38 protein-coding genes, 7 tRNA genes and 1 pseudogene are annotated in these 41,798 nt (G+C 71.4%); 34 read left to right on the top strand and 12 right to left on the bottom strand.

Going from position 1 to position 41,798, the window contains the following annotated elements:
• Positions 1-305 precede the first annotated feature (305 nt).
• The 3 genes from ACFVYL_RS33530 (at position 306) to ACFVYL_RS33520 (ending at position 2,255) form a co-directional block, all read left to right on the top strand.
• A complete protein-coding gene (locus ACFVYL_RS33530; protein WP_055569527.1) occupies positions 306-509 on the top strand; it encodes a hypothetical protein in 204 nt (67 codons plus the stop codon).
• Between the two features lie 408 nt (positions 510-917).
• Positions 918-1,874, top strand: coding sequence for a phosphotransferase family protein (locus tag ACFVYL_RS33525; protein ID WP_389722702.1), 957 nt, complete (start codon positions 918-920; stop codon positions 1,872-1,874).
• Between the two features lie 69 nt (positions 1,875-1,943).
• Positions 1,944-2,255, top strand: a complete 312-nt coding sequence (locus tag ACFVYL_RS33520; RefSeq protein ID WP_389722700.1) for a zf-TFIIB domain-containing protein — start codon at positions 1,944-1,946, stop codon at positions 2,253-2,255.
• A 91-nt stretch (positions 2,256-2,346) separates the two neighbouring features.
• On the opposite strand, the gene ACFVYL_RS33515 is transcribed toward ACFVYL_RS33520, so the two are convergent.
• The 5 genes from ACFVYL_RS33515 to ACFVYL_RS33495 all read right to left on the bottom strand — a co-directional run bounded on the left by ACFVYL_RS33515 (position 2,347) and on the right by ACFVYL_RS33495 (position 2,820).
• A tRNA-Val gene (locus tag ACFVYL_RS33515) sits at positions 2,347-2,421 on the bottom strand.
• A gap of 29 nt (positions 2,422-2,450) precedes the next feature.
• Positions 2,451-2,522, bottom strand: a tRNA-Val gene (locus ACFVYL_RS33510).
• Positions 2,523-2,561: 39 nt separating this feature from the next.
• Positions 2,562-2,633: transfer RNA gene (locus tag ACFVYL_RS33505), tRNA-Val, on the bottom strand.
• A 1-nt stretch (position 2,634) separates the two neighbouring features.
• A tRNA-Cys gene (locus ACFVYL_RS33500) sits at positions 2,635-2,708 on the bottom strand.
• Between the two features lie 39 nt (positions 2,709-2,747).
• Positions 2,748-2,820 (bottom strand) — tRNA-Gly (locus ACFVYL_RS33495).
• A 186-nt stretch (positions 2,821-3,006) separates the two neighbouring features.
• Here ACFVYL_RS33495 and ACFVYL_RS33490 point away from each other — a divergent pair.
• From ACFVYL_RS33490 to ACFVYL_RS33475, 4 genes are all read left to right on the top strand, one after another.
• Complete coding sequence (locus ACFVYL_RS33490) at positions 3,007-4,032, top strand: chorismate-binding protein (protein ID WP_389722699.1); 1,026 nt, start codon at positions 3,007-3,009, stop codon at positions 4,030-4,032.
• The gene (locus ACFVYL_RS33485) at positions 4,029-4,850 is read left to right on the top strand and encodes an aminotransferase class IV (protein WP_389722697.1); all 822 of its coding nucleotides are present in this window, start codon (positions 4,029-4,031) and stop codon (positions 4,848-4,850) included. The genes ACFVYL_RS33490 and ACFVYL_RS33485 overlap by 4 nt, the downstream gene beginning before the upstream one ends.
• A gap of 53 nt (positions 4,851-4,903) precedes the next feature.
• Positions 4,904-5,725, top strand: a complete 822-nt coding sequence (locus ACFVYL_RS33480; RefSeq protein ID WP_389722695.1) for a GNAT family N-acetyltransferase — start codon at positions 4,904-4,906, stop codon at positions 5,723-5,725.
• A gap of 380 nt (positions 5,726-6,105) precedes the next feature.
• Positions 6,106-6,342 carry a hypothetical protein gene (locus tag ACFVYL_RS33475; protein ID WP_389722694.1) on the top strand — a complete coding sequence of 79 codons (237 nt, stop codon included), beginning with the start codon at positions 6,106-6,108 and terminating at the stop codon, positions 6,340-6,342.
• A 97-nt stretch (positions 6,343-6,439) separates the two neighbouring features.
• On the opposite strand, the gene ACFVYL_RS33470 is transcribed toward ACFVYL_RS33475, so the two are convergent.
• The gene (locus tag ACFVYL_RS33470; protein WP_389722692.1) at positions 6,440-6,961 is read right to left on the bottom strand and encodes a DsbA family protein; all 522 of its coding nucleotides are present in this window, start codon (positions 6,959-6,961) and stop codon (positions 6,440-6,442) included.
• A 207-nt stretch (positions 6,962-7,168) separates the two neighbouring features.
• Between ACFVYL_RS33470 and ACFVYL_RS33465 the strand changes: the two genes are divergently transcribed.
• Positions 7,169-7,615: a hypothetical protein gene (locus ACFVYL_RS33465; protein ID WP_389722690.1), complete on the top strand. Its 447-nt coding sequence runs from the start codon at positions 7,169-7,171 to the stop codon at positions 7,613-7,615.
• A 232-nt stretch (positions 7,616-7,847) separates the two neighbouring features.
• On the top strand, positions 7,848-8,120 hold the full coding sequence (locus ACFVYL_RS33460) for a hypothetical protein (protein WP_389722708.1): 273 nt from the start codon (positions 7,848-7,850) through the stop codon (positions 8,118-8,120).
• A gap of 193 nt (positions 8,121-8,313) precedes the next feature.
• Here the strand turns inward: ACFVYL_RS33460 and ACFVYL_RS33455 are convergent, their stop codons facing one another.
• Positions 8,314-8,871, bottom strand: a complete 558-nt coding sequence (locus ACFVYL_RS33455; RefSeq protein WP_389722688.1) for a CGNR zinc finger domain-containing protein — start codon at positions 8,869-8,871, stop codon at positions 8,314-8,316.
• Positions 8,872-9,006: 135 nt separating this feature from the next.
• Complete coding sequence (locus ACFVYL_RS33450) at positions 9,007-9,420, bottom strand: SsgA family sporulation/cell division regulator (RefSeq protein WP_003959770.1); 414 nt, start codon at positions 9,418-9,420, stop codon at positions 9,007-9,009.
• Between the two features lie 191 nt (positions 9,421-9,611).
• On the opposite strand from ACFVYL_RS33450, the gene ACFVYL_RS33445 reads away from it, so the two are divergent.
• On the top strand, positions 9,612-10,055 hold the full coding sequence (locus tag ACFVYL_RS33445) for a TIGR02611 family protein (protein WP_389722686.1): 444 nt from the start codon (positions 9,612-9,614) through the stop codon (positions 10,053-10,055).
• 66 nt (positions 10,056-10,121) lie between these two features.
• Positions 10,122-10,193, top strand: a tRNA-Val gene (locus ACFVYL_RS33440).
• Between the two features lie 102 nt (positions 10,194-10,295).
• Here the strand turns inward: ACFVYL_RS33440 and ACFVYL_RS33435 are convergent.
• Positions 10,296-12,686: an SCO7613 C-terminal domain-containing membrane protein gene (locus tag ACFVYL_RS33435; protein ID WP_389722684.1), complete on the bottom strand. Its 2,391-nt coding sequence runs from the start codon at positions 12,684-12,686 to the stop codon at positions 10,296-10,298.
• Positions 12,687-12,811: 125 nt separating this feature from the next.
• Here ACFVYL_RS33435 and ACFVYL_RS33430 point away from each other — a divergent pair, with 125 nt between their 5' ends.
• Positions 12,812-13,258, top strand: a complete 447-nt coding sequence (locus ACFVYL_RS33430; RefSeq protein WP_389722682.1) for an SRPBCC family protein — start codon at positions 12,812-12,814, stop codon at positions 13,256-13,258.
• Positions 13,259-13,297: 39 nt separating this feature from the next.
• Positions 13,298-13,369: transfer RNA gene (locus tag ACFVYL_RS33425), tRNA-Val, on the top strand.
• 59 nt (positions 13,370-13,428) lie between these two features.
• On the opposite strand, the gene ACFVYL_RS33420 is transcribed toward ACFVYL_RS33425, so the two are convergent.
• Entirely contained in the window at positions 13,429-14,154 is a 726-nt protein-coding gene (locus tag ACFVYL_RS33420; protein ID WP_389722680.1) for a 3'-5' exonuclease, read from the bottom strand.
• A 168-nt stretch (positions 14,155-14,322) separates the two neighbouring features.
• Here ACFVYL_RS33420 and ACFVYL_RS33415 point away from each other — a divergent pair, with 168 nt between their 5' ends.
• The 6 genes from ACFVYL_RS33415 to ACFVYL_RS33390 all read left to right on the top strand — a co-directional run bounded on the left by ACFVYL_RS33415 (position 14,323) and on the right by ACFVYL_RS33390 (position 23,824).
• On the top strand, positions 14,323-14,889 hold the full coding sequence (locus tag ACFVYL_RS33415) for a DUF4365 domain-containing protein (RefSeq protein ID WP_389722678.1): 567 nt from the start codon (positions 14,323-14,325) through the stop codon (positions 14,887-14,889).
• A complete protein-coding gene (locus tag ACFVYL_RS33410; protein ID WP_389722706.1) occupies positions 14,886-16,103 on the top strand; it encodes a hypothetical protein in 1,218 nt (405 codons plus the stop codon). The genes ACFVYL_RS33415 and ACFVYL_RS33410 overlap by 4 nt, the downstream gene beginning before the upstream one ends.
• A 160-nt stretch (positions 16,104-16,263) precedes the next feature.
• Positions 16,264-18,243, top strand: a complete 1,980-nt coding sequence (gene thrS, locus ACFVYL_RS33405; RefSeq protein ID WP_389722676.1) for a threonine--tRNA ligase — start codon at positions 16,264-16,266, stop codon at positions 18,241-18,243.
• Between the two features lie 60 nt (positions 18,244-18,303).
• Complete coding sequence (locus ACFVYL_RS33400) at positions 18,304-18,876, top strand: HIT family protein (protein ID WP_389722674.1); 573 nt, start codon at positions 18,304-18,306, stop codon at positions 18,874-18,876.
• Positions 18,877-18,977: 101 nt separating this feature from the next.
• Positions 18,978-20,390, top strand: a complete 1,413-nt coding sequence (locus tag ACFVYL_RS33395; protein WP_389722672.1) for a helix-turn-helix domain-containing protein — start codon at positions 18,978-18,980, stop codon at positions 20,388-20,390.
• Positions 20,391-20,635: 245 nt separating this feature from the next.
• Entirely contained in the window at positions 20,636-23,824 is a 3,189-nt protein-coding gene (locus tag ACFVYL_RS33390; protein ID WP_389722670.1) for a M20/M25/M40 family metallo-hydrolase, read from the top strand.
• 86 nt (positions 23,825-23,910) lie between these two features.
• Here ACFVYL_RS33390 and ACFVYL_RS33385 read toward each other — a convergent pair whose 3' ends face one another.
• Together ACFVYL_RS33385 and ACFVYL_RS33380 are read right to left on the bottom strand one after the other, a co-directional pair.
• A complete protein-coding gene (locus tag ACFVYL_RS33385) occupies positions 23,911-25,578 on the bottom strand; it encodes a hypothetical protein (RefSeq protein ID WP_389722704.1) in 1,668 nt (555 codons plus the stop codon).
• Between the two features lie 183 nt (positions 25,579-25,761).
• Positions 25,762-27,960 carry an elongation factor G-like protein EF-G2 gene (locus ACFVYL_RS33380; RefSeq protein ID WP_389722668.1) on the bottom strand — a complete coding sequence of 733 codons (2,199 nt, stop codon included), beginning with the start codon at positions 27,958-27,960 and terminating at the stop codon, positions 25,762-25,764.
• A 258-nt stretch (positions 27,961-28,218) separates the two neighbouring features.
• Here ACFVYL_RS33380 and pgsA point away from each other — a divergent pair, with 258 nt between their 5' ends.
• The 15 genes and pseudogenes from pgsA to ACFVYL_RS33305 all read left to right on the top strand — a co-directional run.
• On the top strand, positions 28,219-28,890 hold the full coding sequence (pgsA, locus tag ACFVYL_RS33375; RefSeq protein ID WP_389722666.1) for a phosphatidylinositol phosphate synthase: 672 nt from the start codon (positions 28,219-28,221) through the stop codon (positions 28,888-28,890).
• Positions 28,887-29,807 carry a phosphatidylinositol mannoside acyltransferase gene (locus ACFVYL_RS33370; RefSeq protein ID WP_389722664.1) on the top strand — a complete coding sequence of 307 codons (921 nt, stop codon included), beginning with the start codon at positions 28,887-28,889 and terminating at the stop codon, positions 29,805-29,807. The genes pgsA and ACFVYL_RS33370 overlap by 4 nt, the downstream gene beginning before the upstream one ends.
• A complete protein-coding gene (locus ACFVYL_RS33365) occupies positions 29,804-30,967 on the top strand; it encodes a glycosyltransferase family 4 protein (protein WP_389722662.1) in 1,164 nt (387 codons plus the stop codon). The genes ACFVYL_RS33370 and ACFVYL_RS33365 overlap by 4 nt, the downstream gene beginning before the upstream one ends.
• A 375-nt stretch (positions 30,968-31,342) precedes the next feature.
• Positions 31,343-31,888, top strand: a complete 546-nt coding sequence (locus ACFVYL_RS33360) for a hypothetical protein (RefSeq protein WP_389722660.1) — start codon at positions 31,343-31,345, stop codon at positions 31,886-31,888.
• Positions 31,889-32,042: 154 nt separating this feature from the next.
• The gene (gene pdxS, locus ACFVYL_RS33355; RefSeq protein WP_389722658.1) at positions 32,043-32,957 is read left to right on the top strand and encodes a pyridoxal 5'-phosphate synthase lyase subunit PdxS; all 915 of its coding nucleotides are present in this window, start codon (positions 32,043-32,045) and stop codon (positions 32,955-32,957) included.
• On the top strand, positions 32,957-33,559 hold the full coding sequence (pdxT, locus tag ACFVYL_RS33350) for a pyridoxal 5'-phosphate synthase glutaminase subunit PdxT (RefSeq protein WP_389722656.1): 603 nt from the start codon (positions 32,957-32,959) through the stop codon (positions 33,557-33,559). Before pdxS ends, pdxT begins: the two co-directional genes overlap by 1 nt.
• Positions 33,560-33,720: 161 nt before the next feature.
• Positions 33,721-34,473, top strand: a complete 753-nt coding sequence (locus ACFVYL_RS33345) for a YebC/PmpR family DNA-binding transcriptional regulator (protein WP_389722654.1) — start codon at positions 33,721-33,723, stop codon at positions 34,471-34,473.
• 103 nt (positions 34,474-34,576) lie between these two features.
• Complete coding sequence (ruvC, locus tag ACFVYL_RS33340; RefSeq protein ID WP_389722652.1) at positions 34,577-35,143, top strand: crossover junction endodeoxyribonuclease RuvC; 567 nt, start codon at positions 34,577-34,579, stop codon at positions 35,141-35,143.
• The gene (gene ruvA / locus ACFVYL_RS33335; protein WP_389722650.1) at positions 35,140-35,751 is read left to right on the top strand and encodes a Holliday junction branch migration protein RuvA; all 612 of its coding nucleotides are present in this window, start codon (positions 35,140-35,142) and stop codon (positions 35,749-35,751) included. Before ruvC ends, ruvA begins: the two co-directional genes overlap by 4 nt.
• 59 nt (positions 35,752-35,810) lie before the next feature.
• Positions 35,811-36,875: a Holliday junction branch migration DNA helicase RuvB gene (ruvB, locus tag ACFVYL_RS33330; RefSeq protein ID WP_389722648.1), complete on the top strand. Its 1,065-nt coding sequence runs from the start codon at positions 35,811-35,813 to the stop codon at positions 36,873-36,875.
• 197 nt (positions 36,876-37,072) lie between these two features.
• Positions 37,073-37,534 carry a preprotein translocase subunit YajC gene (gene yajC, locus ACFVYL_RS33325; protein ID WP_389722646.1) on the top strand — a complete coding sequence of 154 codons (462 nt, stop codon included), beginning with the start codon at positions 37,073-37,075 and terminating at the stop codon, positions 37,532-37,534.
• A 164-nt stretch (positions 37,535-37,698) separates the two neighbouring features.
• Positions 37,699-39,465: a protein translocase subunit SecD gene (gene secD, locus ACFVYL_RS33320; protein ID WP_389722644.1), complete on the top strand. Its 1,767-nt coding sequence runs from the start codon at positions 37,699-37,701 to the stop codon at positions 39,463-39,465.
• Between the two features lies 1 nt (position 39,466).
• Complete coding sequence (secF, locus tag ACFVYL_RS33315; protein ID WP_389722642.1) at positions 39,467-40,594, top strand: protein translocase subunit SecF; 1,128 nt, start codon at positions 39,467-39,469, stop codon at positions 40,592-40,594.
• Positions 40,591-41,139, top strand: a complete 549-nt coding sequence (locus ACFVYL_RS33310; protein ID WP_389722640.1) for an adenine phosphoribosyltransferase — start codon at positions 40,591-40,593, stop codon at positions 41,137-41,139. The genes secF and ACFVYL_RS33310 overlap by 4 nt, the downstream gene beginning before the upstream one ends.
• 296 nt (positions 41,140-41,435) lie before the next feature.
• A pseudogene (locus ACFVYL_RS33305) lies at positions 41,436-41,798 on the top strand (GTP pyrophosphokinase); the annotation flags it as partial.

Below are 41,798 nucleotides of genomic sequence, written 5' to 3'. Positions count from 1 at the left end.
TGCCGTCAAGAGGGTGTCTAAATTGGTCGTCACAACCCGATGTTGGACACCCTCCCTCCGTCTGAGAACCCCGCTATCGGAACTACTCGTCTAGGACCCCGTCCTAGGACCCCGTCTCCACCCACGGGAGTACGCGGGTGTCGGGCGCTCATCCTCCGGGAGGCCCGGCAATCGGTACGAGGGCATGACGCCCGGAACTCCCTCCGCACCTAAATTTGAGGTCAAGCGGCGGGTGTAGCACTCGTCCCCCGAGGTCAGACACTCGCCGCTGCCAAAACCACAACGAAGCGGTCAGGAGAGGAATCATGGCGGACACGGCACCGCGGACCATGATCCGCACGCAAGGGCGCAGGTTCTCCGCGTTCGGCGTCCGCCCGTCCGGCACGCGCCATCCCTTGGTGGCGACGGCCATGGTCCTCCCGCTGGCAGCCCTGCTCGTGGTCGTCTTCGGCGGCTGGGAAGCAGTGGTCACACAAGCGTCGTCCGTGGGCGTGATGCTGGGGCGCTGAGCGGCGCCCCAGGCCCGGAAGAGCGGTCCGGGCGGGGACATCCGGCCATGAAACCCCGTGGGGACGGGGGTGCGGCGGACGGCAGAATGCCCGCGCAGCTGGGGAGCTGCGCGGGCATTGCCATGCGGTGTTCCGGACGCGGTGCGTTGCGGCGGCTCGCGCGGGGTGGATGATGCCTGCGATGCGGTCGGGCTCCCCCCCGGCGGGGGCGGACACGTACAGCCGGGTGTTCCGCGCCACGGGTCCGAGACGGGGACGGCCAGGGCGGGACGGGGTCTGCCGGGGCCGGACGGGGTCGGCCAGGGCGGGCCCGGGCTCACCGGCGCGGGCCGGGCCGCCCTGCCGAGCCCCGGCCGGTAGCCGTACGCTTCGGCGACGGAACCGAGCCCCCGACGTACGGAAAGCCCCGTGACCTCCGCGATTCTTCCCGCCCTGACCGCCGCGGTCCGCGCCGCGGCCCATCCGCCGCCAGGAGGGCCCGGCGCCTGCGGGGGAGGCGACGCGATCCTCGCGGAGCGGGCCGACGCCACCGTCGTCCGTCACGGCGGCGTCGTCGCGAAGGCCCACGCCCCCGACACGGACCCCGCAGAGCTGGCGGCCCGCCTCGACGTGGCGGCCCGCCTCCCGGGGATCCTCCTCGCACCGCTGCGCCCCGCCGCCACGGACCTCCACGGCCGCCTCGTCACCCTCTGGCCGCACGGCGTCCCGGTCGACCGCGACGACCCCGACGCCGCCCCCTGGGAGGCCGTCGCCACCCTCCTCGCCCGCCTGCACGCCACACCCCCGGCCGCGCTCCCGCGCACTCTCCCGGCCATGCGCGGCCCGGCGAAGGCCGCCCGCGCCGTCGACCGCCTCCGCGCGAGCGGCCCGCACTCCGCCGCGCCCCCCGTCCTGCGCGCCTGGGCGGACCTGCCGCCCTGGGCCCGCGCCGAGGCTCCCGCGCCGGGACCGCGGCGCCTCTGTCACGGAGACCTCCACCTGGGCCAGCTCGTCCGCGCCCCCGAGGGGAACTGGCTGCTCATCGACGTGGACGACCTGGGCGATGGCGACCCCGCGTGGGACCTCGCGCGCCCCGCCGCCTGGTTCGCGTGCGGCCTGCTCGCCCCCGGGGAGTGGACCCGCTTCCTGGACGCCTACCGGGGAGCCGGTGGCCCGGCGGTGCCGACGGGCGGCGCCGATCCCTGGCCGGCTCTGGACGTCCCCGCCCGCGCCCTCACCGTGCAGACCGCGGCGCTGGCGATCACCAAGTCGGTCGCCGCGGGCCGCCCCCTGGACGAGGTCGAGCAGGCCCTGGTCGACGCCTGCGACCGGATGGGCAAAGTGGCGGCCCGACCGGCTCAGTTCGCCCCGGACACCACGAAGTAGGGTGCAACGCACCGAAGCCGGGCAGTGTTCCGGCGAAGCAGTCACCACCGGCGAGGAGTTGAGCCGTCCATGCAGTGCCCCAAGTGTCACGCACCGATGCACACGTACAACCGCAATGGCGTCCAGATCGAGCAGTGCAACAACTGCCGCGGGATATTCCTGGACTACGGCGAGCTGGAGTCCCTGACCCGCCTGGAGGCGCAGTGGGGCGGCCAGCAGGTCCCACCGCCGCCCGCGCCGCCGGCCCCGCAGGCCTACCCCGCGGCGCCCGCTCCGGCCTGGGGCGCCCCGCATGGCGGTCACGGCGGTCACGGGGGCCATGGCGGTCACTACGGCCACAACCGTCACAAGAGCTTCGGGCACATGCTCTTCTCGTCCTGAGTGACTCCGGGGCGTTCCCGGGGTGACTTAAGGAGTCACCCCGGGAACGACGAAGCCCCCGGCCGTGGAGACGGCCGGGGGCTTCATGTGGTGGTGCGCGATACTGGGATTGAACCAGTGACCTCTTCCGTGTCAGGGAAGCGCTCTCCCGCTGAGCTAATCGCGCAGGTGAACCTGCGTGTGCTGCGTACTGCGTGCGCGATACTGGGATTGAACCAGTGACCTCTTCCGTGTCAGGGAAGCGCTCTCCCGCTGAGCTAATCGCGCGGGACGACCCTCATGAAGGCGGCCTTCGTGAAGATCCAGTGGACGATACTGGGATTGAACCAGTGACCTCTTCCGTGTCAGGGAAGCGCTCTCCCGCTGAGCTAATCGTCCTTGGAGGTGGAGACGGGATTTGAACCCGTGTAGACGGCTTTGCAGGCCGTTGCCTCGCCTCTCGGCCACTCCACCAGGAGTGCGGGGGTTCGGGAAGATCCCCCACTTCCTGCGAGCGGACGACCAGGTTCGAACTGGCGACCTCAACCTTGGCAAGGTTGCGCTCTACCAACTGAGCTACGTCCGCTTGTCTTTCCCGGTCCGCTTGCGCGTCCCGGCGACGTGTTGAACTCTAGCGGATTCCTGGGCCAGTACAAAAACGCGTTTGCGCAGCGTGCTGCGCTGTCGCTGGCCAGGGCACGGCCGACCCGCCGGTCATAGACTCACAGCCGTGCACAACCCCGCTCTGACATCCCCTTCTGCGCTCCCACCCATGGCGCGCTTCGGCGGTCGCGTGGCCACCGGCCTGCGCGACGTGACCAGCGATCCCGCGGCCCTGGACTCCACCGGCTTCTGGGCGGTGTCCGCGGACTTCGAGGGGGGTCTGGTCTGCGCCCGCTTCGACGACGTGCGGGAGGAGGCCGTGCCCGCCCCCGTCCCGGGCCGGTGGCGCGGTCCGGCGGCCGACGCGTGGACGTCCTCCCTCGACCGCGCCGCGTACCTGGAGGGCGTGCGGCGGGTACGGGCGTACATAGCCGCCGGCGAGGTCTATCAAGCCAACCTCTGCCGCGTACTGTCCGCGCCCGTTCCCGCCGACGCCGACGTGGAAGCCCTGACCGCTCTGCTCGCGCGCGGGAACCCGGCCCCCTACGCCGGGACCATCCGGCTCCCCGGACACGGCGTGGAGATCGCCACCGCGTCCCCCGAACTGTTCCTGCGCCGCGTCGGCCGCACGGTGGAGTCGGGCCCCATCAAGGGCACGGGACGGACCGAGGCGGACCTCCTGGAGAAGGACTACGCCGAGAACGTCATGATCGTGGACCTCGTCCGCAACGACCTCGGCCGCGTCTGCGCGACCGGCACGGTGACCGTCCCCGACCTCTGCGTGGTCGAGAAGCACCCCGGCCTCGTCCACCTCGTCTCCACCGTCGCCGGGGAGCTGAGTCCCGGAGCGGGCTGGCCCGAGCTGTTCGGCGCCGCCTTCCCGCCCGGCTCCGTCACCGGCGCACCGAAGTCCAGCGCGCTGCGGATCATCGACGAACTGGAGACCGCGCCCCGCGGCCCGTACTGCGGCGGCATCGGCTGGGTGGACGCCGACCGGGGTACCGGAGAGCTCGCCGTCGGCATCCGCACCTTCTGGATCGACCGGGCCGAGGGCATGCTGCGCTTCGGCACCGGGGCGGGCATCACCTGGGGCTCGGACCCGGCGGGGGAGTGGCGGGAGACCGAGCTGAAGGCCGCGCGGCTGCTGGGGGTAGCGTCGGGGACGTACGCAGCGAGTGGAGGAACCCCAGCGTGAAGATATGGCTCAACGGCGGTCTGCAGGATCTTGATTCCGCCCGCGTCTCCGTGCTCGACCACGGCCTTACGGTGGGCGACGGCGTCTTCGAGACGGTGAAATCGGTCGAGGGCAGGACGTTCGCCCTGACCCGCCACCTGGCCCGGCTCGCGCGCTCGGCGCGCGGCCTCGGCCTGCCCGAGCCGGACCTGGACGAAGTGCGCCGCGCCTGCGCCGCCGTCCTGGAGGCAAACCCCCTCCCGCTCGGCCGGCTGCGGATCACCTACACCGGAGGACTCTCGCCGCTCGGCTCGGACCGCGGGAACCAGGGCACCACGCTCGTCGTCGCGCTCGGCGAGGCCCCGCGGCGCCCCGCCGCCACCGCGGTGATCACGGTGCCGTGGACGCGCAACGAACGCTCCGCGCTGACCGGCCTGAAGACGACCTCGTACGCGGAGAACGTCGTCGCCCTGGCCCGCGCCCACGAACAGGGCGCTTCGGAGGCGCTGTTCGCGAACACCGTCGGGCAGCTCTGCGAGGGGACGGGCTCGAACGTCTTCGTCGTGCTCGACGGCGAGATCCACACCCCGCCGGTGGCCTCCGGCTGTCTCGCGGGCATCACGCGCGAGCTGGCCGTCGAGTGGACGGGCGCCCGCGAGAGCGACCTGCCCCTGGACGTCCTCGACCGGGCCGACGAGATCTTCCTGACGTCGACGCTGCGCGACGTCCAGGCCGTGCACCGCGTCGACGGACGCCAACTCCCCGGCGCCCCGGGCCCGGTGACCACCAAGGCGATGCGGGTGTTCGACGAGCGGGCCGCGGACGACCTGGACCCGTAAGTCCGCCGAATCCCCGGTGACGCGGCGGGCCCGGGATGGGTAGAACGTCAGTGATGACCACGACCCTGCGGCCCAGCGGGCCGCTTCAGCAGGGCGCCGACGGCGCCAAGGCGCGCACGTACGACGTCTGCGTGAACAGCCGCCCTGTGGGGTCGATAGGCCTCGCCACGCACGACGAGTTCGGGCCCGGGGTGTGCCGCGTGAGCGACCTGCGGATCGCCGGACCCGACCGCAGGCGCGGGCGTGGCACCGTCGCCGCGCTGGCCGCCGAGGAGGTGGCGCGCGGCTGGGGCTGCCGGCGCATCGAGGCGGTCGTCCCGGCCGCGGCGGAGGCGGCCCTGCGCCTGGCCACGGCTCTTGGGTACGTCGAGCGGAGCCGCCGGATGGCGAAGCCGCTCACCGACGTGCCGCCGCTGCCCGAAGGCACAGAGTGGCGGGCCATGGCCGAGGACGACCGCGGGCCGTGGGTGGCGCACGCCCGGGAGGAGTACGTGCGCGACTGGACCGGGCGCGGTGTGCCCGAGGCGGAGGCCCGCGCGAAGGCCCGCGCCGACCACGAGCGTCTTCTCCCGCGGGGCCTCGCGACGCCGGACGTCCGGCTGAGCGTCCTTGCGCGCCGGGGCGCGAAGGTCGGCGTCCTGTGGACTGCCGTCGAGGACGACGCGGTGTTCGTCGTCAGGGTCGACGTGGACGCCGCACACCGCGGGCACGGACACGGCCGCTCCCTGATGCTCGTCGCGGAGACGCAGGGAGTCGCGGCGGGACGGAACCGCATCGCCCTCAACGTCTTCGCGGGCAACGCCCCGGCCCTGCGCCTGTACGAGTCGCTCGGCTACGAAGCAACCTCGTACTGCCTCTACAAGCCGCTGCTCTAGGCCCTGTCGTCAAACTCGCGTCGTTCGCCCGGAGGGCGGCCTCGCGGCGTCTGGTGCGTGCGATCGCAAGGCGGAGGGTCATCCCGGTACTGGGCGTACCGGGATGAGCCCGACAACGCGGCGAGCGTGCGTGCCAGGCGTCGCGAGGCAGACGCGAGTTTGACGACAGGGCCTAGCGCACGCGCGCGTCTCCTCGCCGACGTCCCGCCGGAGGCGGTGGCGTCCTCGCAGGGGTTGCACAAGGAGCCGTCCCCGTGGGCCATGCGGTAGCACCTTGGGGGCCGTTCGGGTGGAGAGCGGGTGCTGCCCCGTTACCCGGCCCTGCTGCCGCGGCAGGTGACAGAGCGACAGTATCTGCGTATTCCAGGAGGAATATTCTCATGCGCGTTCGCTCGACCATCCTCGCCGCCGCTCTCACCGTGTCCGTCCTGGCCGTCGGGGCAGGCGCGGCCGTCGCCAACGACGACTACAACGGCCCGCACCACGAGATGGGCTACCACCACAAGGGGTTCGCCGGTACGTACGACAGCGTGGGCGGCCCGCTCGGCATCGTCTGGTCCCAGGCCGCGGGCTACGGCCACGAGGGCAGGGGTTACGAGTCCGGCGACCGTCACTGACGCACGCGCCCGGTACCCAAGGACGGCGCGGTGGTGAGGAGGGCTTCAGCCTTTCTCCCCACCGCGCCGTCCTGCGCCGGATAGATCTAACAAAGCACTACTGGCCGGCGTCCGCGGCCAGCAGGCGGTCGGCGATCTCCTCGATGCGCTCGCGCAGCCCTTCCTGGCTCTTGCCGCCGTCCAGCCGTTGGCCGTCGATGACGTACGTCGGCGTGCCGGTGACACCGATCGCCTTGCCCTCGGCCTGGTCGGCGTCGACGATCAAAATGTGCCGTCCGTCGATCAGGGCGGTGTCGAACTCCTCGGCGTCGAGGCCGAGTTCGCGGGCGGTGTCGACCAGATGGGGCTCCCCCTTGCGGTCGAGCTCCTCGACCCCGGCGAGCACAGCCTCGACGTACTCCCATCCCTTGCCCTGTTCAAGGGCCTCCTCGGCGGCCTGGGCGGCGGCGAAGGAGTGCTTGTGCTTTTCCAGGGGGAAGTGCCGCAGGCGCAGCTCGACGCGGTCGCCGTAGCGGGCGCGCAGGGCGCGCACGTCGTCGAGGGCGGTACGGCAGTCGGGGCACTGCAGCTCGCACCAGACGTCGAGGACGACGGGGCGGGCGGGGGAGGAGTCGCTCATGGGCACAGTCTTCCAGCCCGCGCGGCCGCTTCCCAACCGGGCCGGGGCGCCGCGGACCGGCACCTGGGGAGGAGACCGGACCCCGAGATGACCCGGAAATGTCCCTGAGGTCCGACCGGGACATGGCTCCCCGGTGCCCACCCGGTGCAGGATGGAAGGGACGACAGCGTCATATTCCGACGCAAGCCTGCATGCCTGGAGGACCGGATGATTGCCGAGACCGTCTGTTCCGCCGTATCCGCGGCCGGGCTGGGCATCGCCGCGGTCACGGCCTACCGCAAGCGTTTCCTCTCCGCGGCCCGCCTGGCCGCGTACTCCCTCGTGCCGGTGGGCCTCGTGATGACCGGTGTCGTCGGCTGGGCCGCCGACACGGCGTTCAGCCTCAAGGCGTGGGTCGGCTTCGGCGTGCTCGGCGTGGCCTGGCTCATGTTCCTGGGCACGCGCGCGATCGAGCGCCGCACGGGTGGTACCCGCAAGGAGCGCAGGGCCGCGAAGGCCGCCCAGCGCGAGGCGGTGGCCCCCGCGGCGTCGGCGCCCTCGCTCGGTGCGAGCGCACGGCCGGCCGCGGGGCGTCCCGCGGCCAAGCCGCGGCAGGCCGCGCCCGCGGAGGACTTCAGCGACATCGAGGCGATTCTGAAGAAGCACGGCATCTGACGGCGAGGGTGGTCGTCAACCACCGACTGCGTTCCCTTGTCTCTCATGACCATGGGCGGCTCCCTCGTTCGAGTGCGTTGCGGGGTCGGCGGGGCTCACGAGGGGACATGCCGGTGGGGCAGGGACGGAACGCCCCGGACGCTGCGCTTTCGCCTGTTCACGGGAGTTCGCCTGTTCACGGGATCCGGCGAACGCCCGCTCCGGCCGGGCGTGTTGGTACGCGGACCTGTCGATGCTGCGTCATCATCACCGCGAGATGCTGGACACCACCACAGAGGGCGATGCCGCCCCGTCGGACGACGGCAGGCAAGCGGCACCGGCCCATCAGCGACGACCTGCCGACACCGAGCGGCACGGCCCCGACGGCGAAGCGGAGCGGCCCGCCGGCCACGAGGAGCGGCAGGGCTGTCTCTTCGCCCTCTCCCAGCCACCCTTGATGATCTTTCTGGCGGTGATCGGCACCCTGATCCTGCTGGCTTCCCTGCACGACCTGCTGCTGCTCTAGGCCCTGTCGTCAAACTCGCGTCGTTCGCCCGGAGGGCGGCCTCGCGGCGTCTGGTGCGTGCGATCGCAAGGCGGAGGGTCATTCCGGTACTGGGCGTACCGGGATGACCCGACAACGCGGCGAGCGTGCGTGCCAGGCGTCGCGAGGCAGACGCGAGTTTGACGACAGGGCCTAGGAGCCTGGTTCAGCTGTTCTAGCCCGCTGCCTCACGGCGACGGGCGCGGTACGCGGCGACGTGCAGGCGGTTGCCGCAGGTGCGGCTGTCGCAGTAGCGGCGCGAGCGGTTGCGCGAGAGGTCGACGAAGGCGTGCCGGCAGTCCGGGGCCTCGCAGCGCCGCAGCCGTTCCTGCTCACCGGCGACCACGAAGAAGGCCAGTGCCATCCCGCAGTCGGCGGCGAGGTGGTCCGCGACGGACGCCCCGGGCGCGAAGTAGTGGATGTGCCAGTTGTAGCCGTCGTGGTCGGTGAGCCGGGGCGTGGTGCCCGCCGACGCGATCAGCTCGTTGAGGATCGCGGAGGCGGTCCGCGGCTCGGGGTGCGCGAAGACCTCCCCGAAGCGGTCGCGGATGCGGTGGACGTCGGCGAGGTCCTCCGCCGAGAGCACCCCGACGTCGCTCACGTCGTGGGTCCGTACGAACTCACCGAGTGCCGCCACGTCGGCGAGCCCGTCCGTGCCGTTCGTTTCCGGTGCGGTGTTCACCAGATCGACCACGGAGTCGAGAGAACACCGGGTGTCGTGGGTGATCAGCACGATTCGCTCCCTGGCCTGGGGGTCGGGCCGGTGCCCGCCGATGCTGGCCGATGCTAGCGGCTTACCCACGGGACGCACCGGCGCCGTCGCCCCGAGTCGGACGGCGTCGGTGGTTCTCGACGCGCCGTGCGGCGGTTAGCTCTCGGCCAAGATGTGTGAGAGCTCCGTGTCGAGATCGAAATGGCGGTGTTCCGTGCCGGGTGGCACGGCTGCATCCGTTCGCTTCAGGAAGGACTCCAGGGCCCGCGCCGGGGCCTCGAGCAGAGCCTCGCCCTCCGGCGAGCTCAGGGCGATGCAGACAACGCCCTGACCGTGGCTCCGGGACGGCCAGACTCGGACGTCGCCGGTTCCGGTGGGCCGGTGCAGGCCCTCGGCGAGGAGGTCGCGGGCGAACACCCACTCGACGGTTTCCTCGGCTCCGGTGTGGAAGGTGGCGTGCACGGCATAGGGATCGGCCGTGTCATACCGCAGTCCTGCGGGTACAGGCAGTGAGGACTCGCTCGACACAACGAGGCGCAGGTGCAGCTCGCAGCTGACCGTGGTGTTCATAAGCGCCAGGGCCTTTCGCTCAGTGTGCGCTCGGGGATTCGCACGTCGGCGAAATCGACATGCCACCTACGGTGCCGTTGTAAACCCCTCTGAGGGATTTGCGTGTCTTTATCTGCCTCCTTTGGCGGATTGTGCTGTCCGGTCATGCACCCATTCCGGTGACGGGTTTCCGTCCGGTAGGGTTTGGCCGCATGAATACGGGGAGTAACGAACCGGCGGAGGCCGTGGATCCGGTCGCCGGAGTCAAGGGAGTCAAGCCCGAGCAGCCGCTCGGCTCGCGGGCGCCGGAGTTCATCCAGGCCCGCAGGGCGCTGCACCTGAGCTGGCAGGTCGGCGTCTTCGTCGTGGGCCTCGCGGTCGTCGTCGCGGGCATCATCATGCTGCCCCTGCCCGGACCGGGCTGGCTGGTGATCTTCGGTGGCATGGCGATCTGGGCCACGGAGTTCGTCTGGGCCCAGCTGGTGCTCCGCTGGACGAAACGCAAGGTCACCGAGGCGGCACAGCGTGCACTCGACCCCAAGGTGCGGCGCAGGAACATCATCCTGACGACCGTCGGCCTCGTGATCATCGCGGTGCTCGTCGGTGTCTACGTGTGGAAGTTCGGCATCACGATGCCGTGGAAGATCAAGGAGTGACCGACGGGTGACTCCGAGGCGGTCCGGAGCACCCGCTGACATGCGGTAATGTTCTCCGTGCGCCCGGGGCGATTAGCTCAGTGGGAGAGCGCTTCGTTCACACCGAAGAGGTCACTGGTTCGAACCCAGTATCGCCCACCCCGGATTACGGCCCGGAGGCTTTAGAGCCTCCGGGCCGTTGTCGTATTCCCGTGTCATTCAAGGGAATTGACGGGTCCACAGGTTGCGACGGGCCTGGAATCAGTGCATTCGGTCGAGCGCATTCCGGAACCGGCGTGCGTCGCGCAGCCGTTGTTCGTACGTGGCGCCCACGGCGAGGAGCAGCAGCCCCGCGAGCGCGGGCGGCAGCCAGCGGGGCAGTACGCCCATCACCTGCACGACGTACGGGGCCAGTTCGTGCAGCGCGTCCAGAGCGAGGACCGTGCCGCCGAGCACGAGCGGGGCGCGCAGCCGGTGGTGGGCGCCCAGCAAGGTCAGGGCGAGGGCCGCGGTGCCCAGCAGCAGCGGACGCGGCCAGTGCGGGTCGCTCCAGGCGGCCGCGAGGCTCGGCAGCAGCGTCACCGCGAGGCCCGGGCCGTACGCCGTCCAGGAGGAGGCCGCCGGGTCACGGCGCCGCCGCAGCACTCCGATGAACAGCGCGGGCACCGTCACCGGCAGCGTGTACGCCTCCGGGACCGACACCTCCCACGACGCCAGGCGCACCCAGCTCGCCAGGACGAACAGCGCCCCGGCCGCGTACCCGACGGCGTGGCGGTCCGGACGCAGCGCGGTGCCCGAGGCGATGAGCCCGCCGAGCGTGAGGGCGAGCGCCAGCGTGGGCCCGTCGCCCGAGGCGAGGGCGAGAGCGACGGCTCCGGCAGCAGCCGCCGTGACCTCGACGGGCACCACCAGGGGATGCCGGGCGGCACGCGGCACGACCAGTGCGGCCAGGGCGGGCACCACGAGCACCAGCAGCCCGATGTGTTCCGGGCGCAGCTCCCACGCGGCGCCCGCGGCACAGGCCAGCGCCGTGGCGTACGTGACGGACGCGCAGGCCGGGAGCGCCGCCGCGCCCGGAGAGGGCGCCGCGCCGCGCGCCATGCGTACGCAGGCCGCGAGGCAGGCCGCCGTGAGCAGGCCGAGCGTGGTGAGGGTGGCCGCCGTGGTGGCCAGCGAGAGGAACGCGGTGCTCACCGAGGAGACCAGCGCGAGTGCCGTGGCGGCCAGGGCCGGGACCACCGAAGTGGCGCGTGCGGCGACGACGAGCAGGACCGCGGTCACCAGGATCTGCGCCGACAGCCCGGCGGCGTACGGAAGCCGGAGCGCGGACGGCAGGGCGACGGCCGCGGCCCACCCGAGCACCGGCGCCCCGAACCGGGCCGCACGCCCCACCGCTCCGCTCCGCCGGTCGCTCACCACGACCAGCACGGCGGCGACGGTCACGAGCACCGGCGGGGCCATGAACGGGTGCGACAGCGGCAGTTCGAGCAGCAGCGCGTCCCGGGCGTCCGAGGGAGTGCCCGACCAGGCCCGGGTGGCCAGGCCGAGCGGCCCGAACAGGGCGAGCGCGGCCACGGGCAGCGCCCACAGCACGGCGAGCCCCTGCACCACGGCCGACGCCCCGGCGATCCCCCGCCGCAGCGGACCCGGCAGCGCGGCAGCGACGAGCGCCAACAGCGCGATGCCGCACGCCAGATGGACCGGCACCGTCCACGCGGCGGGCAGCGCCGTCCGCGGCACTGCGCACACCGCGGCCACCACGAGCAGGCCGCCGGCGCACGCCGCGCCGGCCGCGACGTCCGGACCCTTCGCCCACCACGCGGCCGCCAGCGCGATCGCGGCCGCGAGAAGGAGCAGGGCGCCCGCGCGGGCCGCCCCGGCCGGATCGGTGGCCCGCGCGGACAGCCAACCCGCGCTCGCCGCGCCCCACACCCCCAGCAGACAGGCACAGACCCTGGCGGCGGCCCGTACGGAACGGACACCCGCCCACAGCGCGAGCGCGGTGTCGAGAGCGGCCGTCACGAGCAGCGCGGCCGTCATCGCGTGATCACCGGCGTGCGCGGCGCCCGCCCAGAGGACCAGCGGGAGTTGGGCCGTCGCCACAGCCGTCGGCAACGGCAGGCGCAGACCGCCGAGGAGCAGGCCGTACCCCGCCCACAGCGCGGCGAGCACCGCGGAGGTCCCCGCCGCGTAGCCGAGGGCGCCGGTGTCGGGGAGCGCCAGATGGCGCAGTGCGTACGCGTCGAGCACCGTCAGCGCGAGCCCGAGGCCCGCCACCGCCTCCGCCGTCGAACGCAGCGAGCGGCGCAGCAGGAGCGCGGGCACGCCGAGCGCCGCAAGCGTCACGAGCCCGAGGACCGCACTGCGGCCGCCGATGCCCAAGTGGCCCCAGCTCACCACCGTGAAGGCGATGGCCGCGACGGTCAGGAGCACCCCGCCCAGCGTGAGCAGGACGTTCTGCGCGCTCGGCGGCGCGGCTCCGGGGGCGGGCGGCCCGGCCGGACGAGGGGGCGGCCCGGCCGGGCCCGCCACGCGCAGGACGCCGAGCAGCCAGGCCCGGCGCTGCAGCAACTGCACCCTGCGCGCCTCCAGTTGGCGCAACTCCCCGTCGAGGATGCGGAGCTCCTCGGCCGGAGGTGGAATGGTCGTCATGTCGGGGAAGTGTGGTCCCCGGCACACCGCACGGCATCGGTGCGGATACTCAGGACGTACTCAGATCCGGCGCCCGGCCTGGTCATCCGCCCCAGTGGGCCCGGCCCTTCCGGCAGACTGCCCCTATGGACTGGTGTCACTACCGTTTCCGCAGTGTCTGGGCCCTGCCCGGCGCGCCCGCCGACGCGTACGCCGCCCTGGAGCGGGTGCAGGACTACCCGCTCTGGTGGCCACAGGTGCGCGAGGTGACACCGCTCGACGAATTCAGCGGCATCGCCCGCTTCCGGTCCTTCCTGCCGTACGACCTGGTCGTCACCGCGCGGGAGCGGCGCCGCGACCCCGGCGCCGGGGTCCTGGAGATCTCCATGACGGGCGATCTGGAGGGGTGGGCGCGCTGGACCCTGCGGGCCGCGCCCGGTGGCACCCGGGCCCGCTACGACCAGGAGGTCGTCGTGCGCAGACGCCTGATGCGGCGCCTCGCCGTCCCCGGGCGCCCGCTGTTCCTGCTGAACCACGCGCTGATGATGCGCAGCGGGCAGCGCGGTCTCGCGGCGAGGCTGACAGCGGTTTGAAGGAAAGGCCTCCGGACCTGTATTGTTCAGTCCGTTCCCGGGCGATTAGCTCAGTGGGAGAGCGCTTCGTTCACACCGAAGAGGTCACTGGTTCGAACCCAGTATCGCCCACCCGGAGAATGCCGGTCCGTCAGCAGGCGGACCGGTTTTTTCATGTCCCGTTCCGCCGCTCAGGCGGCCGCCGAGAGCTCCGGACGCAGCGGCCACGCGGGATCCACGGCCTCCGGAGAGCCGCTCTTGGCGAACCACGCCTGCAGGCCACGAGCCTGCGCCGCGTGCCACACCGCCTGCAGCGTGTGCAGCTCGGCCGGCGAGAGGCGCTCGAGGCGCGCCGCGAAGCGCCGCCCCACCGCGCGGACCACGTCCAGGGCGGCCTGCGCGTCCGCCGCCGCGTCGTGCGCGTCCGCCAGCTCCACCTCGTACTGCGCGCACAGATCGGTGAGCGTGCGGCGGCCCTTGCGGTAGCGGTCCAGCTGTTTGTCCAGGACCCGAGGGTCGATCACGCACAGCGACGAGCCCTCCATGTACCGGCTCAGGGACGAGGCGCGGTGCCTGCGCAACTCCCGGTCCAGGATGGTCAGATCGAATGGCGCGTTCATCACCACGATCGGCCGGCCCGCCGCGCTCTGCTCGGCCAGGTCGCGCGCTATCTCCTCCATCACCGGCGACGGCCAGCGGCCGGTGCGCTGCAGATGATCCTCCGTCAGTCCGTGTATCGCGGTGGCCGACTCGGGCACCGGAACGCCCGGGTTCACCAGCCAGCGGGTGATGCGCGGCCGGGTGCCCGCGCCCTGCTGGACGACGACGGCGGCCGACACGATGCGGTCGGTCTCGACGTCGACGCCCGTGGTCTCTGTGTCGAATGCGGCCAAGGGGCCCTCGTACCAGCACGTCATAGTGACGCAACTCCTCGTTCAGTCCCGGCAGATGACGTTCGGTCCCCTGCCCACGCTGGTGATACCCGGGCCGTTTGCGCTGTACGCAGCCCGGAGACAACAGAGGTACGGGACCTGAAAACCGACGGCCCGAGCCAGTAACCACCGGGTTCGGAAGGCTTGTTGACCATGGCGCTCGCGCAGCCCGAACAGGGTGGGCTGCTGCCCGAGCGGATCGCACCGCCGCGCGGCACCCTCGCCACCACCGCCTGTATGGAGACCCTTCAGGTGGGCTATCTGCACGCCGTCGCGGCGGCCGCCGGATGCTCGCTCTCGCAGCCCTTTCCGGACAACGGCATCGACTGGCATGTCAGCCACAGCGGCCCCGGGCACACGGTCGACGACGAGGTCACCATCAAGGTCCAGCTGAAGTGCACGTACCAGCTGCCACCGAATCCGGCGGGGCCCGCCTTCTCCTTCACGCTCGACAACGCGCACCTGGTGAAGCTCGCCCGCACGCCGGTCTCGGTCCACAAGATCCTCGTCGTGATGATCGTGCCGCGCTCCCGAGACGACTGGCTGCGCGCCGGTCACGACCGGCTCGACCTGCGGCACTGCTGTTACTGGACCAATCTCGCCGGACACCCGGTGACCGGCCGGCGCAGGACCACCGTGCGCGTCCCCACCTCGCGGATCTTCGACGACCGAGCGCTCTGCGAGATCATGACGCGCGTCGGGACGGGAGGGAGACCCTGATGCACCGCCCCTTCGAGCACGACGAGCCAGTGCCTCCCGTCCGCCCGCACCCCGCCCCGGCCGCGGGCCAGTGGTCGCAGCCGCCCGAGCCCGCCCTGGTCGACCCCGCGGTGCTCGGCGCGCTGCTCTCCCGGCACGGCTGGCAGCGGCGCGGCGGAGCCCCCGGCCGCTACGCCCGGTGGACGCCGCCCGGCCCCGGCGGCGCGGGCACCAGCCTCCTGGTGCCCGAGAGCCGGGCCTTCCCCGACTGCGAGGACCTGCTCGGCGAGGCCCTCGTCGCGCTCTCCCGCAGCGCCTCGCCCGCCGCGCGCGAGGTACTCGTCGCCCTCGCCGTGCCCAGCGACGAGATCCACTGGTGGCGGGACGTGCCGGTGGGGCCCGCGGGCGCCGCGACCTGGCCCGCCGAGGAGCAACTGCGCGCCGCGGCGCGGCAGATGCTGCTCGCCGGGGCACTCGCCGCGCGCGGCCGCGCCGGGTACTACGGCGCACGGCACCGCGGCCCCGCCGCCGCGTCCCTGGAGAACGTCCTGGTCGGGCCCGCGACGGGCGGCCGAAGGCTCACCGCCTTCGTGCCCGTGCCTGCGGGGCGCCCGCTCGCGGTCCGGCTGCACCAGGCGCTGTACGCGGCCCGGGAGGCCGTCGACTACCAGCGCGCCACCGGCGGCATGGACGCCTTCGACGGCGCGGTCGGGGCGGGCGTCAGTCATGAGCTGACCGCGGCCCTCGTCGCGCTGGTGCGGGGCACGGAGGGGGCGCGCGTCGCGGTGGAGTGGGCGCCGGGCGCCGGGGCGCCCGAGGGGTGCGCGGCAGGTGCCGAGCCCGTCGAGTTCTCGCCGGGCGATCTGGCGGTCCTTCGGGAGGCGGGCGCCCGGTATCTGCGCGACGAGCCGTCGGTGCCGGTGCGGATCACCGGGGCCGTGGTGCGGATGCGGCGCTCGGCGGCGCGCGGGGACGGGGTCGTCCGGGTCCGGGTGATCGCGGGCGTCGAGGTCCCGCACGTGCGGATGACCCTGGACGAGGAGTCGTACCGTGTCGCGGGCCACGCGCATCTGGTCGGGCTGCCGATCCGGGTGCACGGCAGGCTGGAGAGCCGGGGCGGCTTCCGCAGGCTCACCGGGGCGAGCGGGGTGGTGCCGGTGCCGGTGGACGACGAGGAGCGCGACCGGCTCATGAAGTCGCTCCAGGAGAACCTGGACTTTTTCGGTACGGACTGAGGTGCGGGCGGCCGCAGGCGGTGGGCCCGCGCGCCGTCGGGGGCCCTGATCCGCGGGGGAGGGGATATCCGTTTCGCGGCAGGGGGCCGCGGCTCGGTACGATTCCCCTTGCGCACGCGTGACAGAGAGCGGCGCAGCCCCCTTCAGGTAGGAGAGACCGGTGTCAGACGTCCGTGTGATCATCCATCGCGATTCCGAGCGGGAAGAGCGCGTGGTGACGACGGGCACTACGGCCGCCGAGCTCTTCCCCGGTGAGCGCACCGTCGTCGCCGCCCGCGTGGCCGGCGAGCTGAAGGACCTGGCGTACGCCGTGGCCGACGGTGACGAGATCGAGCCCGTCGAGATCTCCTCCGAGGACGGCCTGAACATCCTGCGCCACTCGACCGCGCACGTCATGGCGCAGGCCGTGCAGGAGCTCTTCCCGGACGCCAAGCTGGGCATCGGCCCGCCCATCCGGGACGGCTTCTACTACGACTTCGACGTCAAGGAGCCCTTCACCCCGGAGGACCTCAAGCGCATCGAGAAGAAGATGCAGGAGATCCAGAAGCGGGGGCAGAAGTTCTCGCGCCGCGTCACCACCGACGAGGACGCCCGCGTCGAGCTCGCCGACGAGCCGTACAAGCTGGAGCTCATCGGCCTCAAGGGCAACGCCGCGCAGGCCGCCGACGGCGCCGACGCGGAGGTGGGCGCCGGCGAGCTCACCATCTACGACAACCTCGACGCGAAGACCGGCGACCTGTGCTGGAAGGACCTCTGCCGAGGCCCGCACCTGCCCTCCACCCGCGTCATCCCCGCGTTCAAGCTGATGCGCTCCGCCGCCGCCTACTGGCGCGGCAGCGAGAAGAACCCGCAGCTCCAGCGGATCTACGGCACCGCATGGCCCTCGAAGGACGAGCTGAAGGCACACCTGGAGTTCCTCGCCGAGGCCGAGAAGCGCGACCACCGCAAGCTCGGCTCCGAGCTGGACCTCTTCTCCTTCCCCGAGGAGCTCGGCCCGGGTCTCGCGGTCTTCCACCCCAAGGGCGGTGTGATCCGCAAGGTCATGGAGGACTACTCGCGGCGCCGCCACGAGGTCTCCGGCTACGAGTTCGTGAACACCCCGCACATCTCGAAGGAGAAGCTCTTCGAGATCTCGGGGCACCTGCCGCACTACGCGGAGGGCATGTTCCCGCCCATCGAGTTCGACGAGCAGAACTACCGCCTCAAGGCGATGAACTGCCCGATGCACAACCTGATCTTCAAGTCGCGCGGCCGCTCCTACCGCGAACTGCCGCTGCGCCTCTTCGAGTTCGGCACCGTGTACCGGTACGAGAAGTCCGGCGTCGTGCACGGCCTGACCCGCTCGCGCGGCTTCACGCAGGACGACTCGCACATCTACTGCACCAAGGACCAGATGCCGCAGGAGCTCGACACGCTCCTGACCTTCGTCCTCGACCTGCTGCGCGACTACGGCCTGACCGAGTTCGAGCTTGAGCTGTCCACCCGCGACGACTCCGACAAGTTCATCGGTGACGACGCGGACTGGGCGGAGGCCACCGAGGCGCTGCGGCTCGCCGCCGAGAAGCAGAACCTGCCGCTGGTGCCGGACCCGGGCGGGGCCGCGTACTACGGGCCGAAGATCTCCGTGCAGGCCAAGGACGCGATCGGCCGGTCCTGGCAGATGTCGACGATCCAGGTCGACTTCAACCAGCCCAAGCGGTTCAACCTGGAGTACACGGCGGCGGACGGCTCGCGCCAGCAGCCCGTCATGATCCACCGTGCGCTGTTCGGCTCCATCGAGCGGTTCTTCGGCGTGCTCCTCGAGCACTACGCGGGCGCCTTCCCGGCGTGGCTCGCGCCCGTGCAGGCCGTCGGCATCCCGATCGGTGACGGGCACGTCACCTACCTGCAGGAGTTCGCCGAGAAGGCGCGCGCCCAGGGGCTGCGGGTCGAGGTGGACGCGTCGTCCGACCGGATGCAGAAGAAAATCCGCAACCAGCAGAAGGCCAAGGTGCCCTTCATGGTCATCGCGGGCGACGAGGACATGAACAACGGTTCGGTGTCCTTCCGCTACCGCGACGGCTCGCAGGAGAACGGCATCCCCGTCGAGGAGGCCATCGCGAAGATCGCGAAGGCGGTCGAGGACCGGGTCCAGGTCTGACGTCACGGTGACACTGAGGTGAGCTCGGGCCCCGGGGACCTCTCCCCGGGGCCAAGTCATATGCTTCACCTCATGACGAGTGAGCCGGAGCAGCAGATCGGAGTCGGGACGCAGGACGCGTTCCAGCGCCTGTGGACGCCCCACCGGATGGCGTACATCCAGGGCGAGAACAAGCCCACGGGCCCAGGGGCCGACGACGGCTGTCCGTTCTGCTCCATCCCGGCCAAGTCCGACGAGGACGGCCTGGTGATCGCGCGCGGCGAGCAGGTGTACGCGGTGCTCAACCTCTACCCGTACAACGGCGGCCACCTGATGGTCGTGCCCTACCGGCACGTCGCCGACTACACCGACCTGACCGGGGCCGAGACCGCCGAGCTCGGGGAGCTCACCAAGCAGGCCATGACGGCGCTGCGCACGGCGTCCGGCGCGCACGGCTTCAACATCGGGATGAACCAGGGGGCGGTCGCGGGCGCCGGCATCGCCGCGCACCTGCACCAGCACGTCGTCCCGCGCTGGGGCGGCGACACGAACTTCATGCCGGTGGTGGGGCACACCAAGGTGCTGCCGCAGCTGCTCGGTGACACGCGCAAGATGCTCGCGGACGCCTGGCCCACGCCGACGAGCGGACAGTGACGCTGTTCCATATCGTCAACCCCCCTGTGTAATAAGGGGGTTGGTACGGGAAACCCCACCTGCCACTCTGCCTTCACAGAGAGCCTGGCCAGGGAGGGGTCATGTCCGTCGGCGTGTCAGAGGCGGTCGAGCCGGGGTGGGCGGAGTTCGGTCGGCAACTGCGCATGCACCGCCGGCGGGCCGGACTCACCCAGTCGCAGCTCGGCCGGCGGGTGGGCTACCACCACAGCTTCATCAGCAGGCTCGAGGGCGGGCTGCGGGAACCGCCCTTCGACCTGGTGAACCGGCTCGATGCCGCCCTGGGGACCGAGGGGCGGCTCGCCGCCGCCATCGCCACACGGTCCCCGTCGCCGGGTGCGCCCGGCCCGCGCCTGACGGCGCCCACGCTATTCTCCCCGATCCCCGGGACGGACGTCCCCGGCGACGGGGACCCGCTGACCGCGCAGCCATGGCCGGAGCGGCTGCCCGCCGACGGCCTGGCCTGCCCGCTGCACGGCAGGGTGGGCTGCGCGACACCCGACCGGAGGTCGGTCGCGGGTCTGCTGGACGGGCTGACCAGTCCGTACGGCCGGGCCGGCGAAACGGCCGGGGCGGAGGGGGAGCTGCTGCACGGCCTGACCGCCGTCCTTGCCTGTCTGATCCGTGAAGCGTTCGTCGACGTCACCGACGCGTGCGCGAACACCGTGGAACGGCTGCTGCGCGGTGTGGTCCGCTGGGCCGAGGCGGTCAATTCCACCGGCCGGCTGCCGTACGGCCAGCTGCGGCTCGCCGCTCAGTACGCCCAGGTCGCCGGGCGGCTGCGGATGGAGCGCGGGCAGGGCGGCGTCGCCATGGCCTGGTTCGGGCACGGCCTGCGGTGGGCGGACGCCACCCGGGACGCCGAGGCCCGGGCGACCCTCCTCAGCGACATGTCCACCCTCGTCCGGCTCGACGGGGACGCCGCGTCGATGCTCGTGTACGCGCAGGCCATCGGGGCGGTGGACGCCAAGCGGCGCTGGATGGCGACCCTGGCCGATCTGTACCAGGCGCGCGCGTACGCGCTGCGCCACGACGACGCGGCGTGCCGGCAGCACATCTCCATGGCGCGGCGCAGGTTCGCGCGCCTCGACGACCGGGACCGTCTCGAAGCGCCCTGGCTCTCGGGCGCGGAGGGTGAGCTGCGCGTCGAGTCGGCGATCGGCGGGGCGCTGCGCGACCTCGCGGTGGTGACTCAGGACCGTGCGGTGGCCCGCCGTGCGGTCGAGGCCACCGCACGGTCGTACGCGCTGCTGCCGCCCGTGATGCGCTCCGCGCGGCTGCTGCTCACCCTGCGCCTCGCGGACAGCTGGGCGTGTGCCGGTGATCCGGTCGCGGCGGTCACTCTGGCCGGGCCCGTCCTGGAAGAGGCCGTGGGCGCGCGCGAGTTGATGATCGCCGTCGAGCTGCGCGGACTGCACAGCCGGCTTGCCGGGCGCTGGAGGGAGCTGCCGGAGGTCCGGGAGTACCGGGAGCGGCTGCGGGGTGTGCCGGAGTGAGGTGTGCGGGGTGTGCCGGAGTGAGGTGTGCGGGCTGTGCCGCGCTTGCCAGTTCTTGCCAGGGCGTGCCGGGCGGCTGAAATCCATTGACCGGGGGCCGGGCCGGTGTGAGGGTTCCGGCCAGCCACGAGGGTGTCATGTCACCGCCAGACCGGAAGTGGAGCAACGGACACGACCGCACCGCCTGACGCACGCGTGCTCCCCCTGGCTCAGCCGAGCTTCAACACCTCTCACAAGGAGCCGTGATGCTCAGAAGATCCGCAGCGGCCGGGATAACCCTGGCCCTGGCACTGGCGGGGGTGACGGTACCGGCCTCCCTCGCCTCGGCGGCGCAGACCGCGCCTTCCGCAGCCAGGCCGGACCCCCTCGCGAAAGCCGTCGCCGCCGCCGACAAGGCCGTGCGCAGCGGCCTCGACTCGCTCGCCAAAGGGCCCGGGGAACAGTACGACCGGCATCAGGTCACCCCCTGGACCAAGGGCCTGTACTCGGTCGCGTACGAACGCACCTACCGCGGGTTACCGGTGGTGGGCGGAGACGCGGTGGTCCTCGCCGACGGCAAGGGCAAGGTCCGGTCCGTCCAGGCCGCGACCGACGCGAGGATCTCGGTCACCACCGAGGCCCGGGTGACGGCCGCGCAGGCGGTCAGGACGAGCCGTACGAGGCTGGCGTCGGTCAAGAAGGTCGACTCCAAGCGTCTGGTGGTCCGGGTCAAGAAGGACGTGCCCTCGCTCGCCTGGGAGACCGAGCTGACCGGACGCAGCAAGGCGGGCGGCCCCAGCAGGCTGCACGTCTTCGTCGACGCGCGCACCGGCAAGGTCATCGACACCTACGACGACGTGCGCGCGGGAACCGGCCACAGCAAGTGGAACGGCCCGGACCCGCTGACCATCGACACCTCCCGGTCCGGCAGCAACTACGTGCTGCGCGACACCACGCGGCCGGGTCTGCAGTGCTCCAGCTACCAGGGCAGCGTGTTCACCAAGGCGACCGACGACTGGGGCACCGGCAACCCCACCAGCCGCGAGACCGGCTGCGTCGACGTGATGTTCGCCGCGCAGAAGCAGTCGAACATGCTCAAGGAGTGGTTCGGCCGCAACGGGCACAACGGCAACGGCGGCAGCTGGCCGGTGAGCGTGGGCCTCAACGAGCTCAACGCCTACTGGAACGGATCCTCCGTCACCATCGGCCACAACAGTGCCAATGAGTGGATCGCCGGAGTCGACGTCGTCGCCCACGAGTTCGGCCACGGTCTGGACTCCAACACCCCCGGTGGCGCGAACCACGAGAGCGGCCTGGGCGAGGCGACCGGCGACATCATGGGCGCCCTGACCGAGGCGTACATCAACGAGCCCGCTCCCTACGACACCCCCGACTACACCGTCGGGGAAATGATCAACCTCCAGGGACGCGGCCCGATCCGGAACATGTACGACCCGAGCCGGATCAACAACGACCCCAACTGTTACTCCGCCTCGATCCCCAACACGGAGGAGCACAAGGCGGCCGGGCCCATGAACCACTGGTTCTACCTGCTTGCCGAGGGTTCCAGCCCCGGCGGCGGCAAGCCCTCCAGCCCCACCTGCAACAACCAGCAGGTGACCGGCGTGGGCAACAAGAACGCCGGCAAGATCTTCTACGGTGCCATGCTGCTCAAGACCAGCGGCATGACGTACAAGCGCTACCGCACCGCCACGCTCACCTCGGCGAAGAACCTGGACGCGAGCTGCGACCTGTTCAACGCCACGAAGGCGGCCTGGGACGCCATCAGCATCCCCGCCCAGAGCGGTGACCCGACCTGCTCCGGGCAGCAGAACGACTTCTCTCTCGGGCTCAGCCCGGCCTCGGGGCAGGTCGACGCGGGCGCCTCGACCAGTGCCACGGTCAACACCACGACCGTCACCGGCAGCGCCCAGCAGATCTCGCTGACCGCCGCGGGCGCGCCGACGGGCGTCGGCGTCTCGTTCGACCCGGCGACCGTCACGTCCGGCTCCAACGCCACCATGAAGATCACCACCTCGGCGTCCACCACGCCAGGCACCTATCCGATCACCGTCACGGGCACCGCGGGCACCAGGACGCACACCGTCCAGTACACGCTGACCGTGGGCGGTGGCGGCAACCCGACGCTCCCGCCGGACATCGACGTGGAGAAGGTGCGGGCGCACCTGACGCAGTTCAACACCATCGCCTCGCAGAACGGCGGCAACCGCCGGTCCACCGGCGCCGGCTACCGGGCCTCCCTCGCGTACGTGAAGGGCAAGCTGGAGTCCGCCGGATACAGGGTCACCGAGCAGAGCTGCGCCTCCGGCTGCTCCGCCGGCGCGGGCAACAACCTGATCGCCGAGTGGCCGCAGGGCGACGCCGACAACGTCTACATGTTCGGCGCGCACCTCGACGGCGTGGCGGCGGGGCCGGGAATCAACGACAACGGTTCCGGATCCGCCTCGATCCTGGAGGCCGCGCTGACCCTGGCGCAGCACAACCCCGCCATGAAGAACCGCGTCCGCTTCGCCTGGTGGACCGACGAGGAGCAGGGCCTGAACGGCTCGGACTACTACGCCGGATCGCTCCCGGCCGCGGAACGCGCCAAGATCAAGGCGTACTACAACTTCGACATGGTGGGCTCGTCGAACGCCGGGTACTTCATCAACAACCTGAACTCCTCGGCCTCGGTCCCGCTGCGGGACTACTGGACCTCCCTCAACCTCGCCCCCCAGGAGAACGTCGAGGGCCAGGGCCGCTCGGACGACGCCTCCTTCCAGCGCGTCGGCATCGCGACCTCCGGCTACGCCACCGGTGCCTCGGCCACGAAGTCCGCGTCCGAGGCCGCGAAGTGGGGCGGCACCGCGGGCCGTTCGTACGACTCGTGCTACCACTCCGCCTGTGACACCACCGCCAACGTCAGCGCCACCTCGCTGAACCGCAGCGTGGACGGGGTCGCGTACGCGCTCTGGAAGACGTCCGTGAGCGACAAGCCCGCCCCGACGGACGACTTCTCCCTCTCCGCCGACCCTGCATCGGGCACGGTCGAGCCGGGTACGTCCGCGAAGGTCACCCTCGCCACCGCCACGACCAGTGGATCGGCGCAGAAGGTAGGGCTCTCGGCCTCCGGTGCTCCGTCCGGCGTGAGCGTCTCCATCAGTCCGGATTCGGTGCTCTCGGGTGAGTCCGCGACCGCCACCGTCGAGGTCGCGGCGGGCACGGCTGCCGGCACCTACACGCTGACCTTCACCGGCAGCGGACAGGCCACCCACACCACCACCTACACCCTCACCGTGCCGGGCGGCGGCGAGACCACCTGGCAGCTGGGTGCGACCTACGCGGCGGGGGACGTGGTGACCTACGAGGGCGTCCGCTACCGCTGCATCCAGGGCCACACCGCCTATCCGGGCTGGGAGCCGCCGAACGTCCCCGCCCTGTGGCAGGCCATCTGATCCACCTCACCGGTAGTCCGTGCGGCGGCCACCGGTGAGGCTCCCGGGGGCGGTGGGGTGCGTGCTTGCGCCCCGCCGCCCCTGCCTCACGCGTCGTACACGTCCGCCTTCCTCGGCATCGGGTCCTGGATCGCGCCGCTGAGGAAGCCGGAACGGGCGCCGAACTTCTCGGTGTTCACGCCGTTCTCCTCAAGGACCTTGATCGCGGCCGAGTGGACCACGCGCAGCACGGGCGTGGCGGCACGCAGCGCGTCGTCCGCCATGAACCGGTGCCGCCAGGGCTTGTCCGCCCAGGCGTGCCGCAGGCCGAAGGGCTCGGGCAGGACCAGCTTGCCGCCGAGGTGGTCGAGGATCGGCGGGTACCAGGTGAAGGGGGCGCGGACCGCGAGGCGCACCACCTCGTCGGCGTCGATCAGCGGCAGGTTGCGGGTGGTGGTCTCCCAGAACCGGATCGGCTTGGCGACCGTCTTCGTCTTCGGCGAGGGTTTCGTGGTGAACAGCGGGTGCACGGGGCCCAGGGCGTGGCCGGTGACCTCGATGCGCAGCGTCTCGTGGAGCACGGTCACCGTGATCAGCATCGTGATGACCAGCTGGCCGTCCCAGAGCGTGAACTGCACGCCCAGGTAGTGACGGTTGCCGCTGCCGAACTGCTGTTCGTTGCAGATGCGCTGTATCTCGTGGCCGCGGATCTGGAAGGCCTCGACGTCCGTGCCGGTGGGGCGGCTCACCGCCTTGGCGTTCTCCCCGATGGGGGAGACGATCCAGTGCTTTATGTCCGGCGTGGGGAAGCCGCCGGTGTGCAGGGGGCCGCGCTCCAGCATGCGCAGCTGGTCGTGGACCGCCCGTATGACGTCCCAGCTGCGGAAGGGGTGGATCTCCTTGCCCGCGTCGGCCGGCACCAGCTCCTCGGCCAGCTGCCAGCTGCCCCAGCGCGTGCCCATGCCCAATATGCCCTTGGGCCCGGCGTAGAACACGGAGTTGCTCTGCTGCTCGGCGGAGAGCCTGGCCAGGCTCTGGCGCAGTCGCTCGGCGGCCGTCTCGCCGGGGCTGCCGGGCACCGCCTCGGGGATCTTGGCGCCGATGCCGCCGCCCGCGAGCAGGCTCGACCAGCGCTCGCGCAGGTCCCTGGCGGTGCGCTCGGCGATCTGCTTGGCCCAGAACCAGCCCACCACGGGCAGCACGATCGCCGCCCGCAGATACCAGGCCCAGAAGCCGCCGAAGGGCAGCTTGAGGAGAGCGAGGGCGGCCAGCACGCCCACCGCGACCAGGACCGCCGTGGCGAGTGCGCCCGCGCGCTTGTCCTCGCTCTTGGCGACCTGGCGCCTGATGGTGAAGACGAGCAGCCACACCAGCAGGCCCGGCAGGAAGAGCACCCCGCACAGGACCGTCACGGCGGTGAGCCAGCTGTCGCGTTCCTTGCGGATGCGGTTGGCCGCGAGGCAGTGCTCGACGACCGACTGCGGCTCGGTCCCGAAGGACTGGATGAGCGGACCGCGCCCGCCGCCGAGCATCCGCACCTGCACGGTCCGCGCGAAGGCCTCGCCGAGGTTCGGCTTGAAGAGCGACCAGAGGCCGGGCTTCACCTCGGACTTGTGCCACTCCGTATTGGCCGCGAGGATGCCGTCGATATCGCCGTCGCGATACGCGGCCGAGGCCAGGGCATGCGTCGCCGCGGTCTGTCCCGCGGCGCCCGAGAGAGGAACCTGGGCCCCGGGCCTGAAGTCGAATACATCGTCCGCCACTGCCGCCCCCATCGCCGCGACGCCTTCACTGCTGCGGCTCTTCCCGACTTCCTTGTCCGGCACACCTGTTGCCGTCCGGCACATCTGCTGATCAGGTCATCAGCGTATCCGTGCGCACCGACATCCGTCAGGGGGCGGCCGAATGCCGCCCGCCCGCAGGAGTGCGAGCGGGCGGGCGGCACGGGGACGGCCCAACTAGGCCGTGTCCTGCGCCTGTTCGCGGATCTTCTCGGAGAGCTGCGGCGGCATCGGCTCGTGGCGTGCGTACGTACGGCTGAACCGGGCGGTGCCCTGCGAGAGGGACCGCAGGTCCACCGCGTACCGGCCGATCTCGATCTCGGGGACCTCGGCCCGCACGAGGGTCCGCCCGCCGGGTGCCTGCTCGGTGCCGATCACCCGGCCCCGGCGCCCCGACAAGTCGCTCATCACCGCCCCGACATGGTCGTCGCCGACCAGCACCCGCACCTCCGCGACGGGTTCGAGCAGATGGATCCTCGCCCCGGACGCGGCCTCGCGCAGCGCGAGCGCGCCCGCCGTCTGGAACGCGGCGTCGGAGGAGTCCACCGAGTGCGCCTTGCCGTCGAGGAGCGTGACGCGCACGTCGATCAGCGCGTACCCGGCGGCGACGCCCCTGGCCGCCTGGGCGCGCACGCCCTTCTCGACGGACGGGATGAACTGCCGCGGCACGGCGCCGCCGACGACCTTGTCGACGAACTCGATGCCGCTGCCACCGGGCAGCGGCTCCACCTCTATCTCACAGACCGCGTACTGGCCGTGCCCGCCGGACTGCTTCACATGGCGGCCCCGGCCGCCCGACCTGTCGGCGAACGTCTCGCGGAGGGAGACCTTGTGCGCCACCACGTCGACCTGGACGCCGTACCGGCTGCGCAGCCGCTCCAGGGCCACGTCGGCGTGCGCCTCGCCCAGGCACCACAGGACCACCTGGTGGGTGTCCTGGTTCTGTTCGAGCCGCATCGTCGGGTCCTCGGCGACCAGCCGCGACAGGCCCTGGGAGAGCTTGTCCTCGTCGGCCTTGCTGTGGGCCTCGATGGCGAGCGGCAGGAGCGGGTCGGGCATGGACCAGGGCTCCATCAGGAGCGGGTTGTCCTTGGCCGAGAGGGTGTCGCCGGTCTCCGCCCGGTTCAGCTTGGCCACGCACGCCAGGTCGCCCGCGACGCACCGGGTGAGCGCGCGCTGCTGCTTGCCGAAGGGGGAGGAGAGCGCGCCGACGCGCTCGTCGACGTCGTGGTCCTCGTGGCCGCGGTCGGCCAGACCGTGCCCGGAGACGTGGACGGTCTCGTCGGGGCGCAGGGTGCCGGAGAAGACGCGTACGAGCGAGATCCGGCCCACGTAGGGGTCGGACGCGGTCTTCACGATCTCGGCCGCAAGGGGGCCCTGCGGGTCGCAGGTGAGGGCCGGGCGGGCCGCGCCGCCCGGCGTGGTCACGGCCGGCGCCGGGTGCTCCAGCGGGGTGGGGAAGCCTCCCGTGATCAGCTCGAGGAGCTCGACCGTGCCGATGCCCTGCCGTGCGCCCTCGGCGGCGGGCGCCGCGGCGAGCACCGGATGGAAGATGCCGCGTGCGACGGCCCGCTCCAGGTCGTCCACGAGTGTCTTGAAGTCGATGTCCTCGCCGCCGAGATAGCGGTCCATGAGGGACTCGTCCTCGCTCTCGGCGATGATCCCCTCGATCAGTTTGTCGCGTGCGTCCGCGATGAGCGGCAGCTGGTCGTCGCCCGGTTCGGACTCCTTGCGTTCGCCGGACGCGTAGTCGAAGATCCGCCGCGAGAGCAGCCCGATCAGGCCGGTCACCGGCGCGTGGCCGTCCGGTCCCTGCTCGCCGTGGAGCGGCAGGTACAGCGGCAGTACGGCGTCGGGGTCGTCGGCCCCGAAGGCCTGCGCACAGGTGCGGGTCATCTCGGTGAAGTCGGCGCGGGCCGACTCCAGGTGGGTGATCACGATGGCCCGCGGCATGCCGACCGCCGCGCACTCCTCCCACAGCATGCGGGTCGAACCGTCCACGCCGTCCGCCGCCGAGACGACGAAAAGGGCCGCGTCCGCGGCGCGCAGACCGGCCCTCAGCTCCCCGACAAAGTCGGCGTACCCGGGGGTGTCCAGTAGGTTGATCTTGAAGCCGTCCCATTCGACGGGGACCAGGGACAGCTGCACCGAGCGCTGCTGCCGGTGCTCCATCTCGTCGTAGTCGGAGACGGCGGTGCCGTCCTCCACCCGGCCGGCCCGGTTCACCGCCCCCGCGGTCAGCGCGAGGGCCTCCACCAGAGTCGTCTTGCCCGATCCGCTGTGGCCGACCAGCACCACATTCCGTACGGAGGCGGGGTGGTCGGCCGCTGTAGCCCTGCCGGCGGCTCCGGGGTGTGCATTCGCCTTGTCGCCCATGCCTTGGCCTCCCGGTCACGTGCACGGTGAGGAGGCACAGCCCCCTCGGGGATGCTGGCTGCTCGCGGACACGCGGGGCCGCGTGCGGGTCGGCTCGTGCGACGCCCGCGGTGCTTTCGAGCTTTCCACTCGGGTCACTGTGCGTCCATACGTCGTACGCGATCGTGAGGGGGCGAGCCGGTCGGTCAACCGCGTGACTACGATGGGCCAGCCGGTGGCCAACGGGGCCACGCGGCGCACCGAACCCTCGGGAAGGCCATGCTGAACAAGTACGCGCGTGCATTCTTCACGCGTGTCCTCACACCGTTCGCCGCGTTTCTCATCCGGCGGGGGGTGAGCCCCGACGCGGTCACCTTCATCGGCACGGCCGGTGTGATGGCGGGAGCACTGGTCTTCTTCCCCAGGGGAGAGTTCTTCTGGGGCACGATCGTCATCACGCTGTTCGTGTTCTCGGACCTCGTCGACGGCAACATGGCACGCCAGCTCGGCCGCTCCAGCCGCTGGGGCGCCTTCCTGGACTCCACGCTGGACCGGGTGGCCGACGGCGCGATCTTCGGAGGCCTCGCCCTCTGGTACGCCGGGTCCGGTGACGACAACATCCTGTGCGCCGTCTCCATCTTCTGTCTGGCGAGCGGCCAGGTGGTCTCGTACACCAAGGCCCGCGGTGAGGCCATCGGCCTGCCCGTCGCCGTCAACGGCCTGGTGGAGCGCGCCGAGCGGCTGGTGATCTCGCTGGTCGCCGCGGGCCTCGCGGGCCTGCACAAGTTCGGCGTCCCCGGCATCCAGATCCTGCTGCCCATCGCCCTGTGGATCGTCGCGGCCGGCAGCATGGTGACCCTCGTCCAGCGCGTCGTGACCGTGCGCCGGGAGTCCGCGGAGGCGGACGCCGCCGCGGGCCCCGGGACCCAGGAGAGTGAGGCCGCGCAGTGAAGGACCGACTCACCGACGCGCTGTACGGACTCGGCTGGAGCACCGTCAAGAAGCTCCCCGAGCCCGTCGCCGCACGGCTCGGCCGCACCATCGCCGACACGGTCTGGAAGCGCCGCGGCAAGGGCGTCCTTCGCCTCGAATCCAACCTCGCGCGCGTGGTGCCCGACGCGAGCCCGCAGCGGCTCGCCGAGCTCTCCAAGGCGGGCATGCGCTCCTACCTGCGCTACTGGATGGAGTCCTTCCGCCTCCCGTCCTGGAGCAGGGAACGCATCAAGGGCGGCTTCGACGTCAAGGACGTCCACCACCTCACCGACGGGCTCGCCGCCGGCAAGGGCGTGATCATCGCGCTGCCGCACCTGGGCAACTGGGACCTCGCCGGCGCCTGGGTCACCACCAAGCTGGAGACCCCCTTCACGACGGTCGCGGAACGCCTCAAGCCCGAGACGCTCTACGACCGCTTCGTCGCCTACCGCGAGAGCCTCGGCATGGAGGTGCTGCCGCACACGGGCGGCTCCGCCTTCGGCACGCTGGCCCGGCGGCTGCGCGCCGGCGGACTCATCTGCCTCGTAGCGGACCGCGACCTGTCGGCCTCCGGCGTCGAGGTGAAGTTCTTCGGAGACACCGCACGCATGCCCGCGGGCCCGGCGATGCTGGCCCAGCAGACCGGCGCGCTCCTGCTGCCCGTGACGCTCTGGTACGACGGCACGCCCGTCATGAAGGGCCGCGTCCACGCACCCGTCGACGTCCCCGAGACAGGTACCAGGACCGAGAAGACGTCTGTCATGACGCAGGCGCTGGCCGACGCCTTCGCCACCGGTATCGCCGACCACCCGGAGGACTGGCACATGCTGCAGCGTCTTTGGCTCGACGACCTGGAACCCCGCCCCGACGAGGCCCGCCCGGGGGAGCCCTCGTGAAGATCGGCATCGTCTGCCCGTACTCGTGGGACGTGCCGGGCGGCGTCCAGTTCCACATCCGCGATCTGGCGGAGCACCTCATCCGCCTCGGGCACGAGGTCTCCGTCCTCGCCCCGGCCGACGACGAGACGCCCCTGCCGCCGTACGTGGTGTCGGCGGGGCGAGCCGTCCCCGTCCCGTACAACGGCTCCGTGGCCCGCCTCAACTTCGGCTTCCTGTCGGCCGCGCGGGTACGCCGCTGGCTGAACGAGGGCAGCTTCGACGTCATCCACATCCACGAGCCCACCTCGCCCTCGCTGGGGCTGCTCACCTGCTGGGCCGCGCAGGGCCCGATCGTCGCGACGTTCCACACGTCGAACCCGCGCTCCCGGGCGATGATCGCCGCGTACCCGATCCTGCAGCCCGCCCTGGAGAAGATCAGCGCGCGCATCGCGGTCAGCGAGTACGCACGCCGCACGCTCGTCGAGCACCTCGGCGGCGACGCGGTCGTGATCCCGAACGGCGTCGACGTCGACTTCTTCGCCAAGGCCGAGCCCAGACCCGAGTGGCAGGGCGGGACGATCGGCTTCATCGGACGCATCGACGAGCCCCGCAAGGGCCTGCCGGTCCTGATGAAGGCGCTCCCGCAGATCTTCGCCGAGCGCCCGGACGCCCGCCTGCTCGTCGCGGGCCGCGGCGACGAGGAGGAGGCTGTCGCCTCGCTCCCCGCCGGACTCCGCTCCCGGGTGGAGTTCCTCGGCATGGTCAGCGACGAGGACAAGGCGCGGCTGCTGCGCAGCGTCGACCTGTACGTGGCGCCGAACACCGGCGGCGAGAGCTTCGGGATCATCCTGGTCGAGGCGATGTCCGCGGGCGCGCCCGTACTCGCCAGCGACCTGGACGCCTTCGCCCAGGTCCTCGACCAGGGCGCGGCGGGTGACCTCTTCACCAACGAGGACGCGGACTCCCTGGCGAAGTCGGCCGTACGCCTGCTCACCGACCCCGCCCGCCGCAAGGGCCTGCACGACCGAGGCAGCGCCCACGTGCGCCGCTTCGACTGGTCGACGGTGGGAGCGGACATCCTCGCGGTCTACGAAACGGTGACGGACGGCGCGGCATCGGTGGCGGAGGACGAACGGGTGGGCCTGAGGGCGAGGCTGGGGTTGGCACAGAAGGGCTGAGCTGCCGGACACCGCTTTCGGCCGCTCCGGCGCTTTCAGCCCGTCCGGCGTTTGAGGACCGGGGGTGTGGGGGCAGCGCCCCCGGAACACTGGGCCGGGGTGCCGGATTCATCCCGCCGGCCGCCTGAGGCCGGGGCACCGATTCCAGCCTGTCCGGCGTTTGAGGACCGGGGGTGTGGGGGCAGCGCCCCCGGAACACTGGGCCGGGGTGCCGGATTCATCCCGCTGGCCGCCTGAGGCCGGGGCACCGATTCCAGCCTGTCCGGCGTTTGAGGACCGGCGGTGCGGGGGCAGCGCCCCCGGAACACCTCAGCAAGGCCCCCCGCACAGGAACCCGGCCCAAGGCGCCCCCGCCCGAAGGTAGCCTTGCGGCCCGTGACCTCCACTTTGATCTGGATCGCGGTAGCCCTCTTCGCGATCGGCCTCTACCTGAGCTGGACAGCGGGCCGGCTCGACCGGCTGCACGCACGTATCGACGCGGCCCGCGCCGCCCTCGACGCGCAGCTGCTGCGCCGCGCCTCCGTCGCCCAGGAGCTGGCCACTTCCGGAGTCCTCGACCCCGCCGCCTCGATCGTGCTCTACGAAGCGGCCCACGCGGCCCGGCAGGCGGAGGAGGAGCAGCGCGAGGTCGCCGAGAGCGAGCTCAGCCAGGCGCTGCGGGCGATCTTCGGCGAGGTCCAGCAGGTGGAGGCGGTGCGCGAGGCACCGGGCGGCGACGAGGCGGCCACGGAGCTGGCCGCGGCCGTCCGCAGGGTGCCGATGGCCCGGCGCTTCCACAACGACGCGGTGCGCGCCGCCCGCGCGCTGCGCCGCCACCGCAAGGTCCGCTGGTTCCGGCTCGCCGGGCACGCGCCCTTCCCGATGGCCTTCGAGATGGACGACGAACCCCCGGTGGCCCTGGCCGACCGCGCGGGCGGCTGACCCGGCCGCCCCCGCCCCCCCACCCTCTACGCCCCTGACCTGCCACATCTCGAAAAAATGAGCCACCGGTGACCCATTGGCCCTTGCTGTGGCCTGGTGGTCGGGAGTTTCCTCGTAGACGCAGCAGCCGTCTCCCTCGAGTGAGGTCAACTCCGTGTCCAGCACCCCCTCCAGCAGCAACCAGACGCCCGAGACCGGCACCGCGCGCGTGAAGCGCGGCATGGCCGAGCAGCTCAAGGGCGGCGTGATCATGGACGTCGTCAACGCCGAGCAGGCGAAGATAGCCGAGGACGCCGGCGCCGTCGCCGTCATGGCGCTGGAGCGTGTGCCCGCCGACATCCGCAAGGACGGCGGCGTGGCCCGGATGTCCGACCCGAACATGATCGAAGAGATCATCGAGGCCGTCTCGATCCCGGTCATGGCCAAGTCCCGCATCGGCCACTTCGTCGAGGCCCAGGTCCTGCAGTCGCTCGGCGTCGACTACATCGACGAGTCCGAGGTCCTCACCCCGGCCGACGAGGTCAACCACAGCGACAAGTTCGCGTTCACGACCCCGTTCGTGTGCGGCGCCACCAACCTGGGCGAGGCCCTGCGCCGCATCGCCGAGGGCGCGGCGATGATCCGCTCCAAGGGCGAGGCCGGCACCGGCAACGTGGTCGAGGCCGTCCGCCACCTGCGCCAGATCAAGAACGAGATCGCCAGGCTGCGCGGCTTCGACAACAACGAGCTGTACGCCGCCGCCAAGGACCTGCGCGCCCCGTACGAGCTGGTCAAGGAGACCGCGGAGCTCGGCAAGCTGCCGGTCGTCCTCTTCTCCGCCGGTGGCGTCGCCACCCCCGCCGACGCCGCTCTGATGCGTCAGCTCGGCGCCGAGGGCGTCTTCGTCGGCTCCGGCATCTTCAAGTCGGGCGACCCGGCCGCGCGCGCCGCCGCCATCGTGAAGGCCACCACCTTCTTCGACGACCCGAAGGTCATCGCCGACGCCTCCCGCAACCTCGGTGAGGCCATGGTCGGCATCAACTGCGACACCCTGCCGGAGACCGAGCGCTACGCGAACCGAGGCTGGTAATGACCACTCCCGTAGTGGGCGTCCTCGCCCTTCAGGGGGACGTACGGGAGCACCTGATCGCCCTGGCCTCGGCGGACGCCGTGGCCAGGCCGGTCCGGCGCCCCGAAGAGCTCGCCGAGGTCGACGGTCTGGTCATCCCCGGGGGCGAGTCCACCACCATCTCCAAGCTGGCCACCCTCTTCGGCCTGATGGAGCCCCTTCGCGCGCGCGTGCGTGCGGGGCTGCCGGTCTACGGCAGCTGCGCGGGCATGATCATGCTCGCCGACAAGATCCTCGACCCGCGCTCGGGCCAGGAGACGGTGGGCGGCATCGACATGATCGTGCGCCGCAACGCCTTCGGCCGGCAGAACGAGTCCTTCGAGGCTGCCGTCGACGTCAAGGGCGTCGAGGGCGCCCCCGTGGAGGGTGTCTTCATCCGCGCGCCCTGGGTCGAGTCGGTCGGCGCCCAGGTCGAGGTGCTCGCCGAACACGGGGGGCACATCGTGGCCGTGCGCCAGGGCAACGCGCTCGCCACGTCGTTCCACCCCGAACTGACGGGGGACCATCGCGTCCACGCGCTGTTCGTGGAGATGGCGAGGGGTAACCCGCGCGCGGGATCCTAGTAGGATCTCCGGGGATCGCTCCGGGGCCCGAGAGCCTGTGTCATAACCCCGGCCGGGTGGGCGCCGTCCGGCACGCACTGATCCGGCCGGGGCTATGACACAGGCTCTAGGGTCTGGGAGAGTCCTTACTGGTTGTTGGGTAACGCGAAGGAGACAGGCAGATGTCCGGCCACTCTAAATGGGCTACGACGAAGCACAAGAAGGCCGTGATCGACGCCAAGCGCGGCAAGCTCTTCGCGAAGATGATCAAGAATATCGAGGTCGCGGCCCGCACGGGCGGCGCCGATATCTCGGGTAACCCGACCCTCTTCGACGCCATCCAGAAGGCCAAGAAGAGCTCGGTCCCGAACAAGAACATCGACTCCGCGGTCAAGCGCGGCGCCGGTCTCGAAGCCGGTGGCGCCGACTACGAGACGATCATGTACGAGGGTTACGGCCCCAACGGTGTCGCGGTGCTCATCGAGTGCCTCACCGACAACCGCAACCGCGCCGCATCCGACGTACGCGTCGCCATGACGCGCAACGGCGGCTCGATGGCCGACCCGGGCTCCGTCTCGTATCTCTTCAACCGCAAGGGCGTCGTGATCGTCCCCAAGGGCGAGCTCGGCGAGGACGACGTCCTCGCGGCCGTCCTCGACGCGGGCGCCGAGGAGGTCAACGACCTCGGCGAGACGTTCGAGGTGCTCAGCGAGGCCACCGACATGGTCGCGGTCCGCACCGCGCTCCAGGAGGCCGGCATCGAGTACGACTCGGCCGACGCCAACTTCGTCCCGACCATGCAGGTCGAGCTGGACGAGGACGGCGCCCGGAAGATCTTCAAGCTGATCGACGCCCTGGAGGACAGCGACGACGTGCAGAACGTCTTCGCCAACTTCGACGTCTCCGACGAGGTCATGGCGCAGGTCGACGCGTAAGCGCTCCGCTGAGTGAACGGGCCGACGGGAAACACCCCCGTCGGCCCGTCGCGTTGTCAGAGGGACCCGATAGCCTGCACAGACAGGCGATGGGAGGGGCTACGTGCGCGTGCTGGGAGTTGACCCGGGGCTGACCCGGTGCGGTGTCGGCGTCGTCGAGGGAGTGGCCGGACGGCCGCTGTCCCTGCGCGGCGTCGGGGTCGTACGGACCCCGGCGGACGCGGAGTTGGGCCACCGCCTCGTCTCCATCGAGCAGGGCATCGAGCAGTGGCTCGACGAGTACGGCCCCGAAGTCGTCGCCGTGGAGCGGGTCTTCAGCCAGCACAACGTACGCACGGTCATGGGCACCGCCCAGGCCAGCGCCGTCGCCATGCTCTGCGCGTCGCGGCGCGGCATCCCCGTCGCCCTGCACACCCCGAGCGAGGTCAAGGCCGCCGTCACCGGCAGCGGCCGCGCAGACAAGGCGCAGGTCGGCGCGATGGTCACCCGGCTCCTGCGGCTCGACGCGCCGCCCAAGCCGGCCGACGCGGCGGACGCCCTGGCCCTCGCCATCTGTCACATCTGGCGTGCCCCCGCGCAGAACCGCCTGCAGCAGGCCGTCGCCCTGCACGCCACGAGAACCCCGACAGCGCGGGAAACCGCCCCAGCACAGAAAGGCCGTACCGCATGATCGCCTTCGTCAGCGGCCCCGTCGCCGCCCTCGCCCCCGATACGGCGGTGCTCGAGGTGGGCGGCATCGGCATGGCCGTCCAGTGCGCGCCGAACACGCTCTCCACGCTCCGGGTCGGCCAGCAGGCCAAGCTCGCCACGTCCCTGGTCGTGCGGGAGGACTCCCTCACCCTGTACGGCTTCGCGGACGACGACGAGCGCCAGACCTTCGAGCTCCTGCAGACCGCGAGCGGCGTGGGCCCGCGCCTCGCCCAGGCCATGCTCGCCGTGCACAGCCCGGACGCCCTGCGCCGCGCGGTCTCCACCGGTGACGAGAAGGCCCTCACCGCCGTCCCCGGCATCGGCAAGAAGGGCGCCCAGAAGCTCCTCCTGGAGTACAAGGACCGCCTCGGCGAGCCCCTCGGCACCGGCGGACCCGCTATCGGCACCGCCGTCACCTCCGGCTGGCGCGAGCAGCTGCACGCCGCGCTGATCGGCCTCGGGTACGCCACCCGTGAGGCCGACGAGGCCGTCACCGCCGTCGCCCCGCAGGCCGAGGCCGCCGAGGGCACCCCGCAGGTCGGCCAGCTCCTCAAGGCCGCGCTCCAGACCCTGAACCGCACCCGCTAGCCACTCCCGTACGCACCCGCCGGCCACCACCCCTTGAACCGCATCGCGAGGCACACCGCATGAACTGGGACGACACGACCGACGAAGCGGCCGAGCGGCTCGTGGGTGCGTCCGCCGACGGCGAGGACCAGGCGGTCGAGGCGGCCCTGCGCCCCAAGGACCTGGGCGAGTTCATCGGCCAGGAGAAGGTCCGCGAGCAGCTCGACCTCGTCCTGCGGGCGGCGCGCGCGCGTGGCGCCACCGCCGACCACGTACTGCTCTCCGGAGCCCCCGGCCTCGGCAAGACCACCCTCTCGATGATCATCGCCGCCGAGATGGGCGCCCCGATCCGCATCACCAGCGGCCCCGCCATCCAGCACGCGGGCGACCTCGCCGCGATCCTCTCCTCCCTCCAGGAGGGCGAGGTCCTCTTCCTCGACGAGATCCACCGGATGTCGCGGCCCGCCGAGGAGATGCTCTACATGGCGATGGAGGACTTCCGCGTCGACGTCATCGTCGGCAAGGGCCCCGGCGCCACCGCCATCCCCCTCGAACTGCCGCCCTTCACCCTCGTCGGCGCCACCACGCGCGCGGGCCTGCTGCCCCCGCCGCTGCGCGACCGCTTCGGCTTCACCGCCCACATGGAGTTCTACGAACCCGTCGAACTGGAGCGGGTGGTCCACCGCTCCGCGCACCTGCTCGACGTGGAGATCGACACCGAAGGCGCCGCCGAGATCGCGGGCCGCTCCCGCGGCACGCCCCGTATCGCCAACCGCCTGCTGCGCCGCGTCCGGGACTATGCGCAGGTCAAGGCCGACGGCTTGGTCAACAAGGACATCGCGGGCACGGCCCTCGCCGTCTATGAAGTGGACGAACGCGGTCTCGACCGCCTCGACCGGGCCGTCCTGGAAGCCCTGCTCAAGCTGTTCGGCGGCGGACCCGTCGGCCTGTCGACACTCGCGGTCGCCGTGGGGGAGGAGCGCGAGACCGTCGAAGAGGTGGCGGAGCCCTTCCTCGTACGGGAGGGACTGCTCGCCCGCACCCCGCGCGGCCGCGTCGCGACGCCCGCGGCCTGGGCGCACCTCGGCCTCGTACCCCCGCGTCGGACGGGCGGAAAGGGACAACAGGACCTGTTCGGGGCGTGATGTCCGCGAGACGGCGCCGCCACCGGCGGGGAACGGCGCGGGGAGTCGACCCCTCAGGAACTGCGGTGCCATGCTGAGCGTTGTTCGTAAGGTGCGGACTCGCTTAGACTCCGCCGATGCCGCCCTTGCGGGTGGCGTACCCACCCCCATCCCAATGGCCGCTTACCTGCGCGGTCGTGCGAAGGAAACTCCGTCCCGTGAATATCGTGACCCTCCTCCCCTTCATCGTGCTCATCGGGGCCATGTTCCTGATGACCCGGTCTGCCAAGAAGAAGCAGCAGGCCGCCGCGCAGATGCGTAACGAAATGCATCCCGGCACCGGCGTCCGCACGATCGGGGGCATGTACGCGACCGTCAAGGAGGTCCACGACGAAGCCGTCCTCCTTGAGGTGGCCCCCGGTGTCCACGCGGTTTACGCGAAGAACTCGATCGGCGCCGTCCTCGACGACGACGAGTACAACCGCATCGTGCACGGCACCGAGGACGACCTGAAAGAGGACACCCCCGTCGTTCCGGACGACGCCTCTTCCCTGACCGAGACCGACGAGCCCGCCGACGCTTCCGACGACTCGCGCATCGACCTCGGCAAGAAGGACGAGCCCGCCGGGGCCGACGACGCGGAGCCGAAGAAGACCGACGGCGAGTCCGACGCGAAGTAGTCACGCCCGGGGCCCGTGGGGTGCGCCGCTCGCGCACCGCGGGCCCCGGATCACGTGCATTTCGCGCCGAATCTCGACACCACTTCATGGCCGCCCGCCCGGGCCTCCCCGCACGGTACGGGGACAGACCGGATGCCGGGCGGTTGGACAGGGAGAACGAGAAGGTGGCAGCACCGAAGAAGGGCCGAAGGCAGAGCGCCCCGGGCAAGCCGGGACGCTCTCTGGTCTTCATCCTGATCGCCCTCGTGGCGCTCACGGGGGGAATGTTCCTTTCCGGGCACACCACGCCGCGTCTGGGCATCGACCTCGCAGGCGGCACGAGCATCACGCTCGAGGCCAAGAACGAGCCGGGCCAGAACAACGCGATCAACCCGACCAACATGAACACCGCGGTTGACATCATCAACAACCGTGTCAATGGTCTGGGTGTCTCCGAGGCCGAGGTTCAGACCCAGGGCGACAAGAACATCATTGTCAACATTCCCAAGGGGTCGAACGAGAAGCAGGCGCGGGAGCAGGTCGGCACGACCGCTCAGCTCTACTTCCGTCCGGTGATCACGCAGGCTCCCGGCCAGCCCACGCCCGAGCCGTCAGCCAGCCCCTCGTCCGGCACGGACAAGGAGAAGGACAAGGGCAAGGCCACCGACAAGGCGACGGACAAGGCCACCGACAAGGCGAACTCCCCGACCGGCACGGCGTCGCCCCAGGGCCGCGCCGTCAGCGAGGCGCTGAAGGACGACCCGACGCCGTCGGACAAGTCCAAGGACGGAAAGGACGGCAAGCAGAACAAGGCGCCGTCCCCGGACCCGGCCACCGCCAAGCTGCAGGAGCAGTTCACCAAGCTCGACTGCACCGACAAGAAGGCCCGCGCCGGGGCAGGCCTGGGCGTGAAGCCCTCCGACCCCACCGTCGCCTGTGGCAAGAGCCCCGACGGCAAGACGTGGGACAAGTTCATCCTCGGCCCGGCCCAGGTGAACGGCAAGGACGTCAAGAAGGCACAGGCGACCATCAACCAGTCGTCCGGCGCCTGGGTCGTCAACATGGACTTCACCAAGGGCGGTTCGAAGAAGTTCTCCGAGGTCACCAGCAAGCTCTCGCAGCAGCAGCCCCCGCAGAACCAGTTCGCGATCGTCCTCGACGGTGACGTCGTCTCGGCCCCCAGCGTCAACACGACCCTGAGCGCCAACGCCGAGATCTCCGGCAGCTTCAACCAGCAGTCCGCGAAGGATCTGGCGAACGTCCTCTCGTACGGCGCCCTGCCGCTCACCTTCCACGAGCAGAGCGTCACCACGGTCAGCCCGGCCCTCGGCGGCGAGCAGCTCAAGGCGGGCCTGATCGCCGGTGCCATCGGCCTCGCGCTCGTCATCATCTACCTCGTGGCCTACTACCGCGGCCTCTCGCTCATCGCCATCGCGAGCCTCCTGGTCTCCGCGGCGCTGACGTACTCGATCATGACGCTGCTCGGCCCGACCATTAAGTTCGCGCTCAACCTGCCCGCGGTGTGTGGTGCGATCGTTGCGATCGGCATCACCGCGGACTCGTTCATCGTGTTCTTCGAACGCGTACGTGACGAGATCCGCGAGGGCCGCACGCTGCGCCCCGCCGTCGAGCGTGGCTGGCCGCGCGCCCGGCGCACCATCCTGGTCTCCGACTTCGTGTCGTTCCTGGCCGCCGCCGTGCTCTTCGTCGTCACGGTCGGCAAGGTGCAGGGCTTCGCGTTCACGCTCGGCCTGACCACGCTGCTCGACGTCGTCGTGGTGTTCTTCTTCACCAAGCCGCTGATGACGCTGATGGCGCGCAAGAAGTTCTTCGCCAACGGCCACAAGTGGTCCGGCCTCGACCCGCAGCGGCTCGGCGCCAAGCCCCCGCTGCGCCGGTCCCGCCGCACCCCCGCTCCCCCCGCCGGCCCTGTCGACCCGAAGGAGGCGTGAGATGTCGAAACTCGGCAATCTCGGCGCCAGGCTCTACCGCGGTGAGGTCGGCTACGACTTCGTCGGCAAGCGCAAGATCTGGTACGGCATCTCGATCCTGATCACCATCACGGCCATCGTCGGCCTGGCGGTGCGCGGCCTGAACATGGGCATCGAGTTCGAGGGCGGTGCCGTCTTCAACACCCCGAAGACCACCGCCTCGGTCTCGCACGCCGAAGAGGCCGCGGAGAAGGCCTCCGGCCACGACGCGATCGTCCAGAAGCTGGGTGACGACAAGCTCCGCATCCAGATCGCGGGCGTCGACATCAAGAAGTCCGACCAGATCAAGAAGTCGCTGGCCGAGGACCTGGACGTGAAGGCCGGCGACATCGACGCCGACCTCGTCGGCCCCAGCTGGGGCGACCAGATCGCGAACAAGGCCTGGCAGGGCCTGGCGATCTTCATGGTCCTCGTGGTGGTCTACCTGGCCATCGCCTTCGAGTGGCGCATGGCCCTGGCCGCACTGATCGCGCTGATCCACGACATCACGATCACTGTGGGTGTGTACGCACTGGTCGGCTTCGAGGTCACGCCGGGCACGGTGATCGGTCTGCTGACCATTCTCGGTTATTCGCTGTACGACACGGTGGTGGTCTTCGACAGCTTGAAGGAGCAGTCGAAGGACATCACCAAGCAGACCAGGTACACCTACAGCGAAGTCGCCAACCGCAGCATCAACGGCACCCTGGTGCGCTCGATCAACACCACGGTCGTCGCGCTGCTCCCGGTGGCGGGCCTGCTGTTCATCGGTGGCGGCGCCCTGGGCGCGGGCATGCTCAACGACATCTCGCTGTCGCTGTTCGTCGGCCTCGCGGCCGGTGCGTACTCCTCGATCTTCATCGCCACGCCGCTCGTCGCCGACTTCAAGGAACGCGAGCCGCAGATGAAGGCGCTCAAGAAGCGGGTGCTCGCCAAGCGCGCGGCGGCCGCTGCGAAGGGCGAGTCCGCGGAGGCGCCGGTGTCCGCCGGCGCCGAGGACGAGCAGGACGACGACCCGGCGGATGACGCCGCACCGGCCGTCGTCGGTCCCCGCACCCAGCCCGCGTCCCGCAGCCGCGGCAAGGGGCGCGCGTCGGGGAAGCGCCGATGACCGAGCTCGCAGGCGTCACGGAGCTGCTGCTCAGCCGCATCCGTGACGTCCCGGACTACCCGGTGCCGGGCGTGATGTTCAAGGACATCACGCCGCTGCTCGCCGACCCGGCCGCGTTCGCTGCGCTCACGGAGACCTTGGCGGACCTCAGCGTGCGGCACGGCGCCACGAAGATCGTCGGCCTGGAGGCCCGCGGCTTCATCCTCGGCGCGCCCGTCGCGCTCCGCGCCGGGCTCGGCTTCATCCCCGTACGCAAGGCGGGCAAGCTCCCCGGGGCGACGCTGAAGCAGAGCTACGACCTGGAGTACGGCAGCGCCGAGATCGAGGTGCACGCCGAGGACCTGGCCGCGGGCGACCGCGTCATGGTCATCGACGACGTCCTCGCCACCGGTGGCACCGCGGCCGCCTCGCTGGACCTGGTCCGCCGCTCGGGCGCCGAGGTGGCCGGTGTCGCGGTCCTCATGGAGCTCGGCTTCCTCGACGGCCGGCAGAAGCTGGAGCGCGCCTTGGACGGGGCGCCGCTGGAGGCTCTGATCACCGTCTGAGACGGCTCGCACTACGGCACGACGGGCGCTCCGGCCATCTCACCGGGGCGCCCGTCGTCGTTTCGGCCGGTTCCCGCTCTGGACGGGGCCCCGTGCGTCCCTCCCCGCGCCGCGGGCGCCGGGAGGGCACTGCTGGGGACCGGAGCGTCGGGCCTCGTGGAATCCACGCACCGCCCCTTGCGTTTCTCCAGTACAGAGACGTCTCATCGGCCGAAGGGGAACCGACGGCCCAGGATCGATACCATGGGTTCTTCGGGGCCTGACCGGGGGACCCCGATCGCGCACAGGGAGCGCTCTTGCCAGACGAGTCCCAGCCACTCACCGCCGCCAAGGCCGCCCAGAGGGCCAAGCAGGCCTCGGCGGGCTCCGCCGCGCCCGTGCAGAAGGCAGAAGGCGGGCAGGGCGGCACGTCCGCGCAGCGCGCCCAGGCAGAGGTCTCTCGGGGCGACAAACCGGCCGAGCAGCCCCGCCCGAAGCCGCCCGCGGATCACCATCCGACGGCCCCCGCGATCCGGCCCGCCACGGGGCAGCCGGGTCGTTCCGGTTCCTCCAACCGGGTGCGGGCCCGGCTCGCCCGGCTCGGCGTCCAGCGCTCCAACCCGTACAACCCGGTCCTTGAGCCGTTGCTGCGCATAGTGCGCACAAAAGACACCACCAAG

The organism is Streptomyces sp. NPDC058308, from assembly GCF_042880275.1.
Classification (GTDB): Bacteria; Actinomycetota; Actinomycetes; order Streptomycetales; family Streptomycetaceae; genus Streptomyces.
This window is presented reverse-complemented; position numbering and strand designations above follow the sequence as displayed.

Excerpts from the sequence above, each read along its gene's own strand:
- ACFVYL_RS33345 (WP_389722654.1), top strand. The coding sequence starts at position 33,721 with ATGTCCGGCCACTCTAAATGGGCTACGACGAAGCACAAGAAGGCCGTG.
- ACFVYL_RS33430 (WP_389722682.1), top strand. The coding sequence starts at position 12,812 with ATGGACTGGTGTCACTACCGTTTCCGCAGTGTCTGGGCCCTGCCCGGC.
- ACFVYL_RS33445 (WP_389722686.1), top strand. The coding sequence starts at position 9,612 with ATGAATACGGGGAGTAACGAACCGGCGGAGGCCGTGGATCCGGTCGCC.
- ACFVYL_RS33395 (WP_389722672.1), top strand. The coding sequence starts at position 18,978 with ATGTCCGTCGGCGTGTCAGAGGCGGTCGAGCCGGGGTGGGCGGAGTTC.
- ACFVYL_RS33460 (WP_389722708.1), top strand. The coding sequence starts at position 7,848 with ATGCTGCGTCATCATCACCGCGAGATGCTGGACACCACCACAGAGGGC.
- ACFVYL_RS33475 (WP_389722694.1), top strand. The coding sequence starts at position 6,106 with ATGCGCGTTCGCTCGACCATCCTCGCCGCCGCTCTCACCGTGTCCGTC.
- ACFVYL_RS33480 (WP_389722695.1), top strand. The coding sequence starts at position 4,904 with ATGACCACGACCCTGCGGCCCAGCGGGCCGCTTCAGCAGGGCGCCGAC.
- ACFVYL_RS33520 (WP_389722700.1), top strand. The coding sequence starts at position 1,944 with ATGCAGTGCCCCAAGTGTCACGCACCGATGCACACGTACAACCGCAAT.
- ACFVYL_RS33385 (WP_389722704.1), bottom strand. The coding sequence starts at position 25,578 with ATGGGGGCGGCAGTGGCGGACGATGTATTCGACTTCAGGCCCGGGGCC.
- ACFVYL_RS33380 (WP_389722668.1), bottom strand. The coding sequence starts at position 27,960 with ATGGGCGACAAGGCGAATGCACACCCCGGAGCCGCCGGCAGGGCTACA.
- ACFVYL_RS33310 (WP_389722640.1), top strand. The coding sequence starts at position 40,591 with ATGACCGAGCTCGCAGGCGTCACGGAGCTGCTGCTCAGCCGCATCCGT.
- ACFVYL_RS33490 (WP_389722699.1), top strand. The coding sequence starts at position 3,007 with ATGGCGCGCTTCGGCGGTCGCGTGGCCACCGGCCTGCGCGACGTGACC.
- pgsA (WP_389722666.1), top strand. The coding sequence starts at position 28,219 with ATGCTGAACAAGTACGCGCGTGCATTCTTCACGCGTGTCCTCACACCG.
- ACFVYL_RS33420 (WP_389722680.1), bottom strand. The coding sequence starts at position 14,154 with ATGACGTGCTGGTACGAGGGCCCCTTGGCCGCATTCGACACAGAGACC.
- ACFVYL_RS33390 (WP_389722670.1), top strand. The coding sequence starts at position 20,636 with ATGCTCAGAAGATCCGCAGCGGCCGGGATAACCCTGGCCCTGGCACTG.
- ruvA (WP_389722650.1), top strand. The coding sequence starts at position 35,140 with ATGATCGCCTTCGTCAGCGGCCCCGTCGCCGCCCTCGCCCCCGATACG.
- secF (WP_389722642.1), top strand. The coding sequence starts at position 39,467 with ATGTCGAAACTCGGCAATCTCGGCGCCAGGCTCTACCGCGGTGAGGTC.
- ACFVYL_RS33465 (WP_389722690.1), top strand. The coding sequence starts at position 7,169 with ATGATTGCCGAGACCGTCTGTTCCGCCGTATCCGCGGCCGGGCTGGGC.
- ACFVYL_RS33400 (WP_389722674.1), top strand. The coding sequence starts at position 18,304 with ATGCTTCACCTCATGACGAGTGAGCCGGAGCAGCAGATCGGAGTCGGG.
- ACFVYL_RS33435 (WP_389722684.1), bottom strand. The coding sequence starts at position 12,686 with ATGACGACCATTCCACCTCCGGCCGAGGAGCTCCGCATCCTCGACGGG.
- pdxT (WP_389722656.1), top strand. The coding sequence starts at position 32,957 with ATGACCACTCCCGTAGTGGGCGTCCTCGCCCTTCAGGGGGACGTACGG.
- ACFVYL_RS33450 (WP_003959770.1), bottom strand. The coding sequence starts at position 9,420 with ATGAACACCACGGTCAGCTGCGAGCTGCACCTGCGCCTCGTTGTGTCG.
- ACFVYL_RS33530 (WP_055569527.1), top strand. The coding sequence starts at position 306 with ATGGCGGACACGGCACCGCGGACCATGATCCGCACGCAAGGGCGCAGG.
- ACFVYL_RS33415 (WP_389722678.1), top strand. The coding sequence starts at position 14,323 with ATGGCGCTCGCGCAGCCCGAACAGGGTGGGCTGCTGCCCGAGCGGATC.
- ACFVYL_RS33470 (WP_389722692.1), bottom strand. The coding sequence starts at position 6,961 with ATGAGCGACTCCTCCCCCGCCCGCCCCGTCGTCCTCGACGTCTGGTGC.
- ruvB (WP_389722648.1), top strand. The coding sequence starts at position 35,811 with ATGAACTGGGACGACACGACCGACGAAGCGGCCGAGCGGCTCGTGGGT.